42 protein-coding genes (2 of these 42 running past the window's edge) are annotated in these 57671 nt (G+C 43.4%); 19 read left to right on the top strand and 23 right to left on the bottom strand.

What is annotated here, in order from left to right:
- Positions 1–1997 carry the 5' portion of a P-loop NTPase fold protein gene (locus tag PQO05_RS07595; protein WP_273632104.1) on the bottom strand. 775 nt of this gene lie to the left of the window's left edge, so the window shows 1997 of its 2772 coding nt (coding positions 1–1997); its start codon is at positions 1995–1997; its stop codon lies off the left edge, out of view.
- Between the two features lie 277 nt (positions 1998–2274).
- Here PQO05_RS07595 and PQO05_RS07590 point away from each other — a divergent pair, with 277 nt between their 5' ends.
- From PQO05_RS07590 to PQO05_RS07570, 5 genes are all read left to right on the top strand, one after another.
- The gene (locus tag PQO05_RS07590) at positions 2275–5118 is read left to right on the top strand and encodes a hypothetical protein (RefSeq protein WP_273632103.1); all 2844 of its coding nucleotides are present in this window, start codon (positions 2275–2277) and stop codon (positions 5116–5118) included.
- On the top strand, positions 5115–10883 hold the full coding sequence (locus PQO05_RS07585) for a DEAD/DEAH box helicase (protein WP_273632102.1): 5769 nt from the start codon (positions 5115–5117) through the stop codon (positions 10881–10883). Before PQO05_RS07590 ends, PQO05_RS07585 begins: the two co-directional genes overlap by 4 nt.
- A gap of 1 nt (position 10884) precedes the next feature.
- On the top strand, positions 10885–11952 hold the full coding sequence (locus PQO05_RS07580; protein WP_273632101.1) for a PD-(D/E)XK nuclease family protein: 1068 nt from the start codon (positions 10885–10887) through the stop codon (positions 11950–11952).
- Between the two features lie 120 nt (positions 11953–12072).
- Positions 12073–13248 carry a DNA cytosine methyltransferase gene (locus PQO05_RS07575; protein WP_273632100.1) on the top strand — a complete coding sequence of 392 codons (1176 nt, stop codon included), beginning with the start codon at positions 12073–12075 and terminating at the stop codon, positions 13246–13248.
- Complete coding sequence (locus PQO05_RS07570) at positions 13226–14308, top strand: hypothetical protein (protein ID WP_273632099.1); 1083 nt, start codon at positions 13226–13228, stop codon at positions 14306–14308. The genes PQO05_RS07575 and PQO05_RS07570 overlap by 23 nt, the downstream gene beginning before the upstream one ends.
- On the opposite strand, the gene PQO05_RS07565 is transcribed toward PQO05_RS07570, so the two are convergent.
- Positions 14283–14750: a very short patch repair endonuclease gene (locus PQO05_RS07565; protein ID WP_273632098.1), complete on the bottom strand. Its 468-nt coding sequence runs from the start codon at positions 14748–14750 to the stop codon at positions 14283–14285. The two genes, PQO05_RS07570 and PQO05_RS07565, sit on opposite strands and share 26 nt — an antisense overlap.
- 406 nt (positions 14751–15156) lie before the next feature.
- On the opposite strand from PQO05_RS07565, the gene PQO05_RS07560 reads away from it, so the two are divergent.
- Positions 15157–16467, top strand: a complete 1311-nt coding sequence (locus PQO05_RS07560; protein ID WP_273632097.1) for a DUF262 domain-containing protein — start codon at positions 15157–15159, stop codon at positions 16465–16467.
- Between the two features lies 1 nt (position 16468).
- Positions 16469–18316: a DUF262 domain-containing HNH endonuclease family protein gene (locus PQO05_RS07555; RefSeq protein ID WP_273632096.1), complete on the top strand. Its 1848-nt coding sequence runs from the start codon at positions 16469–16471 to the stop codon at positions 18314–18316.
- 159 nt (positions 18317–18475) lie between these two features.
- Here the strand turns inward: PQO05_RS07555 and PQO05_RS07550 are convergent, their stop codons facing one another.
- Entirely contained in the window at positions 18476–18919 is a 444-nt protein-coding gene (locus PQO05_RS07550; RefSeq protein WP_273632095.1) for a hypothetical protein, read from the bottom strand.
- A gap of 107 nt (positions 18920–19026) precedes the next feature.
- Between PQO05_RS07550 and PQO05_RS07545 the strand changes: the two genes are divergently transcribed.
- From PQO05_RS07545 to PQO05_RS07520, 6 genes are all read left to right on the top strand, one after another.
- On the top strand, positions 19027–20361 hold the full coding sequence (locus PQO05_RS07545; protein WP_273632094.1) for a hypothetical protein: 1335 nt from the start codon (positions 19027–19029) through the stop codon (positions 20359–20361).
- A 343-nt stretch (positions 20362–20704) separates the two neighbouring features.
- Positions 20705–20827 carry a hypothetical protein gene (locus PQO05_RS07540; RefSeq protein WP_273632093.1) on the top strand — a complete coding sequence of 41 codons (123 nt, stop codon included), beginning with the start codon at positions 20705–20707 and terminating at the stop codon, positions 20825–20827.
- Between the two features lie 271 nt (positions 20828–21098).
- Positions 21099–22124: a hypothetical protein gene (locus PQO05_RS07535; protein ID WP_273632092.1), complete on the top strand. Its 1026-nt coding sequence runs from the start codon at positions 21099–21101 to the stop codon at positions 22122–22124.
- A 27-nt stretch (positions 22125–22151) separates the two neighbouring features.
- Entirely contained in the window at positions 22152–23129 is a 978-nt protein-coding gene (locus tag PQO05_RS07530) for a ferritin-like domain-containing protein (RefSeq protein WP_273632091.1), read from the top strand.
- Between the two features lie 20 nt (positions 23130–23149).
- On the top strand, positions 23150–25195 hold the full coding sequence (locus PQO05_RS07525; protein ID WP_273632090.1) for a LodA/GoxA family CTQ-dependent oxidase: 2046 nt from the start codon (positions 23150–23152) through the stop codon (positions 25193–25195).
- Positions 25195–26361 (top strand): FAD-dependent monooxygenase, encoded by a 1167-nt coding sequence (locus tag PQO05_RS07520; RefSeq protein ID WP_273632089.1) that lies wholly within the window; start codon positions 25195–25197, stop codon positions 26359–26361. Before PQO05_RS07525 ends, PQO05_RS07520 begins: the two co-directional genes overlap by 1 nt.
- Positions 26362–26670: 309 nt before the next feature.
- Here PQO05_RS07520 and PQO05_RS07515 read toward each other — a convergent pair whose 3' ends face one another.
- The 3 genes from PQO05_RS07515 to PQO05_RS07505 are packed head-to-tail and all read right to left on the bottom strand — an operon-like array spanning position 26671 to position 32111.
- Complete coding sequence (locus PQO05_RS07515) at positions 26671–29883, bottom strand: error-prone DNA polymerase (protein WP_273632088.1); 3213 nt, start codon at positions 29881–29883, stop codon at positions 26671–26673.
- 2 nt (positions 29884–29885) lie between these two features.
- Entirely contained in the window at positions 29886–31370 is a 1485-nt protein-coding gene (locus PQO05_RS07510) for a Y-family DNA polymerase (protein ID WP_337943175.1), read from the bottom strand.
- A gap of 18 nt (positions 31371–31388) precedes the next feature.
- On the bottom strand, positions 31389–32111 hold the full coding sequence (locus PQO05_RS07505; protein WP_273632086.1) for an ImuA family protein: 723 nt from the start codon (positions 32109–32111) through the stop codon (positions 31389–31391).
- A gap of 462 nt (positions 32112–32573) precedes the next feature.
- Here PQO05_RS07505 and PQO05_RS07500 point away from each other — a divergent pair, with 462 nt between their 5' ends.
- On the top strand, positions 32574–35381 hold the full coding sequence (locus PQO05_RS07500) for a PHB depolymerase family esterase (RefSeq protein WP_273632085.1): 2808 nt from the start codon (positions 32574–32576) through the stop codon (positions 35379–35381).
- A 24-nt stretch (positions 35382–35405) separates the two neighbouring features.
- Complete coding sequence (locus PQO05_RS07495) at positions 35406–36830, top strand: glycoside hydrolase family 30 protein (RefSeq protein ID WP_273632084.1); 1425 nt, start codon at positions 35406–35408, stop codon at positions 36828–36830.
- 26 nt (positions 36831–36856) lie between these two features.
- Here the strand turns inward: PQO05_RS07495 and PQO05_RS07490 are convergent, their stop codons facing one another.
- The 6 genes from PQO05_RS07490 to PQO05_RS07465 all read right to left on the bottom strand — a co-directional run bounded on the left by PQO05_RS07490 (position 36857) and on the right by PQO05_RS07465 (position 44177).
- Positions 36857–38704 (bottom strand): O-antigen ligase family protein, encoded by a 1848-nt coding sequence (locus tag PQO05_RS07490; protein WP_273632083.1) that lies wholly within the window; start codon positions 38702–38704, stop codon positions 36857–36859.
- A gap of 47 nt (positions 38705–38751) precedes the next feature.
- Positions 38752–41559, bottom strand: a complete 2808-nt coding sequence (locus tag PQO05_RS07485; RefSeq protein WP_273632082.1) for an outer membrane beta-barrel protein — start codon at positions 41557–41559, stop codon at positions 38752–38754.
- Between the two features lie 10 nt (positions 41560–41569).
- A complete protein-coding gene (locus PQO05_RS07480) occupies positions 41570–42352 on the bottom strand; it encodes a hypothetical protein (protein ID WP_273632081.1) in 783 nt (260 codons plus the stop codon).
- A gap of 14 nt (positions 42353–42366) precedes the next feature.
- Positions 42367–42804 (bottom strand): hypothetical protein, encoded by a 438-nt coding sequence (locus tag PQO05_RS07475; RefSeq protein WP_273632080.1) that lies wholly within the window; start codon positions 42802–42804, stop codon positions 42367–42369.
- Entirely contained in the window at positions 42801–43889 is a 1089-nt protein-coding gene (locus tag PQO05_RS07470; RefSeq protein WP_273632079.1) for a BF3164 family lipoprotein, read from the bottom strand. The genes PQO05_RS07475 and PQO05_RS07470 overlap by 4 nt, the downstream gene beginning before the upstream one ends.
- An 81-nt stretch (positions 43890–43970) precedes the next feature.
- The gene (locus tag PQO05_RS07465) at positions 43971–44177 is read right to left on the bottom strand and encodes a hypothetical protein (protein WP_273632078.1); all 207 of its coding nucleotides are present in this window, start codon (positions 44175–44177) and stop codon (positions 43971–43973) included.
- A gap of 778 nt (positions 44178–44955) precedes the next feature.
- Between PQO05_RS07465 and PQO05_RS07460 the strand changes: the two genes are divergently transcribed.
- From PQO05_RS07460 to PQO05_RS07450, 3 genes are read left to right on the top strand one after another with little or no spacing between them, the layout of a single operon-like run.
- On the top strand, positions 44956–45390 hold the full coding sequence (locus tag PQO05_RS07460) for a LexA family protein (protein ID WP_273632077.1): 435 nt from the start codon (positions 44956–44958) through the stop codon (positions 45388–45390).
- A complete protein-coding gene (locus tag PQO05_RS07455; RefSeq protein WP_273632076.1) occupies positions 45374–46627 on the top strand; it encodes a Y-family DNA polymerase in 1254 nt (417 codons plus the stop codon). Before PQO05_RS07460 ends, PQO05_RS07455 begins: the two co-directional genes overlap by 17 nt.
- A 45-nt stretch (positions 46628–46672) precedes the next feature.
- Positions 46673–47290 (top strand): SOS response-associated peptidase family protein, encoded by a 618-nt coding sequence (locus PQO05_RS07450; protein WP_273632075.1) that lies wholly within the window; start codon positions 46673–46675, stop codon positions 47288–47290.
- A 57-nt stretch (positions 47291–47347) separates the two neighbouring features.
- On the opposite strand, the gene PQO05_RS07445 is transcribed toward PQO05_RS07450, so the two are convergent.
- The 5 genes from PQO05_RS07445 to PQO05_RS07425 form a co-directional block, all read right to left on the bottom strand.
- Positions 47348–47659 carry a hypothetical protein gene (locus PQO05_RS07445; RefSeq protein ID WP_273632074.1) on the bottom strand — a complete coding sequence of 104 codons (312 nt, stop codon included), beginning with the start codon at positions 47657–47659 and terminating at the stop codon, positions 47348–47350.
- Positions 47660–48189: 530 nt separating this feature from the next.
- Complete coding sequence (locus PQO05_RS07440) at positions 48190–49050, bottom strand: sigma-70 family RNA polymerase sigma factor (RefSeq protein ID WP_273632073.1); 861 nt, start codon at positions 49048–49050, stop codon at positions 48190–48192.
- Positions 49051–49293: 243 nt separating this feature from the next.
- Positions 49294–49824, bottom strand: coding sequence for a hypothetical protein (locus PQO05_RS07435; RefSeq protein ID WP_273632072.1), 531 nt, complete (start codon positions 49822–49824; stop codon positions 49294–49296).
- Positions 49821–50378: a DUF1543 domain-containing protein gene (locus tag PQO05_RS07430; RefSeq protein ID WP_273632071.1), complete on the bottom strand. Its 558-nt coding sequence runs from the start codon at positions 50376–50378 to the stop codon at positions 49821–49823. Before PQO05_RS07430 ends, PQO05_RS07435 begins: the two co-directional genes overlap by 4 nt.
- 188 nt (positions 50379–50566) lie before the next feature.
- A complete protein-coding gene (locus PQO05_RS07425; protein WP_273632070.1) occupies positions 50567–52258 on the bottom strand; it encodes an FAD/NAD(P)-binding protein in 1692 nt (563 codons plus the stop codon).
- Positions 52259–52602: 344 nt separating this feature from the next.
- Between PQO05_RS07425 and PQO05_RS07420 the strand changes: the two genes are divergently transcribed.
- A complete protein-coding gene (locus tag PQO05_RS07420) occupies positions 52603–53085 on the top strand; it encodes a ferritin-like domain-containing protein (protein ID WP_273632069.1) in 483 nt (160 codons plus the stop codon).
- Positions 53086–53155: 70 nt separating this feature from the next.
- On the opposite strand, the gene PQO05_RS07415 is transcribed toward PQO05_RS07420, so the two are convergent.
- The 6 genes from PQO05_RS07415 to PQO05_RS07390 all read right to left on the bottom strand — a co-directional run.
- Positions 53156–53479, bottom strand: a complete 324-nt coding sequence (locus tag PQO05_RS07415) for a hypothetical protein (RefSeq protein ID WP_273632068.1) — start codon at positions 53477–53479, stop codon at positions 53156–53158.
- A 323-nt stretch (positions 53480–53802) separates the two neighbouring features.
- Positions 53803–54282, bottom strand: coding sequence for a hypothetical protein (locus PQO05_RS07410; RefSeq protein WP_273632067.1), 480 nt, complete (start codon positions 54280–54282; stop codon positions 53803–53805).
- Between the two features lie 72 nt (positions 54283–54354).
- The gene (locus PQO05_RS07405) at positions 54355–55074 is read right to left on the bottom strand and encodes a hypothetical protein (RefSeq protein ID WP_273632066.1); all 720 of its coding nucleotides are present in this window, start codon (positions 55072–55074) and stop codon (positions 54355–54357) included.
- Positions 55075–55158: 84 nt separating this feature from the next.
- On the bottom strand, positions 55159–56274 hold the full coding sequence (locus PQO05_RS07400; RefSeq protein WP_273632065.1) for an L-dopachrome tautomerase-related protein: 1116 nt from the start codon (positions 56272–56274) through the stop codon (positions 55159–55161).
- 35 nt (positions 56275–56309) lie between these two features.
- A complete protein-coding gene (locus PQO05_RS07395) occupies positions 56310–57077 on the bottom strand; it encodes an SDR family oxidoreductase (RefSeq protein ID WP_273632064.1) in 768 nt (255 codons plus the stop codon).
- Positions 57078–57133: 56 nt separating this feature from the next.
- On the bottom strand, positions 57134–57671 hold the 3' portion of the coding sequence (locus PQO05_RS07390; RefSeq protein WP_273632063.1) for an NADP-dependent oxidoreductase. It continues 383 nt past the right edge of the window; 538 of the gene's 921 nt are visible here — the last part of the coding sequence; its start codon lies off the right edge, out of view; the stop codon is at positions 57134–57136.

Here is a 57671-nt window from a genome sequence, read left to right as displayed (position 1 = left end):
AAAGAATGATATTTCATCCGGATGGCCAGCTTTAACATCCGTTCGTCGACAGCTGCCACCACAATGACCCTTTTGGCGATTTCGGTATCTTCAAGTAATACCCGCAATGAATCAATAATTTGTATAACTTTTGACTCACTGCAACGGTCAATATCCTCTACAAACAAAATAATTTTACGCTTTCCTGATAGTTTTTTTGGAATCCAGCATTTCAGTAAAGTAAGTGTTTCCTTTTGTATTTCGGCCTGAACCCCGAGATGTTCCTTAAACGAGTGTTTTGCAGAATATTTGAGAAAAAGATCTTTAGCTTTGGCACTATAGTCCTTTTTTGCAGTCGTAAATAACGCATATAACGTTGTAAAAACTGAAACCGATAAACCAAATGCACTAAAGTAGGGCTGCAGCTGAACACGGCCTAACCCAGATAATTCTTTGCTTAACACTGCGGCAAATAAACCTGCTGAAAGAATTGCCAGAAATTTAAAAATCGGCCAGATTCCTTTACGCTTAATGTTTAGAAAAAAGATCCGCCGTGCGCGGATTATCCAATTCAATAATTTACAGTTTTCCTCAGGATTGAAATACACCCCGGAAATACATTCGTATAGATATGCCCACGTTGCCGGCGTATCCTGGTATTTCCATGCGTGAAAGTCAACTTTTATAAAGGTTTCGTCGGCCTTAAGCTTTTCCCACGTCTGTTCCAGTAAAAAAGTCTTACCTCTTCCCCACTTTCCGAAAATGCCGATCATACTGCCCTGTTCCGGAGGCATGATTTTTATAATTTCGGCCAGTTCCTCTGCCAGTTCACCGACGCCCATTACGCCTTCTATATTTTTTTTATCCCTGAACCGGATATCTGCCTTACGGAAATAATCATCTGACGGTATTATTTTTTCCGGTTCGGGCGTAGCCGGAACGTCATTTTCATCCAGCACACGGAATAAATCCTCCAGGCCTGCAAAGTCTAATACCTGTAACTGTTCTTTTCCCTGATATGGCCTGAGCCCCGGAACCAGCATATCCTGCAGCAAACCGACGCTTTTAATTTTCCGGAAAATTGCAACTGTACGGACCAGCGAAAGGCTTCCAAAGTCAGGCACGGGATTTACAAGACATAATACCAAAGGTCTTTCAGGATTTGATTTAAATATATTTAATGCTTCTTGCCGTTGCCTTGGAAAAAGGGAAGAATCTGCTGTCAGTGCATATTGGCGTCCCCCGGCCCGGCTATTTATGATTTCAGCTATCAGTTTCGAAAAAGAAACTGTCGGGCAATAAATAATGGCCTTTTGTTCTCTATTTTCTTCAAGAAATATTTTGACTGCAGCGCTAAGGTAATCCCGGTTAGCTGCCATATCGGCCCCCCACAATTCAAAATCCGGCAATAATCTGCTCCCGTCATTTAACGACAGTTCCATCCGCTTAACCGCATATGGTTTTAGTGAAAAACCATCTTTCAAAGCAGTCTTTAACGAATAAGTAAATACAGGGTCGCCAAACCGTTCCCCGGATTCAGGCATGCTGGTGACCGCGATTTGGACAGCATCTTCAAAACGCATCAAAAATTTATCAAGTGACGGATTGGCCGGTCTGATACCTGTAATCAGTATAAGCTCCGGAAGGTTTCCCCCCAAGTAAGCGGCGGCCCGTGGATCGCTTATATTTGTAATTGATTTAAGCGGCAAGATTGTTACTTCATCATTTTCCTGCCTGCCGCTATTGTACGTTAAACGAATTTCCCACGGAAAGGGCGTTTTCTGCAGGGTATTGGCCATCATTTGCTGCTCTGCTGTACTTTGCGTTAATACCAGCACATTTGAGAGCTCCTTATCTTTTTTTAATTTTAAATATTCTGAGACAAGACCAATTATTACGGCACTTACTCCGGAACCAGGAACCATTGCAATAGCAACGCGCTTATTGCCATGTTCAATCTGTTCCATGATTTTTGCGATTGCTTCTCTCTGGTGATAATGCAGGTCAGGTGTAGTCATTTAACAGGGACAGCGTTAATGCCGCCACTCATCCAAATTTGCGAATTAAAGACAGCGTTGCAAAATCAGATTTTAAAAAAGGCCTGATGCTGCTTTTTTGAAGCCCGGTTGTCATCAAAGCGCATACGTGCTGCGCAGTCCTTCAAAAAACAAAACACAAATACGTGCTGATCCGGAATTTTAAAACTACCCTGTGTATTTCGCACAGATAGTTTTTTCGCTAATTATTTGTACTTATATTACCGCACTATTAAATCTAAACCCTCTGTATTAATTTATGCTTTATTGCGATTGGAATAATCTGTTAGGCAATTTCTTTTTCCGGCCGGAAAATGAGGGCCGTACGGTCTCACTTATTATCTCAGAAACCGACTTAACGGAAATCGCGCGGGAATCCAATGAATTTCACGGCGTAACGGATACAGATATTATTCAGAATTTTAAGAATGCCTGGACCTCGGGCTTTCCGGGTACGCACGGAAATATTATACAGCGCATCAATGAAGCTTCACAGACAGGGCTCTACGCATTCCAGCGCGGGGAAGAAAGCTTCCTGCACAAACAAACATTAATCAGCTTTCCTCCTGCCCTTTGTCATTTTACCGGAGTAAGTCTTGCACTGACAAACGGTAATTCCGGCAGCCGATATAACCGCATCAGAGAATATTTTAACGTCACAGCGGAGCAGTTTCCTAACATGGGGCCCGATATGAACTGGAATAAGGCGTATGATAATTTCATCTGGTGGGCTAATAAATTCAAGAAAGGTTCTCTCGGGTATTTACCTCAGAAAACTTTGTCTTCGCTCAGTTATGAGTATATGGGAAAACCATATACATTTATTTTACTGTCAAAGACGCAACTTACGGCGTTTCACCGATATTTGTACGAAACGGAAACAGAGCCGGGCACTGCTGTCTCCCTGCCGGAATTATTGAGAGCCATGCGTTCCATACACGCGGACCACAGCCTCACCGATGTTCTGCAAGGTCCGCTGTCTGCTGAACGGTCTGTTGCAGTATCGATTCTGAACAGCTTGTACCGGATCTGGGACGGGCAGGCTTTGGTCGAAACACAAAATGGCAAGGCGGCCTTCCAGATCAGAAAACTCCGTCTTTGCTTTTCACGGGATGGCGAATCCGGTTACGCCTCTTTTTCATTCAGATTCCGGGAAGAACTGTTTAAAAACGGACAAATTGACTTCGGCACTGTCAAAACAGAAATTCTTCCTAACAACTGGTCCAAGCCCTTAAGTGTTAATCATATACCGGCTAACACAGTCCTGAGTGACGCAGCCTTAGGCTTACGCGCAGTTTTTAAACCTGCTGAAAACCGCCTGTTTGTATTTGCCAATGGCAGACCGGAGGGACTGAATTCAGGTATTTTTATTGAAGCCCCGCAGATACAGCGGACAGGGGTCCAGTATATTTTACTGAACGGGGAAATGCTGCTTTTGCTCACGGCCTGGCTTTCAGAAAATGGCGGGGAAGACGTGACCAGTGATTTAATTTGCTTCAGAGGGTGGTATGCGTACTGTTTCCCTGACGGCTTTCATTGCAATTTCGGCGGAATTGAAAAATTAACGCTTCCGGAACGGGTGACTCTGGAGTACCGCGAAGGCCTTAAAGGAAATAACCGGGGCGAATATATTGCCTCATCAGGCCTCGAAGCTGTATTGTCGGGTGCGTCGGGAAGGGAGCGGCTGGTTTTCAGTAATGAACAACACAAGCTCGTTTTTGAACCGGATGAATACGGCGTGTTTGTTACCGGACCGGATGTTCCTTGCGGGGTATATGAAGTTACTTTAACAAATACCGGTGATGAGATTTTTATACCTCATTATGGCCGGCTTGTTTTTACAGATATTTTATATCCGGAAATTACCAGTAAGATTTTTAAGACTGCCGCAACTACGGCGGAATGTGATTTGCAGGAAAAACAAAACTACGAAAACGCTTACAATGTCGTCAGCAATATGCGGCTGACGGAAAAAGTCCCGCCCCAGTTTGCTTTATGGGAAAATGACCAGACCTCCGTTGATAATCTTTCTGTTAAGGATACAAAAGCGCTTCTGTTTACTGAATACCTGGCATATAAAGAGACCGCTTCAAAAGCGCAGTTTGATGAAGCGTTCCGTTTATTCGCTCCTGCGCACGGCCCGGACACGGAAGGGAGTTCCAAAGCATCCATCTACACAGTCTCAGCGCTGATTGCCTCATGCAGATTCTTGGCAGAATATGGCGAAGACGGGAATCTCAGATATATGAGCCCTGTAAAGCCCTTCTTGTTCCGTCTAGGAAATTTCCACAACTACAGCACTAATACCGCAAATACTCCTTTTACCGGCGGGCTCTATGTTCTCGGAGGTGCTTGCTCCTTAAGTCTGCTCAAACAGTTGGTTGCGGTTTGTGGTGTGCATGATATTTCCCTGAAAATGTACACTGAATCAGGTAATGACGGCCTGCTGCTCCCTCCTTCAGTGTTTTTTTATACACCAGGCCGGACAAGCATCGACCAGGTCCTCCGGTATCTTCATCAGGACAAAGCAGTTCCCTATTACCAGCTCACAAGGGAGTCTGTCTCAGTCGCGGATAAAATTACGGAAAGCATGATACAAAGGCAAAGTGAGGGGCACTTTGAAGACCGCTGTAAATTATTCAGTACGGCCTCATTGCGGTTTTACAGCAGGCCTGCTCTCCGGGAAAGACAATATCCGTCTTTAGCTTTGTACGAGATGTCCCCATGGGATCATATTTATACAATCCGTTTTGAAGATAACGGAATAAAGTACCAGGCCAGAACCGATCCCCGTTATGGCCGGCTGATGATATTATATATCACAGGAAATACAGCTAATTTTTATTTTGATGCCCGTCGTAATATTCTGGCGGTTCCGTCGCGTCTGAGACCACCTGCAGGTATCGAGGCGGACCTTTACTATATCACGGGCCGGATCCCGGTCCAGTTAAATTTGTACCTGGTTCAGGGAGGTTTATCTTCCGCAGGCGGGACAGGCCAATACAGGCATTATTTAATTTACAAGGGAATTTTAAAAAACTCAGCTGAGAAATTGGCCATAAAACTGGGACAGAACCTTAACCACACAGAGATAAATATATGATAGATCCGTTAAAATCTTTTGAAGTTATAACCGGGAATTATAAACGGTACATCAAAACAGCATTCTCAACACGCTTCCCGTCTTTCGAGAAAGAGCGGGAAGCATTGCTTGATACCGATGGTGTTTTATACAGGCAACCCTGGGTAGAGCCGCTTCCCGAGTATAAGTCCTCCGGCAAAAAGATCGCAGAACTTACGGAGCAGGAAACTGGTCTGGATACGAAAGAACTGACTTACTTCAAAGAGCTCGTCACCTGCGGACTGTTTCCGGCTGACACCGATATGTACAGCCATCAGTACAAGATGCTGGTCAAAGCTTTTAAAGAAAAGGAAAATTGCATCATAACATCCGGTACGGGCTCCGGAAAAACCGAATCATTTCTTCTGCCGCTGTTTGCCCAATTGGCTACCGAAGCACATTCCTGGAATGAAGAAGCTGCGCCTGACCCGGCTGCTGCCGCCAGAAAATTTGGTAACTGGTGGGAAAGCGGGTCAGGAAAATCTATCAACCATGTCATCGATTTCGCAACAGGCAAACTGTCGGACGAGGCCTTACAAAGAGGACACGAAAAGAGAAGTCCGGCGGTGAGGGCACTCATTCTTTATCCGATGAATGCACTGGTAGAAGACCAAATGACAAGACTCCGCACCGCACTTGATTCTGACGAAGCGCGTAATTTCTTTGACGGGTCTGCGGCAGCCGGAAACCCCGGACGGTGGTTGCGTAACCGGATTTATTTCGGAAGATATAACGGCGCGACCCCGATACCTGGCATACTTCCGTCCTTCGACGGCACAGAGGGCGATGAAATTATAAAGGGACGTAAAACCAGGGCCAGCCGGCAACTCTCACGGCTGAAACAGAAACTGCGGGCTACAACCGAAAACTTTGGCAAAATCGAAGCTTATTTCAGAAAACAGGAAGAAAACGGGGAAATTCCGGACTATTCAAAGAAATACTTTTTCCAACAGCTCGATGGTTCTGAAATGCGCAGCCGTTTCGACATGCAGGTCAGCCCGCCTGATATTCTGATCACAAATTTCTCTATGATGAGTATCATGCTGATGAGAGACGCGGACGCGGGTATTTTTGAAACCACAAAAAAATGGCTTGCTGAAAGCAGTGACAATATTTTTCACCTGATTGTAGACGAACTGCATTTGTACAGAGGGACACAGGGTACAGAAGTTGCATGGCTTGTAAGACTTTTACTTGACAGGCTGGGGCTGACGCCAGAAAACAAACAACTCCGCATACTCGCATCCAGCGCCTCATTAGACCCCGGTGACCCGAAAAGTTTAAAATTTCTGAAGGACTTTTTTGGTACAGACTTCCGGGCGGACCAGATTATCACCGGTGAGCAGGAGCCAGTCACTGAAACAGAGACGGATACAGCAGACGTAAATTTACTTGCTGCCATAGCTAAGGCTTACGATGAGACAGATGAAAACACGACGTCACCGTTATTTACATTAGCCTGCGATAATTTTTGCGGTTTACCGGACGGAGGCATTAAAGGCGCGGTAATGAAATTGCACCGGGCTGGTTTCCGCAAACGGATCGGTAGTATCTTTAGTGCGGCGGGAACAGCGCTGGAGTCGGTAAGTAACACCGATAATACCGGAACATTCGCCGGCCTGCTTTTTCCCGGACTTAAGGATAAAGACAACTTAAAATTTGCATTACGGGGGTATATTATTCTCAGGGGACTTAAAGACGGGCTCGACAAAACCGATGCTGAAGTTGCGGCAGTAAGACTGCAAAGGTTAAGATTTCATTATTTTATAAGAAACATTGAAGGTCTATGGGCTACCGCCGATACGCAAAAGATAAAGCCCCAATTCGCTGACCGTGATGACTTGCCAGACCAGTTACGCAGAACGGTAGGTAATTTGGAGGCAAAAGCAGATATAACCGATAAAAAAGGCAACCGGTTGTTTGATGTCTTATACTGTGAGAACTGCGGAACCACTTTTCTGGGCGGAAGCAGACTCAGCGCTACAGGAAAACTCGAAATGATCTCGGTAAGTCCGGATATCGAAGGCATACCGGAAAACAGCCCCCAGAGTCTTATAGAGAAAAGAAAATACCGTGATTACGCCGTTTTCTGGCCGCAAGGAGGGCAGGATGCCGCCCCGGATGTGTCTTACAGGAGAAACACACTCAATGGTGACTGGGTTGATTATTATCTGAACAAGGTTTCGGGTATGCTGGAGCCTTACGATGACGAGGCAGACGGCAGCAATCAGGTACGGGGGAAATTATTTATTCTCCAAAATGACACAAGCGGAGATACTATTGCAGAACGGTGCCTGCCTTGTACCTGCCCGGCCTGCGCCTGCAATTATGAAAAAGGTACTACGCGGGCCAGCCCGGTAAGAGGATTCCGCTCCGGCTTCAGCAAGACGGCGCAGATATTAGCCAAAGAACTTTTTTACCAGCTGCCTGATGACGAAGAAAAACGTAAACTGGTATTATTTACAGACAGCCGGGAAGATGCGGCGAAAATGGCAAACGGAATCGAACGCGAACATTTCACTGATTTGGTCCGGGAAGCATTGATTTCGGTACTTTATGCCAGGCCGGAACTGAATAATAAAATTATCGCCGGGGAATTAGACAAGTACACGGATACTGTTCCGCCGGAGGTAATTGAAATGTTGATTACATCGTACGGAGAAGATATTCTGACAGAAATCTATACAATATGGCAAAGTAAGAACACCAGCCCGTTTCCAACACAACGATCCGCAGCAGAACGCCAGTGGGCAGATATGTTATCTGCGCCACCGTCTGTTGCTTTTAATGACCTGGTTTTAGAGGCGTTCCCCAGCGTTCTCCAACGTTTATATAAACTCGGCGTTAATCCGCGCGGGTTGGACAGAAAATCGCAGCGGTTTAGCGCTGACTATTACAAGCCGTGGTATAAAATATTTACAGAAAGCAATGAGCAAGTCAGTTATGACGGTTCGGGGCCCGAGAATAAAGAAACAGAGACAGATACCCTTGACCAAGCGGCAAAAGCACTATTTGGCAAGCTTTATTTCGGACTTGAAGCGGGCGGGTTGGCTTATATCGGCATCCGGGCAGATAAGCTGTCCGGCATCCCGGTTCAGGAACGCAACCGTCTTCACGCCTATATCAGAAAACTGGGGGATAACTATTTTTATGAAGGAGCTGAATATGCCAGGAAGACCGCTGATGGTGGTTGGAACAGCCGGGTAAAGTCACTGATTCTTGCACATGGCGAAAAGCCTGAAGACGTTTTCGACCGTTTACGGGGAGTGTCTGCAATCACAGAAGAAGGACTACTAAAATTCGAATCATTGGCGCTTTATCCAGCTACAGACCCTCAAAGTACTTACTTTGAATGCGGAAACTGTTTCAGGCCGCATTTGCACGATTCCGCATGGAGATGTACATTTTGCGGAAATAATCTGACCGCGTCAGGGAAAAAAGTCAGCAGCTTACGTGAAAACAACCATTTGGCCTGGCATGCACTGGTCAGGCAACGTAAGGCACTCCGGTTACATTGCGAAGAAATGACTGGTCAGACAGATGACCAGTTCGGCAGGCAGCGTCATTTCCGCAACATGATCCTGCCGGATGAGGGACCTGCAAATATCAGAACAATAGATTTGTTATCCGTGACCACAACGCTCGAGGTAGGCGTTGATATCGGCTCCCTCCAGGCTGTCATGCTTGGAAATATGCCTCCCCAAAGATTTAATTACCAGCAGCGCGTGGGCCGCGCCGGCCGCCGGGGACAAGCATACTCAGCCATTCTTACTTTTTGCCGGGGCCGGAGTCACGACGAACATTATTTCAGTAACCCTAAAGAGATCACGAGTGATCCGCCTCCTACTCCGGTACTCAGCATGGACCAGACCAGAATATTCAGACGGGTTTTCAATAAATTTATTGTGGCCTCAGCATTCCGGAACAGTTATCTTGCGCGAAACGGTGAAACGAAGAGTACCCACGCGGAAATGGGCTTTTTCGGTGCCTGGGAAACTAATAAACTCGTGTTGGAGAACTGGCTCAAAAGCCACAGCAGGCATTTGGAAGCTTACTTTCTTAAATTTGCAGCGGGCACAGATAACACCTGGAAAAAGATTAATCAGGACGGGTATTACACTCATGGCCATTTTATGGCTGCTCTGAATAAAGCTGCGGAAAATGAAGAACTGCCCGGAAACGAAGTAGCAGACCGCTTAGCCGAGGGAGGTTTACTGCCGATGTTCGGAATGCCTACCAGTGTCAGAAATTTTTACCATGGTTATACAACAGAGCCCGGTGAGATGAAAATTATTGACCGGGACCAGGCAATGGCGATCAGCGAATTTGCGCCGGGTTCCGAAAAAACAAAAGACAAAAGAATCTACAAATCAATTGGTATTACGCCTGAGCTGGATGTCAGCCCGCTGAATAATTATCCGGACCTCCTCAGATCTGATGACAAAGCATTCCGTTTTGCAGGTCATATGATTAAATGCGGTAATTGTTTTCTGACAAAAACAGTGAGATATACTGCAGGTGACGGAAATCTTGGTTCTCCCGGATCTGTATTGTGCCCTGTTTGTGGCAATCCGGAGGCAGTGCGTTTCCCTGTAATTATCCCGGCAGCATACCGTTCTGATTTTTTTGACGGAAAAGATTCAGGGGAAAATGTGGAACTGGTAACAGCAAGACCATCAGTATATGCTGAACCCGCAGGTATACCGTTTAAGGGTGACGCGGATAACACATTAAACAGACTGTCGGAAGCTGACACAACATGGCGTATAAATAAAAACGGAGAGGATTTCTTTAACCTGAAAAAAACAATTCTGGTACACGAGGGATCAAATCATCAGATTCCCGAACAGTGGTTTATCAATAATACAAGTTTACGTATCCGCGGGGCTGTCGTACAGGACACAGGTTTGGAAATCCGTACTGCGCTCGCGGCCAACAAAACCACAGAAGTACTGCGGATCAGCCCGGAAAACATTCTGCGCGGCATTTATGCTGATATGTTTAATCCTGACATAAGCGCCGCCGGAGTCAAATCGGCTGTCTACTCTGCAGCATTTCTGATCCAGCGTGCGGTTGCGGTAGCGCTTGATATTGATCCGTTAGAAATTGAAATCGCAGAGGTTGTCCGGGATGCCAACGGACTTCCTGTTATTACACTGACTGACGAGTTGCCAAACGGATCCGGATTTGTGAGATACGGCTTCGAAAACCTGGCGGCATTAATGAACGACCGCATACTGGGACCCGTTGCACTCAGTAATAATGCCTACTTCGAACATCTCAGAAGCGAAGAACACCAGTCTTGCAAAAGTGCCTGTTACAAATGCCTGAAAGTCTACAGAAATATGAACTTTCATGGCCTGCTGGACTGGAGACTTGGTATGGCATGGATCCGGCTTTTAAAAGACTCAGATTATAAATGCGGGACCGACGGGGACTTTGAATCACCAGAACTGAGATTATGGCCGGTTATTGCTGAAGAAACGGCCCGTAACCTTTGCGAAGCTTTCGGCAGCCGGAAAGTATTTGCAGGACCCGGTAATAAATTATTTGGTTTCGTAAACCAGGGGTTTCCGGTCATTATCGTACATCCGTTATGGGATATGTCTGATATACAGGAAGACTGGCTCGCTTCTGAAGCAGCGGGACTTACGGAAATATTACGTTCCAACAGCGGCCGGAAAGATATTATTTACATAGATACTTTTAACGGACTGAGAAGACCCGCCAAATGCAAGTCATGGTAAAATGAGGATAATTACTGTAAGTCCCTTAACGAAACAGGTGCCGGAACGGTTTTCTCCTTCAGGCGCTAATTGGATACTTAAATGTCATCTCCGCGGATTATTCAAGAATACCAATAACAAAGGGTACGATTTGAAGAATAATTATGCAGCTGCTCTCGGCAATGTGATTCATAAAATTCTTGATATAAATAGTAGCAACAGAATTAATACTGAAGAAGAATTCAATATTATATGGCAGCTGACGGAACAGGAAGAACAAAACGGCGGATTGAAATATCTCGTTAAAAATTACGCCCGTTATAAATATGCCGGAAAACGCTTAATTTTAAAAGAACCTGATGGTGTTTTTCATGAACGGTCAAATTTTTTGTGGCAATTTTTGTCTGAACGGTGGCTTGCATCATCTGACGGTTTTTTAAGGGGCCGTCCCGATACGCTCGTTCTGAAAAACGGGTTGCCTTATGAGATCAAAGATTATAAAACCGGACAAGTGTTCCGGGAAGATATACCTGAAATGAGTGCAGATTCCGGTGCGGACTTTTATGATTTTATAAAAGACGAATACCGCAACCAACTTTTGTTATATGCATATCTCGTGCGGGAAAATTATGGTTTTTTCCCCACTAAGCTGACGGTTGTCACACCTGACGGGACTGAAATCAGCGGCCCGTGTATACCGGATGAGGTTACGGGGCTCGTCAGCCGAATCCGGGTCATGCAACAGAATCTGACAAAGCTGCGCGAAGGAGAATTGGCATCTCCGTCTGCTCTGAATTGCAGATATTGTAATTATAAGCCTGATTGTCCCTTCCGTATAATCACTGAACCCGGGCCGTATGGTGATATTGCAGGAACTGCTGTTGATATCAACGCGCATACTTTCGGAAATTTTACGATTACACTTAACAGCGGGCAAAAAATTTTTATGCCGCAGCCCTGTGCAGATATGGATAGTGTGTTAAAGTTAAAAGGCAAACCGTTGTTTATTAACAATGTGAAACAGTCCGCGAGTCATCCGGACGGGTACAGTTTTACGAAATTTTCAATTATATATAACGTTCAGCAATAGGCATTTAAAGCCGCTATAGATTTTCCGGTCTGTATTGTTGAAAAGAAGAGTGTCCATATCGCTGTCAATGGTTAGAAAAATGTGCAGATATATGTTAATTTGCATAAGTTTTATAGGATTATGACAGACAGTAAGATTGGTATATTTTCTTTTTTCGCAGGGGCGGGTTTTTTGGATTTGGGTTTTGAAACAACCGGAAAATACGATGTGCTTTTTGTAAACGAGTATCACAAAGCTTTTATGGACATCTACAAGGGGGCACGTGCCAATCTTGACATCACCGGACCGAAATACGGCCATGAGGTGAAAGATATAACAGAATACCTGAAACCGGAAGAGCTGAAGGTTTTTAAGGACCGTATAACACAAGAGCGTAAGCAGGAAAAGCTTATCGGGTTTATCGGCGGTCCCCCGTGTCCTGATTTTTCGGTAGGTGGCAAAAACAGAGGCCACGAGGGCGAAAACGGAAAACTTTCAGGAACCTATGTTGAACTCATTTGTACAGCGAAGCCCGATTTTTTTCTTTTTGAGAATGTCAAGGGATTATACCGCACTGTGAAGCACCGGGAGTTTTTCGAATCCATGAAAAACAAACTAAAAGATGCCGGTTATTACCTCACCGAACAACTGATCAATTCCGTAGAATTCGGTGCTCCCCAGGACAGGCAGCGCATTATCCTGATCGGTTTTCATAAAAACATCCTCAGAGGGACCGGTACCGATAAAAGCAAAGACCATCTGCTGACTGGTTTTGACTGGGAAGCTAATAAGACTTACAGTACGGAAAACATAGCTGCGGCCGCCTGGCCGGCAACAGAGCCGTTCAGAGAAGAAGGAGAAAGGGAAGCACCTGAAAAAATAATCCGTGAGCTTACTGTCCAGCACTGGTTTGACCGTAACGACGTAACGAACCACCCCAATGGCAAACATCATTTTACGCCGAGAAACGGCCTTACGAAATTCCTGTCCATCAGCGAAGGTGATGACCTGAAAAAATCCTATAAAAGATTACACCGTTGGCGCTACTCCCCTACTGCGGCATATGGAAATAATGAAGTACATCTTCATCCGTATAAACCCAGAAGAATTTCTGTGGCAGAAGCGCTCGCCATCCAGTCCCTGCCGAAAGAATTTGTGATTCCGCAGCATATATCATTAACAGATATGTTTAAGACCATCGGGAACGGGGTTCCGTACCTGGCCGCCAAAGGACTTGCGCTTAATATCAGTGATTTCCTGGGTAAAATCATGGCTGAAAAAAATATAAAATCATATGCCACAGCTGACAGCGAGTAATCTGGTACGGGAAATAGACCGGCTTAATAAGAACGTCGCGTATAATTATCTGGATCCGTCCAATACAGGGCTGATTAAAATTGAACGCGTACAATTACCCGAAGGTCCGGTAATTATCAAGCGCTGGAAACCTGCTGACGGCGCTACAGAAGCAACTGCCAGCCATGCCTCGATTTCAAAAGAACAGATCTGGCGTTTGGCTAATGCGCTGGTTCCGGACCAACCGATTAATGTTGACCGGTTATTCGCCGGCAGTTACAATACCCGGAGTGTGCTGGAAACCTTGTTAGTCCATACACCGATGTTCCATTATTGTTATCCGGGACGAATACAGATGACAGGCGGCGAGCCTGTCATCAAACAAGGTCATAAACATATTATTTACACGCCGGACAATGTTCACAAATCCGGCGTAAGCAGCCGTATTGATACGGACATTGTGATCAGTGAAGGTTCGGTTGAAACTTTTGACGCGCTAAGTATTACTGACCCTTCAGGTATTGGTGAAATAACAGGCATTGATGCGGATATTAAACGAACGCATGCGCTGATGCAGATCGCTTTATATAATATCGGCAAACAATTTGATTACCGCACCTGGGTAGCGCAGAACGATAAAGGTATAATTTATAACGGCAAAAGAATTATTGAATATGAAGGCATAATCCAGTCGCTGAGCAATGAGCCTTTGTTAAAAGCTCATGCTGACGCCATTAAGGCTGCCTTACTGATAGACTGCATCTGGTTTAAGAACGGCCGTCTTATGCCGGCAGTCATTGAAGTGGAGCATTCTACAGGGGTCCGTTCAGGTCTGACACGGATGAAAGCCTTTCACGACTTGTTTCCCCCTTTTCCGACGAATTATGTGATCGTCGCACCTGATGAAGACCGGAACAAAGTAGTGCAGGAAGCTAACTTACTACAATTTAAAGAATTAAAAACTAAATTTATGCCCTATTCAGCCGTAAACGAGCTGTATTCTTTATGCAGACGCAGAAATATCAGAGGTATAAACCAGGAGTTTCTGGATTCTTTTATGGAACCTGTTGTTGCTGCCTGAGCAATTTTTGTTCAGTCTGCATTTGTTTAATACGTTTAATATTTTCAATTATATCGTCGGCCGCCAGGCTGGCGTTTTTTTTGATGTCTTTTTCCCAATAACGTAAAACAGTCCACCCGGCTCCGGTTAATGCAATGTTGACTTTCTGATCTCTTTCAATATTGGCGCTAATCTTATTAACCCAAAATTCATTATTGGTTCCGATCCGGCTTTTTAATCCGTCTAAGTCTTTTCCGTGCCAAAATTCACTGTCACAAAAAATGGCGAGCTTAAGTGCTTTGAAAGCAAAATCAGGTTTGCCTTTTATTGTCTTATCATTTTTACGGTAACGTACGCCTCTCGACCAAAGTTCTTTACCCAGTAAAAGCTCAATTTTGGTCCCGGTACTACGTATACGGGACATGTTATAACTTCTGATTTCTTTGGAATGCACATCAGCCATAAACATCTAACAAAATCGCGGCAAATTTGATTGCCTGTGTTTCCAAAGAAAATCTCATTGTAACTGTTTGATTTATTTACGAAAAGAATTGCTCGGTTATGTTTCCACTCTTAAGAAAAATCACTTAAAAATATATGCTTGGATGCCGGAGCAGAAGTTAAATAACTTTGTTGTTTAACTGATATGTAAACCGCGTCAGAAATATAGTCTTTTTGGATTACGAAACCAATGACGCCTCACAAAACCTGTTCAGGTCTTTGTCTCCCGCATCTTTAGTCAAACGTTATTTTGAAAGAAAATCTGCAACTTAAAAAAGACCCTCCTGATCCATTCAGTTAGTACAATCCGCATCTTTAAAACACATAAGACTTTGCTATATTCGCCAATCTAATCCCTGTCTGTTTAAATGCCTTCTCTGCTTATTTCAATTGGATTAACTAAGGATATCATCGCCTTACCAAACTTAACTATTCCCTCTTATCAACGTCCTTATACCTGGAAAATCAAAAATGCCCTGCAATTACTGGATGACGTCAGGACTGCCTCGACAAAAAGCTTGGATAATTACCGTATCGGTACGATTATTTTCCACAAGGACACGAACGAAAATTTAAACATTGTCGATGGCCAACAAAGGCTGACAACGATGAGCCTTATCTTTTATGCATTGAAAGATTTGACCCCGACTCTACTAATGGGTGAATACAGTCACGATGACTCGAAGGCTAATCTGATTGCTAACTATACTGCAATCGTGCAGTGGCTTTATAGCATGGACGACAATGCACAGCAGGCTCTGAAAGCCTATTTGTTATATCACTGCGAGTTTGTCACGATTCAGCTCGACGATCTCTCTGAAGCTTTTCAATTTTTTGATTCTCAAAATTCCAGGGGCAAATCCCTTGAACCGGCTGACTTGCTGAAGGCTTTTCATTTAAGAGAAATGAGCGATAATACCGAATCCGAAAAGATCGCTTGTGTTAAAACCTGGGAAGACGCAATCGACCAAGGAAATTTAAATTATGTGATTGGCACTTACTTGTTTCGCATACGAAAATGGGCACAGGGAGACAATGCCTATACCTTCACCAAGAATGATATCGAAGAATTTAAGGGCGTCAATTTTGATCGTTTTCCTAAGTACCCTTACCTCAGGGCCTACTTGATGAACGACGCCGTTACTGCACAATTTGAGAAAGATTTAGTGTGGAATAAATTGGGAAATCATATGGGCTTTCCCTTTCAAATGACTCAAATGATCATTAATGGCAAACGTTTTTTCGAAATGATCGAACATTATGTAAAAATACATCAGGAACTTTTCGACAAAAAAACCTCAACGGCTTTTAGTAATTTTTACAAAAAGCACACTTGTTACCCGCATTCTAACCGTAGCGGTGATCTTTATGTAAGAAATTTATTTAAAGCCATAACCATGTTTTATTATGACAGATTCGGATCGGAAGGTTTTGAGCAGACTTATCCATACTTGTATATGTGGGCCTACAAACTTAGACTAGACAAATTTAGTGTACGGTATTCCTCTATTGATGCGCACATTCAGGCCGATGGAAACAACCTGTTTAAGATGCTCAACTCTACATACGACCACAGAGCAGTGCTTAACATCCGGACGAAACTCAGCCTAACTGGCAATACGCCGGAAAGGCCTATCGCAGAAATTATAGAGGTTTTTAAAACATATCAGCTGAACTAATATGCCCCTGCAATCCAACGCCCCAAAGACCCTCAGCATCTGCAATTTACTTGGAAAAGATCAGTACCTGATCCCGCTATACCAAAGAAACTATGCATGGTCAAAAATCGAGATCGAACAACTTCTCACGGACATTTGGAATAAATTTCAAGTCGATGAAAAAAGTAACTATTATATTGGAACGCTGGTTGTTCACGAGGTAAAAGAAAGGTTTGAAGTGATTGATGGGCAGCAACGGCACACCACGCTTACGCTGATCAATGCGGTCATCCATGGCAAATATCAAACAGGTGAAACGAAAAGAGCCCCCAATATTTATTTCGAGGCAAGACAGGCTTCTCAACGTTTCTTAACAGCTCTGTTCAGCGATTATGAGTCAGCCTTACACGTGAATCACGATCAGAAAGGAATCCGCAACCTCTCGCAGGCAGTTAAAGATATCAGCTCATTTTTGAGTTCAGGATTAATCCCGTTTAACAGACTGGAAGAGTATTTTCAATATTTCTACCACCACGTTCAAATTGTTCGGGTTTCGGTACCGCCTGGAACCGACATCAATCACTATTTTGAGACTATGAATAACCGGGGAGAACAGCTGGAACCCCACGAAGTCTTAAAAGCCAATTTCCTGGAGCAGTTAACAGATCAGTCACATGACGTACGCAGTGCCTACGCGGGCCTTTGGGATGCCTGTTCCCAAATGGACAAATTTATTCAAATGGGTGTAAGGGCGGATAAAAGGGCAACAATATTTGGTACTGATTTTCAAACTATTCCCGCTCATGTCATCGCAAGAAATCTGACTTCCGGAAACGTCATTGACAGTTCTCAAAATTCTGACAACAGACTTTTGAACATTTTGAGTAGTCCCGGGAAAGCAGCGGGTCAGGCCCCAATGGTAGCGTATGAATCCAAATTCAGATCAATCATCGACTTCCCTAACTTTTTACTTCAGGTACTACAGCTCTATTTTCCAGATGAGAAGGTCTCTTTGGATGATAAAAACCTCCTCCTGGAATTCGGATGTACTATTAACAGTCCAAGAAAAATGCCGGATGCCATTGACTTCTTGAATCTGCTTTTCTATTACAGGACCTGTTTTGACCGCTATGTCATCAAAAGAGAAGAAGGCAGTGAAGATTGGAATTGGAAATTGTTAAGGCTCAATAGCACAGAAAATGGCTATTTGAATACTTTTAGTCAACAGGATCAGCTCATTAAAATTCAATCCATGTTTCATGTGTCCCAACCAGGCCCTGGTTACAAAACATGGTTGCAAACGTTACTCAAGTTTTTCAGGTCTGAAGCTGTGATTAACGAAACCAACTTGTTAGCATTCCTAAGAGAACTTAGCGAAAGACGTCTTAACGGATTGCAAACACAGTTAGACCAGGGGACTAACACCCCTATCTATCTTTTTAATTGCCTGGATTACCGACTTTGGGAGATTTATTATTTGTCAGAGATCAAAAAAAACACGGTGGACTGCCGCCCTGAAGTTTTAACGCAGATCAAAAGTAATGAGGAAGCTTTTAAGAACTTCAGATTTACGCAGAATAACTCTGTAGAGCACGTAGCACCACAACAGCCCATGAACAACGAACCACGAGTAGAAGGCCTGAACAATTTTGGGAACCTTTGCCTCATTAGCCGGAGCACCAACTCCAGGTTAAACAACCTGGGGTTTAATGGCAAAAAGGACCACTTCAAAAGCCCTAATCGTTCTGGTGTGGAGAGCCTTAAACAAGCAATTATTTTCTCGTACCCAAACTGGACGGATGAAGAAATAGCCGACCATGGTGAATTGATGACCTATTTATTATACCCGCGCCGGGAATCGTTGTCTTAAGATACGAAGATAAGCAGCTTATCGCAACCGAGAGGCAATCGGCGCCCGAAAAAAGTTATTTGAAAAACAAACAGGTTATTCTCCCAAATTTCCTGTTTGTTTCATAAGGAATACGACTTGTTCGCAATGGAGCTACACATATCGAATTAACACAGATGTCTATTTATGTTGAACTGAAGCCTGCGGCTTTGATTTAGAACGGGCTTTTTGATTAAGTGCATCCATATAAATCTCTTCCCGTTCTTTTTCTCTGTTGAGGAATTGGCGGATATTTTTTTCAAAGTCAATAGCACATGAATTAACCACTGGATCGAAAATCATTCTCACCTGATTTTCCGGGAGGCGATCTATTCGTTTCATTTCACTCTCACTGAAATGTTCTACCAACTTTTCAGCTTTACACTGACAATTGCATTCAAACAGCACTTTAAAACTGTCTAATGGAGACAAAAAACCCACTCTCGCAAAATCCTCATCGATTCGCTTATTGGCTTGTAGGACACAACGTTCTTTATATGCGTTAATTCTGTCTTGCTTGGTTGGTCCGCAACTAATAAGTAATGTCGCTATCATCAATAAGGTTACCGACGAAATCTTATTCATATTATTTTATAAGGTAATAGGGACCTAAAATTATTTAGATTTAATTATATTTCATAACTATTTTATTATTAATGACATGCAATATGTTTCAGTTACCGAATAAGCTTTTGATAAAATATGTTTTTACGGGGCTCCTGGCAGTATGCGGCATTTTGGAAAACGCGCTGGGGGAAACCCTAAATAAACGGGGGCACATTAAAGAGAATTTTCCGATAAAGTTAATCAACCGTGGTACAGATACAAATTATGCGTTCTTAGGTATTAAGGATAGCTCCTTCGTTTTCGACCCGGTTTTAACATTGCGTAAATTCGTCGTTACCGGCAACCACTATTCGGCTGTGTCTCATGCGATTGAGATCGGAGGAAGTAACATCCAGGGAATCCGCTTAAATAGTTTTGAAACACCTAAATTAATTTTGACTCTTACAAAAGTTCATAGTATTAATTTGTACGACAGTAAAAGCTACAGTTATGCTTTCACAAATGATACCATCGACGTGTATGATATGCATGAAATGAAAATCAGCAACTTCAATTTGACTGGTTCTCTCATTAAAAAATTCTTTTCCAGCTACAATCAGATCTCATCACTTCAGGTTGCTTTTACTAATATTTCAGAAAAGTTCAGTTTTGACCATTGCACCCTTAACAAGGTATCCGTGAACAACTCCATTATTCATGAACTCAACTTCAGAGAAGTAATTGTTTACGATGATATGCACCTAAAGGATTGCAACTTACAGAAAGACAGTTACATTTCCGGCGTGATAAAAAGAAATTTATTACTGGAAAATCTGACTTTCGATAATAACACCACATTAGATCTTAGAAATTGTCGTAAAGGCATAAGGAAAATTAACTTGTTTTTGCGGAACGTTCCGGTTGAGAATCTGCAAATTGATTGGCGAAACTTCACGCTTGATTCAGCTACCCGGGCAGACTATTCATCCTGCAAAGCTACTTATATGAGGTTGTTGGAGAATTTTAGCAAACATTTTCAAACTGAAAGTTATGAACTGGCCGATAAGGAATACCAAACCTACCAATATCTACATTTTGGCTTTTTAGGATCAGGCTGGCTCTTTGATAAATTTATTTGGCTATGGTGGGATTATGGCTACAGCGGCTGGCAAGTTATTTTGTGGATGATTTTGCTGCCCTTTATCTGGGCGTTAATTGCTTATAAACACTATGATAAACTTCAAGAGCATGTTTACAAAGTGGATCATTTTACCCCTTTCAGACGCCGGAGGCGCTCTGAAGTCCCAAACAGAACTTTTGGTAATTCACTAATATACGTATCCGTTATATTTTTCACTGTAAGTGTAAAACTGGATAAAATTAAATTTGAAAGGCGTTGGCTCTTAATATTTTTCTTAACCATCTATTTAAATGGCATTTGCTGTATGTATTTCCTAATCCATTATTTGTTAAAGGGTTAACGATCATTCTTTGATGTAAAAAGCTGCAAACACTAACTATAAGTCCCAGAGGTTAGATTCAGATATAACGATATACCGTGCCGCTAAAACAAAATTATCAGAAATTTTATGATCGCCATTTCATCCAGCTAAAAGGCTGTCTTATTAATGAAAGAAAGCTTATAGAAGCAAGCCTCGAAAGTTGAAAGCATACGCGAATGTTAAGTTACTGAATACCAACGGTGAATACGGAAGGCAAAGTAAAAACACAACCAACAATTAACAAAATACATATAATTAAAATCAAACGGTTGTCGACGAAATTGATCAAATACAATCATTTTAACATATGAGCAATGTGATTATGGATTCAAAGCCCCCTTCGTCCAGTTGCGCCGCCGTGCCTTTCAACAGTATGACCAGTGTGATCTTCCCGGCTTTATCAGCAGGTTTATCATTCGACAGCAATCAAAGAGATAACCAGTAAACCATCCGCTTGGTAAATTGCCCCTTAAGAATAGCAATGAAAATCCTTTTGTAAAAGATTGTAATGAATAGCCTGGGCCGCAGGCAACGGACACGTACCCCTTTTATCAGAGACATACACAAGGTTTTAGAAACACCGCCTATTCATAGATCGTTGCACCGTTGTCAACCGACCAACGGTAATCAGCTTCCAGCACCAGGATAAACAGACGATAAAATTTGGTTTTGTCTCAATTTGTTGATAGATTAGATCAACCAAACCCTTATATACAATGTCACCCATCAATTACTTTGCCGGGCCGGAGGCCTATAACTCAGATTTTTTCGATAACACAGCCGATGCATCCCTTGCCGTATCAACCCCATATCTTGTTCTTCAGGGTAATATCAGCATTGCAGGTGCAACAGTAAGCGGCGGAACAGTTAGTTTCAACAACACACTGTTCAATGTCTACACTCATTACATTAACCCCAGTTATGCCCAGCCGGACATCAACACCTATTTTACATCGACGCCGGCAGCTTTTCAACCGGTGTGGCCTAATCATTTATTTCCAAACTCGGTATTTAGTCCCGCTGCCACTTCTGCAGGTAATACATTTAATGGCACGCTCGATTGTGTGGGCTTTGGCTGCCGCGTACTTATTGCAACAGGCAGCAATGATCCGCAAAACAATGCCTACAGCCTGTTACATGCCCAGATAGATTTTAACGCAATTCATTTCGCCTCCCTGGGTATTGTACCCAGTGCCTTAGAAATCGCAATTGCATTCCCGGTGCTTTTACCCGGAAGGTGGAGTTATGTCGCAGGTTTTATAGCTATACCGGCCATTCAGGGCTACGATAACCAGGAATCACAAAAGCTACACCAACCCGATAAAACCTATACAGGAGTATCTAAAAGCGGACTTTCCACGGCAATTGCAGGCGATATCGTATCCTTTGGTTACACCGCAGGCCATTCAAACGGACATTTTATGGTACTTACCGCTCCTCCACAATTGGTACCGCTCACAGAAGTAAGTAACCCGGAAGATTTTGTTGCCAAGGTTTACCGCATTTCTGTTTACGACAGTACCGATTCAGGTAGCTCCCTCCATTTTAATGATTCGAGAAGAAATGGCAACCCAGATAGTTGCGGCATCGGGTACGGCGAATTATTGCTACTGGCCAACGATCAGGATCAGCCTGTTGGGTTTATTTTTGGCCCGGGGGATCCGATCCACTACGTTACCGGAACAAGTGAGCAAGCCGACGAATTGATTGTTGCAGCCATCACGATCGCGCGTTTTCAATAAAAATCATAAGCACCAAAACCTTTACCAATGTCCACCGAACCAACCCCACAATCCGATCCGCACTGGAATCTGAAGCATCTTCATGAGCATATCCAGTACGCTGCAGACCTCGAGCTATGGACCATCCCTTTTTACATGTCGGCCATGTATTCTGTGATTAACCGCACTTCGCAGCAATTTCAGCTTATCCAATCTGTAATTAACCAAGAGATGCTGCATTTACAAAGTGTGGCCAATATTGGCAATGCCTATGGCTACAGCCCTAAAATCAGCGTACCTGTTTATGCAGGCCAAACCATTCCGCACCTCGATTTTAACCTAGATGTACCTAACCCTACGCAAAGTTTCCAACCATATACGGCAGAGATTGGTCCATTGGATATTGCCCATATCAACGCCATGTGCCTCATTGAATACCCCGAATGGGATTCTTCGGCACCGGTTTCGCTTAAGCAAAATGTAAAGGAATATGCTAATATCGGCGATTTTTACCGTGCCCTGCGCTATGGTGCAGGTCTTTTTAAAGACCGCATTAAAGGTGGTATAAACCAGGTCAATTATTTTTCGGCCTATTACAGGTTAATGCCAGGTATGACCATTACCGAAAACGGCAGCGCCGGTTTTAACCAGGTGGGCATGCTGATTGATCTGATCACCGACCAGGGAGAAGGTTCAAACGCCGGCCAGAACAATGATCCGCTGATTGCAAATTTCCAGAACACGGCAGACGATTTACTACAAACCATTGATCACTTTGAGAAATTTGAGATGATCAAGAACAATATGCAACTACAGGAAACCTATGCATTTAAGCCGGTAAGTGACTACACTGATTACGACAGGCAACTGGTTGAGATACTGAAAGAACATTTTAACAAACTGCGTAACCGGCTCGACGCACTTTTTGTTGGCGAGAACCCCGACGACTTTATACCAACCATGGTAAGCGTAGGCGCAGCCATTCAGAACTGTTGGAAAAACGGCGTTACCCCACAATTCAGTTAAACCATTAAAAGCTTCAAACCATGTCAGTAAATAAAGTATTCCGCATACATCCCACCATTAACTTTGCCCGCATAGGTACCAGTAAGGAGTATTACCTTTCGCCAGAAACCAGTGCCGGACTACCGATAGACGGCTCGGCCACAACAGGAGGCCTGCCCATTAAACCAGGCACAGAAAATACGGTAATAGATGCTACAGACCTGCGCGACGAAGATGGCTATCTTAAAAGGCAAGCCGCCCGCTTCCGTTTATATTATTATGAATTAGATGGCCCAGATGCTTATCCCTGCCCTGCCAAGCCTACAGAAGTAATCAAAGGAACTGTACTTGCAGACGGTCGTAAAGTAAAAGATATCATTTGGACAGTACATCTCGCTAATAAAAAGGCGGCCTCTTACAATGTTGTACCGCTGGTTGGTGTAGATGCCTATAAAGACGGGCTGCCACAACTACGCAACCCGCAGGTATACGGCACAACCGGTACCGTTAATGATCCAATCCGTTTAAAAAACTTGGTGATCGACCCGGGGCCAAGGGCTGTTTCTGCCGTTGCGAATAATAAACTCAAGTTTAATGCAAAAACGCCGGCGAGTTATAGTTCAAACGGGCAGATCGAAGAAATAACTACCTATCCGGCTACCTTTCCTTCCGGCGAATTGCACTATCCTTCGGGCAAGCTGGATTCATTGGGTGAAATATTGACAGATAAAGAAGGCAGATTGTTGGTATTAGCCGCTCACGGCAACACAGCCGCCGGAATTGATGAATACGGCGACCCGGTACCTTGCACGGGTGACCTGAATAATGCCAGCTGGTACGATGATGCTGCCGACGGCCCGGTATCGGCAACTATTGTGTTTGAAGACGGCACCTTTCAGGAAGCGTTTAATGCCTGGGTAGTTTGCTGTGACCCGTCTTACGCACCACAAATACGCAATGTGGTATCGATATGGGATGATGTTTATGATGCCTGGGTAAGAGGGCTTAACCTGCAGCCGCAACTATTTGCGGAAGGCAATTTTAATCCGGCTTTTCTTCCTGCATTTGAAAGCATGGTAAGGCCGGTATTTAGGGCAGCATTGTTACAACGATGGACGGTAAACCTGCCTCGTATGGCGATTAAAGCACACGAAGCGGTGGATGCTATTACGGCTGCTGATAACCCTGATAAAACAATTATGGCCGGGCTTAATTTTATCAGGAACCCTAATCTTACGGGCACCGCGCAATCTGAAGTAAACACCGGCGTACCATTAATGCCCCTATCTGTTGGTGATGCGGGCACATCTTTCCTGACCGTGACCAAAACGCAGTATTTCTTTTTAGAACAATGGAGCAAGCATAACTTTACTGATGGTGAAGGCCAGCAACTGGGCAAAGGCGAATACCTGGATATGGCATCATTAAGCAATTGCCTTGGCGGCAGGTATGTACCGGGTATTGAAATGAGTTATGTGATCAGATCAACCGATATCTACCAGCAAGACTGGCAAACAAGCGGCGCCGGGCCTTTCAGGTTGAAGGCAATCCCGCTCAATTATGCGAAAGCCAATCAGGCTCCTTTCTTAACTGCCGGATGGTTTCCCTTACAAGAAGATCTGAATGGTCTGGAACCAGGGGACATGACAAAATTTATGGCCATACCATGGCAAACAGATTACAACTCCTGCTCTATACACCAGCCAAGCATTAATACCAATGGGGTGAATAAAACAAACGGTAATGGCACAACCCTTTACTGGTCATGGCCTGCACAACGGCCCGATGCGGTTTTTGTGGCCGAACAGGTGATTAGCAATGTACTTCCTAAACAGCAATGGGCCATCAGGGGTAAGGGTACTTACTCATTAGACCCCAAAAGTGCCAGTACCTTTCAGAAAGCCAATCAGTCTGTTAAAGATTGGGATAAGCTGGGTGTTATTGTACAAGGCACTATCATTGGCCCGGATTATGACCCGGATTATTATCTCGAGGTCCAAAATCAATTTGATGAAACCGTTATACCAGATAACCCGGCACTGGAATGGCCATTTAATACCACTCCTCCCGCCAATACGCCAATTTAATGCGTAATACGGCGTATGATGTGGTAATTATCGGAGCAGGGCCTGCGGGGCTTGCAGCAGCAATAACGTTAAGGAAATATGCTGACGTGCAGGTACTGGTGATCGACTCCGGGAAAGCAGATAAGATAAGACCGGGCGAAAGTATCCCCCCTGCAGCCTTATCCTGCATTAACTTTTTAGGCCTGCGCGAACAATTTGATTGCGCAGGCCATTTTGCCTACCCGGGTAATGCATCTGTTTGGGGACGTGATATGGTTGGGTTTAACGACGCCGTACTTGATCCGCTGGGGCCTCCATGGCGGCTTAACCGCCTGGTGTTTGATCAAATACTGGTAATTGCAACAGATGAACGCGGAGTAGCTATAAACTGGGAAACACAGTATATTGAACAGCAACCTATAGCAAATGGCTATGAATTGACCTTGTATGAACGGATTAAGCGACAAAAGTATTCCGTCCGTACACAAATGGTTATTGACGCATCAGGTGCAGGAGCACATTTTGCCCGGTCTTTAGGAGTTAAAACGCATATTGAGGATCAGCTTTTAGGATTGGTTAGGTTCAGTACGATTGACTCCGGAAAAATGACCGCCCAAACACTGTTAGAGGCAGATAAAAACGGGTGGTGGTATGCCGCCAAATTACCGGACAATAAACTGGTAAGCATGTATGTAACAGAAGCCTATACACTTCGGCAAATGAAAAATGATATGGCTGAAAATTTTTCTAATGGTATCAGGCAAACCCAACTGCTTGCTCCCCGTCTGGCCCCATTAATGCTTAGTGACCATCATTATTATAAGTTCCCTGTTTACTCATCGTTCCTGGAAAAAGTTTACGAAGAGCGCTGGCTGGCTGCCGGCGATGCTGCCTTATGCTTTGACCCCATTGCTGCACAGGGTATTTACAAAAGCCTTTCAACGGGCATCAGGGCAGGAAAAACTGCTGTGGAGATGTTAACAAGCAATTTTACTGATATAAATTCTGCAAAAATGTACCAGGAATATATAGATGCCAATTATCATACTTATGTTAATGAACGCAATCATCTTTATCAACAAGAGCAACGCTGGCCGCAATCAAACTTTTGGAAAAATCGTATACAAGCTCAAAACAAAGCACCAAACACAATATCAGAATCTAAGCGGGAATTTCAAATCCTGTGATTTAAACTTGCATCTCCGGTGAAACGAGACGGTACTTATTAACTTTAAGCAAAAATGGCTGCTTCCGGCAGCACTTTTATGTAGTAAGCAATTGCTGTTTATTTAAATTATAGTTTTTACGGCTACTTAACCTGTTTTCAAGGTCTTGTGTATATTTTTCTTTTATAGCTTTTAGCATAATATCTTCTGCTTCCGGGATTCAATACGGTCATGTTGGGCATCATGCCGGTAAAATCAGGCGTTTTGCCTTTAGAAATGCAGAACGCCAATAAAAATATCCTGTAGCGGCAAACACATATCTGTTAACCTTTATTTAAAATTTCTGCCCTCATGAAAGGCATACTCAGCCGGCATGAACTGCTCCGCCGCGCGCCGGTCATAATTATACGGCTTTGTCGTTTCATCACCTCTTACTAAGGTAAGCGGCAGATCGTCCGAACTGCTTTCTGTTAAACTACGCAATAAAGCGGTCAGGTTAAAACAGCGGTGCACCACCAAATGTGTTACGCCATTGGCAATCTGTAATTTCCCGGCTACCATCAGCAGTCTTGACTGGATGATCTCTTTGCGGTATTTATCAAACTGGTCCGACCAAACCACCAGGTTCGCCGATCCGGATTCGTCTTCCAATGTCATAAACAAAACGCCTTTTGCCGTACCAGGGCGTTGCCTGACCGTAATGAGGCCCGCCAATTTCACATAATCTTTATCCTGGCATTTTTTCAGATCACCGACACGGATATTATGCATTTCCGATAACTTCTTCCGCACCAGGCCTACCGGGTGATTTTTAAGCGATAAACCGGTAGAGATATAATCCTGGACCACATGCTGCCCTTCGGTCATCTTCGGCAGCTCAACCTGCAGTTCCAGCAAAGTTTCAGACAGGTGGTCAGCAAATAAGCCGAATGGCCGGTCAGCCAAAGCCGATATTTCCCAAAGGGCCATCCGCCGGTCAGCGCCTAAAGAGCGGAAAGCGTCCGCATCCGCCAGTTTTGCCAGGGCAGCTTCCGGCACTCCTCCGCTTCGTAATTGATCGATATGCAAATACCCATCGTCCCGCATGGCTACGAGTACAGCCATATCGGCTTCTTTCAGGCCATCTACTTCCCGGAACCCGAGCCGTAAGGCAAAGAATTTGCCATCTGTTTTCTCCAGCGTATTATCCCATTCCGAATAATTCACATCAACCGGTAATACGTTGACCCCATGGTCCTGCGCATCCCGTACGAGCTGTGCAGGCTGGTAAAAGCCCATCGGCTGGCTGTTGAGGAGCGCTGCACAGAACACGTCCGGGTAATGGCATTTCAACCAAGCGGATACGTAAACCAGTAATGCAAAAGAGGCTGCATGGCTTTCCGGGAAGCCGTAGCCTTCAAAGCCCTGCAATTGCTTGAATACCTGTTTCGCATAAGCCTCTTCGTAACCGCGCGCCATCATGCCAGAGACCATTTTCTGTTCATAATGTTTTAGCTGGCCATTGGCTTTGAAAGAGGCCATACTGCGCCGCAACTGGTCTGCTTCTGCCGGCGTAAAGCCCGCAGCGGTGATCGCAATTTCCATGGCCTGTTCCTGGAACAGCGGCACGCCTAATGTCCGGCCCAGGATGTCTTCCAGCTCTTTGGATGGGTAGGTTACCGGTTCTTCCCCATTACGTCTGCGCAGGTAAGGATGCACCATATCACCCTGTATCGGTCCCGGCCTGACGATTGCAACCTGGATCACCAAGTCATAGAACTTCCTGGGTTTTAGCCGGGGCAGCATCGACATTTGTGCCCGGCTTTCGATCTGGAAATCACCGATGGTATCCCCCCGGCAGATCATATCGTAAACCAAAGTATCACCCTGGGGAATATTAGCCAGAGTCAGTTTCCTGCCATAGTGTTTAAGCACAAGGTCAAATGCCTTACGGATGGTGGTCAGCATCCCCAAGCCCAGCACATCCACCTTCAGGATCTGCAAATCTTCGAGGTCATCCTTGTTCCATTCCAGCTGTGTACGCTCCTCCATCCGGGCATTCAGTACCGGGCAAAGGTCAGAGAGCAAACCGTCGGTCATGACAAACCCTCCGGTGTGCTGGCCCAACTGCCTGGGGAAGCCGATCAGCTGCGTGGTTAATTCCAATACTTTCCGGATCAGTGGGTCCTGCGGATTCAGGCCCTGCTCCCGCAGGCGCTTTTCATCAAAGCCTTCTTCCGAAAAATCCCAGATCGTCGCCCCTGCCCGTTTGATGGTATCTTCAGATAAGCCCATGGCCTTGCCCACATCCCGGATCGCGCCTTTATGCCGCTCCTGTGTAACGGTGGCGACGATTGCCGCTTTGTCCCTGCCGTAAGTGTTATAGATATACTGGATGATCTCTTCCCTTCTTTCATGTTCAAAATCCACATCGATATCGGGCCATTCGTTCCGGGCATCGGACATAAAGCGGGAAAACAATAGGCGGGATTCGGCCGGGTTGACTGCCGTAATGCCGAGGCAATAACAAACCGTAGAATTGGCTGCCGACCCCCTGCCCTGGTGCAGGATACCCAGGTCTTCCGCTTTCTGGGTATAGCGGTAAACCCGCAGGAAATAAGGCGCGAGCTTTCGCTTTTCGATAAAAGCCAGTTCGAACTCGATCTGTTTGCGGTGTTTCTCCGGGATATCTTCTCCAAAACGTTCTCGGGCACCCGCCCAGCTCAGTTTATTGAGCCGCTCCTGCGGTGTCAGACCATCCGCAATGGTTTCTTCCGGCTCGATATATTTGAGCGTATCTAAAGAAAAAGCACAGGAATTGGCAATATAGGTCGCATTTTCCAGCGCCTTCGGGTAGGCCCGGAACAAGCGCTGTATTTCATCGAGCGGCTTCAAATGCCGCTCCGCATTCGGATGCAATTTAAATCCGGCAGCATTGATCGTGCATTTCTCCCGGATGCAGGTTAGTACGTCCTGCAGTTCACGTCGGACCGGGTGGTGGTAATGTACATCGCCGACAGCCGCCAGGGGTATCCCGGTTTCGGCCAGACGAAATAATCGTTTAGCATCCTGGCCCTGGTAATTAAAGGAAGCAGCGAGGTAGAACGATAATCCGAATACCTGGCGATATTCCAGCAAATCTTGCTTAAAGGTATCTGCAAATTCAAATTTGGGGTTGAGCTTTGCTTCAGGCGGAATCGCAATAAAGATGATCCCGTCCTTGTATTCATAAACATCTGCCTTATAGAGTTCGCATTGACCTTTTTCCGTCCGCAGGTTACCGCGGGTCAGCAGGGCAGATAAGCGTCCGTAAGCATCCCGCCCGGTCGGATAAGCCAATAAGCTCGTGCCATTCACGAGGTCTAATCTACAGGCTGGGATAAAACGAATGCCCGCTTGTTTGGCGGCCATGTGGGCACGCACCACACCGGCCAGAGTATTCCTATCCGTTAAAGCAATTGCTTCATAACCTAAAGCCGCCGCCTGCTGAATTAGTTCATAGGGATGCGAGCCCCCGCGCAGGAAGCTGAAGTTGGAAGTAACCTGTAATTCCGCATACCGCATAACTAAGCAAAATAACCATGTAAATACCAGCGGGCATCGCCCCCGTCATAGTGCCCGGACCGAAAAACCCAATAGCGTTGCCCTTCTGTGTCCTCTACCACAAAGTAATCCCGGTGCTCCCCTTTGTCACGCCACCACTCCCGACCGATGCGTTCAGGGCCGTCTGCCTTGATGATGGTGTGCCGTTTCCCTTTATAAGTAAAGATCCGGGGCGGGTTATCAGGCACCAATGCCATCACCTCGATCGGTGCAGGTGGTGATAATAAACGCATGGGCCTCAACTGTCCCTCTGGCCAGTTTGTTTCCGGCTTTTCCGATAATGAAGCCGCCAGCTTAATGGATTGTTCAGGCCAGTAATGTTCGGCGGGTAAAAACCGGCGGATCGCATTTGCACCTACTTTACCGGCCACACGGTCAAGCAATTCAGCCAGTGCAGTATCACCAAGGCCCGGATTAAGCGCCCATAACTGTTCCTGCCGGACTTCCATATCCTCCACTCGCGGGGCTTCCAGCACAAAAAGTTCGATACCGAGTGCGGGTTCGATCTTACTGATTTGCTGCCCGAAGAGTTTTGATAAATGGGAAACACTATGCGAGCCTCGGGTCGTGGTAATGGAGGCTTGCACCGTCCGGCCATCGATGCGATGGCATTTGAGGGTTGCTTTACGGATACCTTTGCCTTCGGCCTGCAAACGCAGGCACAAAACCTCCAGCAGCTTTTCGATAGCAATTTCAATACCTGTAGCTGTTCGGATGGGCTCCAGGCAGGGCAATCTTTGTGCATAAGGCACAGGCGGGGTTAATGAAACCAAAGGTTCAGCCACCCTTCCCAACGCTTGATCAATGCGTAACAGCAATTCTTTGCCAAACCTGCGCCGCAACACAGAGGATGGCATCTGTATAAAACTGCCGATGGTGCTGAAACCCAGTTTCTGCAAACGTTCCAATACCGGTGCTTCCAGGCGCAAGGCAGCGGGTTTCAACAGGGCTATCGCCTGCGCCTGTTTGCCCGGTGCTACGATCGGCCCCGATTTAGCAAAGCGTACGATACCCCAGGCAGCGCCCGGCGTATCAGCGATGGCGGCACGCGCGTCGAAACCCGCGTCACGTAATTTGAAAACAATGGTTTTAAGATAATCCCGTTCGCCGCCCCAGAGATGGGTACAACCCGATATATCCAGTAACAAGCCGTCGGGCAGGTTAACTGCGACCACGGGTGTATAACGAATGCAGCCTAAACCTAATAACCGCAATAACTGAGTTGCTTTGCCGGGGACTTCATCAATCACGACCAGCTCACTACATGCCGCCCGGGCATCCGCCACGGCCATACCTGTAAAGGCCCCTTCTTTTTCCGCCGCCAGGCTGGCCGCGGTGATCACAACCCGGTTTTTCACGGGTGCAGCCAGTACAAAAGGCATTTCCTTAAGTTCAGGCCGGCGGATCGCCAGGCCGTCCGTCAGCAAATGCCGGAACCATATCGCCATATAACGTTTGGTCATACCTCACCCTACCTGCCTTTCTTGTTTGATGAGTTCTGTCTCCACCGGTTTAAAGCCGGCTTCGTTCCATTCCATGATCCACTTCCCGGTTTGCCCGTTACGTACTTTCAATAGCTCCACCTGCCAGCGGAGATAACCTAAACCCGGCAAGCCGTTCAGATCTGCGCTGGGTAAGGGTTTGATCCGCCAGCGGGCAGTACAGGCAGTCGAACCTAATTTGGCGGCTGCGTTACGCAGCACAAAACCGGTCACGCGGCTTTGCTCTACAGCCAATTGCAAGCGCCTCGATTGTTTGAAATCCATTTCCTGCAGTTCGCAGACCACGGCAATCAGCCCGGTACATTTCAAGGCTTCTTCCATCACCCATAGGGCGTCTTTGTCTTTAGTAAGACTGACAAAGATTACCCTATCCGGCTCGAGGCCAAAAGCCCTTAATGCTGGGGCAAATAATTGACCAGCGCGTCCAATCCAGACACATACGCCGCCCTTTTGTATCAGGCCTGATAAAACGCCCGTAATAAAGCCGCCGCAGGCAGCGGCCTGTTCAGTATTGTGGCAAACCAGTTCGTGTACGGCAGCCACCGGGAAAACCCCGTTGGGAAAAGCCGATTCTACCGGGCCAAGGCCTAACTTTTGGTTAGTACCGGCATCCGGAGCCCTATACCCCTCCCATTGCAAAATATCTTTTTGCAGCCGGCTGATAATATCTTGACGGGCTTCGGGCATATTTGTTTAATTCAGGACGCAAAGCTAATACTAAAAATATTAGCATTTTGTCTATATTTAAATTTTATCCAACTATTCCTCTTACGCGAATCATATAAAACCTAACTCGGAGTTTTCGATTAGCATATCGGTCAGATCAACGAGTTAATCATATAGAATACTCTAAAGCCACTTATGTCAAGTTCTTGTACTGTAAAAACATGTCGAAAACTTCATTAAAGAGTATTATTTTTCCATTTGATTGGGCTTTCTTCAGGGTTTCGATCACTTTTTGAAGGTACACGAGGAACAAAGTCAGAACACCATCAGCAAAAGAATTGAATGGGTTAAAAAAACGTAAATCGCCGTCGCTCATGGTTGGTTAGAAAATTCGCATCATTACAATAGAAATTACGAGTTTGTCCCCTCCCAACTATTCATTTTAACAATTTATTATTATTTTGGGTCACCTAACCAACGCCTATGTATTTACGCCGACATGCTGACCAAAGAAATACCGATATTTTTTTATCCTCAGCTAAATATTTGGTTGCAATTGTCATAGTTTGTTTGGGGAAAAAATTATTATCGTCTAGGCGAACCCGAAAACTTTCTTCCTATATAAACGAATATTTAATTTTCATTCTCCTTTTCTATTGGATCTTTTTGAGCGGATGTACACACCTGGGATCTTCAAACGTTGTTTCAAAATTAAACTCCGATAGTGATATAGTTCCCATTAAAAATTGGATGATAATCGGACCTTTTACCAAAGTTGCTGATTCGATTAAATATCAATCGGTCGGCAATAAATTAGACAATTATCCAAAATGGGAGAAGTTTATCAGTCTGTCACGGGGTATCGGTTCGTTATTTCACGAGAACGATTTTAAGACAATCTCCTATCAAAGCAGAAAAGATTATGTCGATATAGACGAAGCTTTGGGGAGTAAAGGTAAATATTATTGCTATGCGCTTACTGATGTAACAAGTCCGGCAGATCAGACCGTAGCTTTAATGGTCGGAATTGACAACGTTGCTAAAATTTGGCTGAATAAGAAGCTCGTGTTAGCTGAAAGAGCCGGCAACATTACCAAGGATGAATTCTTAGTGCCAATTTCTCTCAAAAAAGGAGCAAATGAAATACTTGTACAAATAGCAAGCGAAGGAAATGAAGCTGGATTTCAACTTGATCTGAGCTCAACTGTTTTTGCGTCAAAATATAAGTTGGGCAAAAACTATTTTAGTATGAGCCATAAGTATCTTTTAAAGAAAGACACCCTATTATCGTTGAATATTAGATATCCGAATAAAGTAGATAAACAACATCCTGCTGAGATAGCGATTTTTAATAGCGAAGACAGTGTGATTTTCCAAAGAAAAATTGTCGAGCTGCCGGTAAATCTGTTAACTAAAAATTTTCCGGAAGGCTTTTACAAGATAAAACTGGTTACGGAAAAAGACACTTTTACCCAGGCCTATGCGATCGGAAATTATCGAAAAAAGGTAGATAGCCTTATCAAGCATGCACATCTTTACAAGCTTCTTTCTCTACAACAAATAAATTTAGAAGCAATGGTCCATCGGTTTAACTACCTGGATACTTTCGGAAGAAAAAACGGATTTGACGAAGTGCTTGAAAGAAAAATAAGCTATACGGCGTTTGATCTCGCCAATTCCATAAGTAAACTCAGAACCGGCCGGGATTTTTTGGCCGGTAATCGTGGACTTCATATTAGGGCTTATCCATCAAAAATTGATAATGTAGTCAATAACTATATGGTGTATGTGCCCGGCGATGTCAAGTCTTCCGGAAGTCTGCCGCTAGTCATCATTGTGCCTTGGGTAGCAAAACAAAACCCGTTTTTGGAAAGCTGGCACTTGGCTTTCATTGATAGAATTGAATATTTGAGAAATCTGGCTGATAAATACCATTTTGCCATTGCCTGGCCAAGTGCCAGAGTTTACGAGAAATACAATCTCAACCCAATCGTCCCAGCTTCTGTATTTGAGACATTGGATGCAATAAAAACTAATTATCAGATCGATACAAACAGAATTTATTTGTACGGCCAGTGTTCGGGGGGGCTTCAAGCGATGTTAATGGCGAACCGATTTCCATCCGTTTTTGCGGCTATAGGGGTAGAAGGTCCGGAATTGAATTATATGTTTGACAAAAGCGAAGAAAAGTTTCCATCAACATGGACAACACAAAATAGCCTATTGGGAACAGCTTCCAATTTTTCCTGCACTCCCCTATATATTGCCAGCTCGCGTAATGACTGGCACGCACTCGAACCCAAACATTTGCGTCTCTTGATTAATAAAATACGCCATGAGGGCGGACAAGTGACCTTCTCCGACCTAAATGGGGCTACACGAGACTTCTATGTTAAAAATACACCAGACAATTATATAACGGAAAAGATCTTTTCCTTTTTCTCCGACAAAAAAGGAAGATGCTTAAAAACGTTAGATCTTTCCACCTACCAGCTGAAATATAACACCCGGCAATGGTTAAAAATTAATGAACTGGCAGAGGGACAAAAGGGGCAGATTTTGGCAAAAATTTCTTCTCCACATACGCTTCAGGTAACAACGACCAATGTTAATTCTTTCACTATCGATTTGGGAATGATTAAGGCGCAGCTCAAAGATACGGTCGCCAATATAATTGTTAATGATAGCCTGAAAAAAAAGATACCGGGTGCGGATAACCTCTTTACTATTCAATTAAAAAAGCCAACAATAAGAGAAGTGTTGACCAAAACACATCAATTGGAAGGACCGGTAAATGACGTTTTCTCTTCCAGTTTTTTAATTGTTGTTGGTACAGAACCCAATATTAGAAATCAACGCTTTGCAGGGCCTATGTCCAAATTGTTTGTTGATGACTGGATGTATAATTTTTTTGGGAAATGCCGGATCAAATCTGACAAAGATTTAACCTGGCAGGATATAAAAAGCTTCAATCTGGTAATTATCGGCGACTGTTCGCCGGGCACTCTTGCCTTCCGTATGCAGCAAATGCTACCTTTCAAAACAGGCCCAAACACACTGACCTTAAACGATCGCGAGTTTGCAGGCAGACAACTTAACTATTCCTTTATCTTTCCCAACCCGTTGGCCCCCGCCAATTACCTACTATCAATTAATTCAAATTCAGGTTACGTACTCCCGGATCAGGTCAAAGACATCGCCTTAAAAGGTTGGTATGATTATGAAATATGGGATTGCTCAAACACCCCGTCATTAATATCCCACGGGCGTTTCAACAAATATTGGAAGTAGCGGTAATATAAACCAATTAATAATATGAACCATCACCTAATCCGGCAATCACCTTTTAAAGTATTGATTTTAGTTGCAGTTTGCATCCTGATTAATATGCCGTCAATATTGGCACAACAAACAGACACCTGGCTAACCGATCCTGCCCATTCAATTGTTTTTCAGCAAAAAGATATAAGTCAAATCATTACGTCAGTTGCAGATTTACCGACCATTCATGTCAATTCATCGCATCGCTTTCAAACCATTGACGGCTTTGGGTTTTCCCTCACAGGCGGGAGTGCGATTGTCATTAACAGAATGAGGGATAACCCGAGAAGAGAACTGATTAATGAACTGTTCGGGAATATACAGAACGGAATTGGAATCAGTTACTTAAGAGTGAGTATTGGTTCGTCAGATCTCAGCGATCACCTGTTTACTTACGACGATCTTCCGGACAATGCGACCGATCTTAAGCTGCAACATTTTTCCATAGCCGAAGACCAAAAAGATCTTATACCCCTTCTAAAAGAAATTATCCATATTAATCCATCGCTTAAAATCATGGCTTCCCCCTGGTCCGCTCCATTATGGATGAAGACAAACAAAAGTTTTAAGGGCGGAATGCTGAAAGAAGAAGACTATCAGGTATATGCAAATTATTTCTTAAAATATATTTCTGCAATGTCATCAAATGGGATCAACGTTGACGCGATTACAATCCAAAATGAGCCGTTGCATCCGGGCAATAACCCGAGTATGTACATGAGCGCTAAACAGCAGGCGCTTTTTGTCAGCCAATATCTGGGGCCATTATTTAAGAAGAATGCCATCAAGACAAAGATTATTATTTATGATCACAATCTTGACAGGTTGGACTACCCCTTATCGATCCTTGACAACCCGGCGTGTAGTCAATACGTTGACGGAACGGCGTTCCATCTCTATGCGGGTAGCATCGATGCCATGGATTACGTTCATCAAAAATATCCGGGTAAGAGTTTATATTTTACTGAACAATGGATTAACAGTAATGATCCGGGGCTCGACGGAAATCTGCGTTGGCATATCAGAAATCTGATTATTGGTGCTATGCGAAATTGGAGTAAAAATGTACTGGAATGGAACTTAGCAGCCGATATTAACAATGGTCCGCATACCCCGGCCCCGGGTTGCGACATTTGCCTGGGTGGGGTAACTATCAATGGCGATGAAATTCAAAGAAATCCGTCATATTATATTGTAGCACATGCTTCTAAATTTTTAGCGCCGAATTCCGTAAGAATTGAATCTGATGAAATCGAAGGAATGCCGAACGTTGCCTTTATAAATACACTTGGGCAAAAAGTTATCATAATATTAAATGATACCCCGGAAACCCGTCGGTTTAATCTTGATGTTGACCATAAGAAAAAACAATTTGAGCTGAGTTCTGGAGCAGTAGTGACCTGCGTATGGTCCGATTAAGCGTGATGATGGCAGGGGGCCGTCCCCTACTTATTTATCCTTAGTTTTTCATAGCAATGGATCATGATCGCTCTGGTTTTGTTCTTGATATCAGTGACGTCTGTTGATTCAATTTTAACAGGCATCGTTAATAATTCCTGGGATGACCGATAGGCCTTAAGATACATACTGTGAGCATAATAGAAGTTAACCAGCTCATATTTAAACGAAAATCTGCCGGGAATGATAGCGGATGCGATCTTAAAACAGTATTCCGCATTATCCGGTTGTAGAAGGCCGTCGTACCCCTTTGCAAGACAGAGCCATGTTTCAGGATATATAAGTGGCAACTCCATGATCTTTACGTTAGCAATTAACTGCGCGTATTTTCGTTTAGACAGTAACTCTTCCGCGTAAGCATTCAGATACTCAGGATCGTTTTTGAACGCGGGATAGAATTGTTCCAGTGATTGTGAATGATAATTATTATCGATAGTATCTTTTAAATTTCGACCATTTCGGAATTCGATATAGTCATATCGCAGTAGATAAAAGCCAAAGAGGAACAGGCCTGCACCAATCAAAATTTTCTTTTCCGGGAACCCGAATACGGGCTTTTCCAATTTGAGCGTCCCGCTTGCCATGCCCGCATATAAGGCGAAGAGAACCATCACCGGTAATATATCAAATGGATAAGAAGAGATTCCGCATACCACAATTGTAATGACTCCGATAACAGAGGCACGGCTTAAAAATCTTTGATATTGGTTTTTATGCCGCGTAGTCCAAGCGGCTAACACAAGATAAAAACAAAAATATAAAAAAAGCAGTAAGCCTATCAAACCCTGTTCACACCAAATCTGTAGAAATATATTATATGGATATTTAATAATGTCGGCCCTTTTTACCTCTGCGGCACCGGAGGTATTTTTTAAAAAGTACCTGGCTTGAAAAAGGTCATACCTATTCTCGAATTCCCCGTAACCAATACCCGTTAAAGGTCTCTCTTTAATAATATTTAATGCAATTTTCCAAATGGTTAGTCTACCCAGCGATGACTCCGGCTTTAGATTTATTAAACAAACACCTATCAGAAGAAACACTAAGGCGATGGTGATTAAGAAACTTTGGTGTTTCAATCTCTCTTTCAGAAAACTCCCTTGTATTAGCACGAACAAAAGACTTACCAGAAACGCCAACCATGCTGCTCTTGTATAGGTTAGAAAAAGAATGAAAATCAAAAATAGAATGGACAAAAAAATCAGTAATCTAAATCCAATTCTGCTTAGATTACTTTTAACTGGCAAAAAAACACCACTGAGAATCACAGGGCACAAGGCGACAATTGTATTAGCTAAACGGGCAGGATTAGGAAAATTTCCTGTTACCGGAAAATAAGAGTTATGGGAAGGCAAAAAGCCATCAAACTGAAGCAAAGCATGTAAACAATTTAATAGTGCCGTTATCAAAAAAGCTGCAAAAACTATAATTGCAAAAATCTTAGTTTCCCTGGCATTGAAACGCCTAGCCAATTCTTTTACGATGAAATATTCTAAAACGAGGCAAATGAAGGTGACTGTTTTTACGCTGAAGACCTCTGATGACACACAAACTCTGTATAAAAAAATATAAATGGTTGTAATGATCAGCGCCGTGTCTGCGGGATTAAAGATAAGCCAATTCCTCTTACGGCCGGTCAGCAGATTTAAGGACAGGATAAATAACGAAAACCCAATGACTGCAATAAACCAAAGCCTCGGCCCCGTAAAAAATTCGTCCAGGAATATCCGTGGCGTTACGAACGGGGTAGCTAACAAGCTAATAATGCCGATTGTTATCCCCACAAAGGCGAAATAGCTGATGCCGATTCTTTCGGAACTTTGGTTTGCTGTCACCTCAAAAGCGATTAAAAATAATTTCGAAAGCGTTTAAGCAACTGATTTTATTTGATAAAACTTCCATCCCCGCGCCTGTTCAATTTTTCACCGTTACGAGTGGGTGTTCCGCCCCACTTTTCAAAATTATACTGTAACCCGAAAAGTAAATATCGATTTGATGTATTAGACTTTGTGTACACTGTACTCTGCGGAGTCAGCGTTTGCTGAATAAAATTATTCTGGTTGAAAAGATCAAAAACATCAAATGTCAGCATCAAGTTCCGTCTTTTTAATACACGCTGCTGTAATCCCGCATTTACCACAAAAGGATTTGTATTATACTGCCCAAAACCACGCAGGTAATTCTTCACAGCGCTGCTATGTAATTGCAAGCCCAATGGAAGTCCACAATACCCGCTTACAGCAGCCATAAAGTTGTGTGTCGTCGACACCAGGGCATTTGCGGTGTTCGTGAACGATCGGTCCATGGTATATTCAATATAGGGATTGACGCCGGCTGTTTCTCCAAAACTAAAGCGCGGGCCGAATTTGTTACTAAAATGCCACTGGGTCGAATTATATTCGATTGAGTTACTATAAGCGTGCCTGTAAAAATAGGATACATCACCATCAATTTCCAGCTTAATCTCTCTGCCGCGCAACTGTTTTGATACAGACAATCGCGTCTCCACGTTTTGATTTCCTTCTGTATTTAAGTAGGTGATTTCGTTCGTCGTCTTAGAAATCCCGTCTGCAACGAAAACATTGTCCTGGATTAGATTCGTTGTAATATCATGTTGGAAGGTCCGAAACAGTGTATTTACCGAAAAATTCACCAGATCGTTGGGGAAGTACCTATTATAAGTCCCAGACAACGTATGGATAAGGGTTGTTTTGATCGACGGGTTACCGACGATAATATTGTTAGGATCTGTAATATCCCGATACGGCTGAATTTGAGTGGCGGTAGGTTCTCTAGTACTTTCATTATACCTCAAGTCCAATCTCTCCATCTTAGACCAATTGACCGAAAGACTAAAAACAGGTAGCAGAGAAAATGTAGAATTGGTATTTCCTGAATAGCCAGAAATACCACCTTGCGTTTTAATATTCGCTATGTACGGTGCGGCTCCGAGGACTAACTCAGTTTTAGCACTCATATAGTGATAATCTACCGATAATTTGCTTTCCGTAAAATCATAGTCAAAATTATTTCTTAAACGCAATAGTTCCTCGGTTCTGCCGTCCTGATAGATGGTATCGGTTTTAGCGGATGTTGAATAGGCCGTTCTTCTGAAATAGGAATAAACCTCTACAAGGGCATTGGTTGAAACAGGCTCCGCATACATTAACGTTAACTGGGCAGTTTTGGCATTAACAGACTTTTTCGATATTAGATGTGATGCGGAATCTACAAAGCCATGCGCCAATAAAGAATCTGCAAAATAACGATAATTTGCGAGTTTATTATCTCTAAGATGTTGCGCTGTAGGATTAATATTAAGTTGTATTGAAAAAAATCTTCGCGGCTTAGGGAACGAACGGATATAGAGGCCACTAATTTTAAAATCGCTTTTTCCATCTTGGGTAAGATCCTGGATCATGTTGCTGAAGTGTTGCCGACCCGATACAAAGTCGTTTAAATATTCGCCCTGAGTTTTTAAATTTTGACTATGATCAGAATGCAAAAAATCAGCTAATACCTGCACGAAGTTATATTTGGAAATCTCATAATTGAGTTTAGCATGTGCTTGATGAAATTTGTTATTTTCGTCAGAAACACTACCTGCAGTTGACAAGGTAGACCCGGAAGTAGAGTACATCTGGCTTGTAGTTTCTTCATCGAGCAAATTTCTCTCGTATCCGAAATTATAACTGGAGACAAATGAAATGCCTTTCCCTGAGTCATTAGTATAACTGACTGCCGGCGACGCAATAGTCGTTTTCCCGGGCCTGGAGATATCTACATAATCGGGGGTCGCCGGTTCAGTCGGCAAGGCATTGCTCGCACTAATGCCGGCTACAGTTTTCTTAAAATTTCCACTGACAGCTAACACGCGGTTGCCGTTGATATTTTCGAAAGAAGCTTCATCGTTAAGTCTTCCTTGCGTCCCTGTTTGTGTCTTTAAAAGGCCAATGTTGGCAATCGATTTATCCGCCTGAGTGGTAACATTTAATATCTTATTTGAGGCCTTTTCCTTAATACCTGTTTTAGCCGCCAGCTCTCCAAAGTCGTCAACAATCTGGATTTTGTCTACAATTTCAGCCGGAAGATTTTCAAGGACATTTCTCACATCCCCCCCTGCGAATTCCTTACCATTGAGTTTCGCTGTTTTAACGGCCTCCCCATGATAAAATAGTTTCCCATTAGCACCTACCTCCATGCCTTCCATTTGCTTTAATAGCTCAGAAACGTTATCAAAAGCTTTTACTTTATAGTCACTTGCCCGGTATTCAACGGTATCTTTTTTATATTTTATGCTGGGTGTACCATTAATAGTCACATCTTTCAATTCGAACGCTTGCTGCGAAAGTATTATTGGATTTAATACAATGATATGGGTATCAGGGCTGAAAAAGTACTTCGAGATTCCTGTTTTATAACCCGTATAAGAGGCCTGGACCGTAAAAATACTATGCTGTATTTTTTCAAATACAAATATGCCGTCATCGTTTGTTTTCATCTTTACTGAATCGCTTGAAGATTTCAACCAAACATTTGCTCCCGCCAAAGGGGCACCGACACTGTCAAGAATTACACCTGAAACTTCGTGCGGCTGTTCGGGGTGTTTTTTGCCATTCTCCTGCGCTGAGGCACTAAGTGTCCAAAATATCAAGACGAGTGAGATGATTAAATAATACGGACTGATCACTATTATACTTTTAATAATCGGTCAAAGTGCACCTGCTCCAAAAGTCTGTAGGAAAATTTAGTACACTAAATGTAGCATCATCACTCATACCGATAGGTACATCGGTAACAGTTACTTTACCGACTGTAAAAGATTTAATGACGGAGCTTCCCCTGAGCATGATATTATAAGCTATCGGTGACTTCAAAGCTTTTATACCAACCAATTTTAGGGGAAGAAGTATTTCGCATGTAAAAGAAAGGTTGTCATCGAAGTGCGCAGCTGTTTTAATACCCAATTTATTATAAATTGAAACAGAGTCGGCGGTTGCTTCCCCTCCTTTTAGCCTAATTACTTTATTAGCACTTATTAACGTCTTATTGAGGTCCCTAATAAGCGAATCTTTCCTATTGCTTTTTTTGAAATCATTTATACCGCGGTAAAGATTAGACTGGGGCTGAAATGCAATTGACGGATAGGTAACTGTAAACGGATTTTCTTCGCTCCGTTCACCAGATTTGCATACGGTAAATTGTATCCCTCCTGCAATCATCTTTTTTATAATGATTGGATCTATTGCCCGGACCGCTAAATAAAGGTGTTCCTGGTCGTTCGCAACTGTACAGTACAGGGCTACATTTTTGTTATAACATTGAAATTTATTATCCCATTCTGAAACAATACCATCAATTCTGAACGATTTAGGTAATAAGACACTTTGAGTCTGTACTTTAGGCAAGTTTTGCGCAGATGCAGCAACTGCAAAGCAAAACGATATGTAGAAAAGTATAATGAACTGATATGTATTTTTCATAGCTGAAATTTTTCTCACTTATCGCCCTCGATTTCCTTGTCAAAATTTTCGACATGCAAGTCGGTGCTTATTTTTGTTACCTTCATAAAGTCTACCTTATTTTCAAATTCCCGGTTCTCCTCAACACGAACACAGGCCCGGACGTTCAGCTTACTCAAATTTAAACGGAATCCTGTAGGATTAAGTGTTTTAGCGATAAGTATCGGCCTTAAATGATGGGTTTGCGCATATTTTTCAACATAGCTAGCTTTTGCCAAACACATGGAACAGTCTCCGTCAAAATAATAGACTAAGAGTTCTTCCTGATTTTCAGACGGACAAATTTTTAGAATTTTCCGGTAAATGTCGCCGGAAATATTTTCCGTTTTATTCTGTTGTCCACTGCCATTTCTACAGGCACATGCCAATGACCAGAATATCAACAGAATTAATTGTGAAGGAAATTTTCTCATGGCAACTTTATCACAATTAAATTACTGCCCTGGACTTGATGGCTTAGCGCATATAGCGTTTTCATCTTCCAGTCTATATCGAATAAGAAAATAGGCTGGCTTAATTTATAGAATAACTTAGGCTCTAATTTTTGATTAAATAAGAATAACTTATTTTCGTGGTATGGTCCAACGGGACCATCTAAGCCCTGATATAACACTAAAAGGGAATCGTCTTTCATCCTAGGAGACGTATACGCAAAATGAGATCCCTGGTCATTAATGATCATCTTTCCGCCGAATTTTGACATAGTTCTCACAGCGGGGTCGAATATATCCGGACCATGAACTCTGTACTGAAGGTTACCAAGAGAATCGTAAACATCAATATAGTCGGAATTGTAATAGGAAAGTACGATATGACCTCCATCTGCAGAGCTGAAAAACTGGCCCTCAAAGGCAGTTCTGAGCTCCATTGGATTATAATCTTGTTCTAAACCTGGAAAACGTCCCTTTTGATATAGCGAATCGCCTTCCGCATTATAGAAGTTAAAGATCGGCGATTTCTGTTTCGTTTTAGGAACGGTGAAATCAACAAACTTTCCGGACGGAAGCAAAAGGGGTTTAAACAGAGCATTGTTATTAAGCATGATGTCTGATTTTGGCGATACTGCTTTAGCAGAGTCTAAAATATCGTCAATAGAATAAATAAATATTTTATTTTTTCCCCTGTCTACAGCGAAGAGATATTGTCCCTTATTGTCGTATTGAAGTTTATGACAGTCAATTTGCTCATTAGGCCCAGAACCTTTTTTAATAAAGCTTCTGATAAATTTGAATGTAGTTAAATCATAAGCCTTAACATAATCAGAATCGTCTACATCAATTATAAGCAATAGTTTTTTTTCAGGTATGATCGTCAGATCCATACCACGATGGAGCTTTGCTAAGCTTATCGGACGACCATTCAACTCTTGAACTTTTTTAAAATCGTCGACGTTAAACTGACCGGGGCCGCTAGCTTTCTTTTTACAAGAAATAAAAGCCAAGCTTAAAAAGAAAAAAAAAGAATATAGTAATCGTTTTTTAAAAATTCGAAAAAACATAAGTGATGTGATATATCTAGGTAGAGTAATGGTTAATATTTAGAAGCATTGTCCGCTCAAAGTTGGCGGACAATGAAAAAATTACTCTGTGTACGGCGGCTTAGAATGGCAATAATAGCATGTTACATTTGTGCCTGTAGCAATGTAAGTAACAATACAATTGCTGGTTGGATCGCTTTGGCAGTAAGTGCTACAAGCATCAACAGCAACGGCTTTCTGGGAACCCAGCGCTGAAGTAATAGCAAAAAGGCAGGCGCCTAATGCTAAAATTTTAGTGATTTTTTTCATTTAGATAAAGGTTTTTCGTGTGGCGACATTGCCACCTCCGGTAAATATATTGGATTATCTTTTATTTATCAAAACATTAATCAATAAGAAATGTAAAAAATATTTGACAAATGAAAACAAAAATTTAGTAACCTAAAACAAAGTTCTAATTATTCAAAATTGCACTTCTCGCGGGGATTTCTTAAATTTAATTGACACATGTTCTTTAAAATCACTCATAATTATTAAAAATCATACGATGTCTGTTCAGATACCTATTTGAGATTTTAGATTATAAATAACTGATATTTAAATACATAACCTGGTGACTTGGGTCCCGCCCAATTCTCAATATTTTTTGTGTCTCCAATTGAATTACTTAAATGTGCCTTTTATGGAACGTTAAATTAACCAATCGGGAATTTGTATTTTATTGTACTTCATGTTTCATCTTGACCTCTTTGAATGACGTTTTTAATTAATGGCTCTAAAACAGTTAGTGCAGACTGGTGACAATCGGGTACTAATTACGCGCCAATTTCAGTTATGTACCCAATTGATTAGCGTGCCAAAAGCATGAATTATTTAAAAGAGTGATGTAGCGATATCGTTTTAATCATATAATTCACTGCTTCCACGAAAGTTCCCGGCTTTCACTCTTCCACAAAACTCTCCAGTCCGAATTGAGAGGATATGTCATTGTCTCAAATTATGGCTTTATGCTTCATTCTTATTTTGTTTAAGTCAATATCAAATACTAATATTTTTAGCATTAAGTTTGTGATTTAAATACAAAAGCATGCTGCGGATCAGGAAACAAGCGACAAAAAGGGATGTGCTGGGCTTTAGGTTGTCGATGTTAACGCATGAAGAACCAACACTCGACATTAGCGATATCACGGTCATTGACCCGGATAATACCTACTACATGCGGATGGGCAGTGAAGCGATGACCGGCTATCATATTGGTCTAAACCATGTTCTGGTCATTGACCGCTCCTTAGCACCGGTTCCGGGAAGCATTGTTGTTTTCTACCATGAAGCTGATTTTTATACCCGGGAATACTGGCCGGAAAATAACCGCCTGCTCCTGCGGGCCGACTCCTTTAAGGAAACCCTGATTATAGAAGATCTGCAGCACTGGGTTTGCTGGGGTGTCGTCACCCTGACGCTTAACCCCGTTATTCACCCCAGTCAAAGAATCGGGAGGTACAGCCGTGTTTGCGCATGTTGACATCAACAACTGCTATGTCAGTTGCGAAACGCTTTTTCAGCCGCATTTAAAAGGTCGTGTTGTTGTCGTATTGTCCAATAACGACGGTTGTGTGATTGCGCGGAGCAATGAAGCGAAAGCCATCGGGATCAAGATGGCCGATGCGGAATTTATCGTCCGGAAAAACCTTGCCGAACACCAGGCCGCCATTTTTAGCAGTAATTATGCATTATATGCCGATATGAGCGCCCGTATGATGAATAACCTGGCGCGTTATACTTATATGCTCATGGTTTACAGTATTGACGAAGCTTTCATGGCTTTAGGTAATATGGCGGGAATCGATCTGGAAACGTACGCGTCCATGGTCAGCCGTAACGTCATGCGTGATACCGGCTTATCGATTACGTTGGGCATCGGCCCTACCCTTTCGCTGGCCAAGCTGGCCAACAAAGCAGCGAAAAAGCATGGCAGGGCCGTTCTGGTACTAGATACCAAAGAAAAGATCGATACAGAAACCCGGACATTTCCGATTGAAGATGTCTGGGGCGTCGGGCAGGCCTATTACCAAAAACTACAAGAGTTTCAGATCCAAACGGCTGAAGATTTTCGTCAGCTGGCACCAGACTTCGTCCGTCAGCACATGACGGTACAGGGCTGGCGGCTGCACCAGGAGTTATGGGGCATCCCCTGCAATGTGATCAAAGATGTAGCCGAACGGTCCAAGGGTATTGAATCCAGCCAAAGCTTTAATACCTACCAGACCGAACTCGAAAAGATCGAGGAGGCGACAGCGATGCATGCAGCAACCATTGCGGTCAAACTGCGGCAGCAAAACAGCATGGCTATGCTGTTAACGATCTACCTGCGTACGAATAAACATAATGTGAAACATGACCAGCATTACCCTTCCATCACCGTTAAAGTGCCTTTTGCGACCAACAGTACACAGGAGCTGACCAAGATCTGTATCCAGGCGCTCCGGGCGATCTGGCAGCCTGGCTATAATTACCTGAAGACCGGTATCCGTGCGACGGGCATTATCCCGGCCGGGGAAGTGCAGTTTAATTTATTCAAGGACTATGATAATACGAAGCAGCAAAAATTAAGCGGGATCATCGACGACATTAACGCCCGTTACGGACGTGGCGCTTTACGGATTGCTGCAGAAGGCTATGAAAAAAGTTGGGCGATGAAACAGGAATTCCTGAGCAAGCAATATACAACTAACTGGAATGACATTATCGTCACAAAATAATAATTTACTAATTTTATTAGTAAATTTGCGTAATAATATAAGGTTATGTGCGGAAGAGTATTATTGGGAGAAAATAAAGACCTGGTGATCACAGGCCGGAATGGGGCGCAATTCAAACCCAAAGCTAACAGTACCGGGAATCCCGGCTCCATGCTGCCGGTAGTAACCGATGCGATGCCGGATAAGGTGCAGCAATTCCGCTGGGGCTTACTGACCCCGGAGGATGACAAGATCCACATCAAACACAAACATGCCCGGATCGAAAACTTGCATAACATCGGCCTTTGGAGGCAGCTGACTGGAAAGAAGCATTGTGTGATCCGGCTCCAGGCCTTTTTCGAGTATAATAAAATGCAGGAGAAATTATATCGTGTGGAACGGGCGGACGGCAAACCGATGTACATCGCCGGTTTATGGGATATCTGGTTGGATATTGATACGAATGTCTTATTACCGACCTGCGCGTTGATCACTATGCCGCCTAACCGGGCCATATCGGAAATTCATGACCGGATGCCTGCCATTTTAGAGCGGGGCGATATCAAAACATGGCTGAACCCAAATTTGAGCGGTACCGAACGAACTGCTTTTCTTTTAAGCAGGCCATGCCTGTCTGAAACACTTAAAATAACGGTAGAAAAAGATTACAATTCCGGCTCCTAATCCTACGTGTAGCTTACTTTTTTCAGTAAGGTATCAGCTAGTCTTAACTCAAGTTTGTTAAGAAGCATTAGCCAAGACAGAGATTTCCGGCATTTGGCTAATAGTAGCCATTTTTAAAGCGTCCTGAACAGCATATTTATCCCGCAGTTTTCTGATCATCTCAAAGCTAAAAGAGTCAGCTATTGGCATGTGATAGTCGCAAGCGGTTTTAACATGTAGTTTCAACCGGTCCCCGGCTACCTTCAGGTTCCCGTGTTTGATGTGCGTAAGACCGGTATGCGTATCGGTATCAGCTATAACAAAAGTATCAATTTGTCGACCGGCTTCGTCTGTAAAGATCACCGATGAATCTGCTTTATAATGTTGCATAATTTAGGCGATGCTTTTTTAATGAATAATTTGTAAGTCTGCTAACAACAGCTTTTTTAATTCCAGGTCAATTGCTTTCAATAAGATAGTAGTGGTCAAATCTAAATTTTCCATAGTTCTGTAGCTATATAAAAGAAATACCTAAAATTATGCCATGTTACATTTCCGGCGTTTAAACTCTTAAAAGAGCTTATTGAATGCTAAAGACAGACTTATTTTTTGGGCAGCATGTCTTTTATTTAGGATTAATCAGCAATCCCGCAGTGGAAATCCAGGCTGCGCCGGAATAATTTTCTTTTTAGTAAGAGGCTTTCATTTACTCACCAATCCTACTTACCTGACATTTTAAAGGCAGCGCACCATTGTAGTTCGCTACGAGCGAGAGTAAGTAAGTAACCAAATACTGACAGCTCCTGACAGACAATTTCGACAAGTACATTACTGGAACCATCCACCGTCATTCGCTTTTACCCCATTTCGGAAACGGTATCCATAAAAAAAGCTCCCTGCTAAATGCAGGGAGCTTTTTGTTAATCCAAATAGCCCTTTAAAACCCAGGCACGTGAGTTTTCGCGGAGCCGGGCAAGTGCCTTGTCTTTGATTTGCCTTACCCGTTCCCTGGTCAGGTGATACCTGTCCCCTATTTCCTCCAGGCTCTGCGCCTGATGATCACCGAGGCCAAAAAATGCGGTTAATATATCTTTCTCCTTGTCCCCCAGTACCTGCATAGAATTCGATAGCTCAACAGACAAGGACTCTTTCATCAATCCCGTATCTGTGCCCGGTTCGGTACTTGAAAGTACATCCAGTAAGGTATTATCTTCTTCAGTCGAAAAAGGACTGTCATAAGAAATGTGCCTTCCTGAGTGCCCCAGGGTATCGCTCACCTTATCCGCTGTAATCTCCAGCGTATCCGCCAGTTCTTCCGGTGTTGGCTGGCGCTCAAATTGTTGTTCCAGCTGTGATGCAGCTTTAGCGATCCTGGCGATATCCCCGACCTTATTTGCCGGTAGTCTGACCATTCTCGATTGATCATTGATGGCGGCCAATATGGACTGGCGTATCCACCAAACCGCATAGGATATAAATTTAAAACCCTTGGTCTCATCAAACCGCTTCGCGGCCTTAACTAATCCTACATTGCCCTCATTGATCAGGTCACCTAATGTCAGGCCTGAACTCTGGTATTGCTTTGCTACGGAAACCACGAACCTTAAATTGGCAGTTGTTAATCTTTCCAATGCTGCCTGGTCACCTTCCCTGATTTTTTGTGTCAATGTCACTTCTTCCTGCGGAGTAACCATCGGAATCTTTGCGATATCTGATAAGTATTGATTCAACGATGCTGTCTCACGATTGGTGATTGACTCACTAATTTTAAGTTGCCTCATTTATAAAAATATTTTAAGTGAAATGCTTAAGATCTGATGCCTTAACATGCGCTGAAAGCAGCCTTGATTTTCTAATAGAATTGCAGTATGAACTGATGCCCCGCGGGAGAAAGGTAGTTGAGATCTTAAAGTACAAAGGTACGTACAGCAATAAAAAATAGTGTTATCCGGATGTCAGGATGCAGCCGTAACCCGCCATTTGTTATCTAATCATAGACGCCTTTTAAGAATAATCGCCGGAGTTCATGTTACTGAATCGATGGACCGCATAAGCTTAAGATGTAAAGAATGATCACCTTTACTCATGACTTTTAATAGGGATTTCTTTTCCCGTAAATACTTTTTAACATGTTTAGTATCAAAAGTCAACATCCAATCTATATTATACATCAGGTCGGCATATTTAACAGTCTGTGCAAGCGGGCTGATTGTTGCTAACCGTTCAGCTTCTTTGTTTTTACGGACGGGCTTTTTCCATTCCGGATACGCTTTTTTAGTAAAAACATTGGTGAGATCAACAACTCCATTTACGATGACCAATGTCTCTGCTTCGCTGTAACCACATTTAAGCAGCGCCTGGCGCAGTGCATCTGTCGTAACAGTTGTATCTTCTAAAAGATCATGACAAAGGCCTATTTCATAGCCTAAGGGAGCTACATCAGCCATTTCCGCAACAGCTTTTAAATGATGAACGTAAGGTAATGTTGTTTTTCTAATCAACTGACCCTTATGTTGTTGTTCAACCCAGGTTATGAGTTTTTTCCGCCCTGTCATCGTATTTTGTCCAGTTTGAAATATCCCAAATGGATTTTATCGTCAGGCAGATCGGTTCTGTCATCAAACACAATCCGGTATTTCGCTTTGAGATGGGGGGAAATCAGATCTTCAATATGATGTACACTGTCCACGTCAACTCCATACTTTTCATCGATGTGCGCAGTTGCAATGCCTTTTAAAGAGTTCGTTTTGAAAAACAGATTGTTTTTTGCTGCCTGGACTGCCTTCAACCTGCTTTCCTGAACGGTAAGTAAGGTATAATGCTGCTCTTCAAGCTTACCGGATGTATAACCGCCAAGGTTTAAGAAGAAAAGTTTATGGGTTGAAGTTGCAACTAAGTCATCATGTTTAATAACCCTCACCGCATAGTCGTCTACTTTTGTAACTTCCCTCCAGCCATCGATATGAAGACTTGCCCCGGCCTCGGGCCAAAATGCTTTTACATCAGGAATGAGTGCTGCCAGATTTTCGGCAATGCCAAAGAAATAATCATGTTGTTCCACAACTCTTCCCGGCGCTTCGGCACCTAATAACAATAAGTAAAGCTTCATGCTGTTAAACATTCAATTATAATACCAGAAGTGTCATAGAAGGTCAAACCAGAAAATTCGTATTCCATGTATCTATATATGGCTGGGTAATCCGGGCCTTTCAACAGCTCTTATCATAGCCAAAAACTTCATTGCACCTTGGGATAGGCAACATGTTCAAATCCGATAATAATTGTGGCAACAATTTTCTAAATAAGCTTTTCGATGATCCGGGCGGATGCCGCTTCACCAAAATCCAGTCCTGAATAATCCGGGTTAAATCCCCCAATAAATGAAACAGCCATCACGTATATTTTTTCATTAATCTCCCCGGAATTATTGACTACCCGAAAATGATCATCTATCGTAATGCCAGGAACTTTTAAGTAGTAATCTCCGCTGGCATCACGATAAATATTTTTATGGCCTTCGCTCAGATAGGCTTTGGCAGTTTGATAGTCGCTGAATTTTATTTTGGCCGCTGATACGGTTTGGTCAGCGATCAAACTGGGGAATGGTATTTCGTCATAATTTAAATGGGGCTGGCCAATGCAATCAATAAATGTCTCATAGTACGCAGACACTTTTTGTCCTGCCTCGTCTATATAATGGTAGTTAATACCACCATCTTTTCCGGTCTCAATCTCGCTTTTGTCACCTACAGTGATCAAATCCAAAAGTCCAGCATCATAAAGCGCGATCATTTCTTCTACCGAGTCCTGCGGGGCGAATGCGATAACAATAGCGATCAGCGGCATCAGGGTCTTTTGTAAGCGCAGCATATCTTCTGCCGAAAAATACTTCGCCGGATAATTCATGGTAAAACTTAAAATAGCTAGCATCTCTTTCCAATATACAGAGCGCTTTAATGCGATCGAACGTTCAGCTTCCGCATATTCTGCTTTCAATAGGCCAAAAGGCGGTGTATCCTCGCGCCTGATCATCATCAGTTCCACGAAGTCTTCGAGGCTTAGGTCTTTGATCAACTCGTAAAAATCAGGTCTGTTGTTTTTCAGCCCTTCTAAAAAATTTCGTTGATAAACATAATCAAGTGGTAAAAAACCCTGATGCTTCGCCCGTACATGCTCCACTTCTTTTGGGTCAAGTACTGAATTTTTTGCTAAATGAGAATCTTCCAGGTGAAAGCGTACGGCCGGCAGCAAACCATTTCTGGAATGGAGTATAATTTTGAATTTGGGGCTGTCCTTATTCAATCGGTAAATTTTCTTTCCATGCTCATCATACGAGAATGAGCCGTTATTTAACGCCAACGTACGTAAGGCATCGATCGCGGTAAGCGAAGCGCCACGAATAGCGACCGTTTGGTTAACCAGATAAGTTAATTTATCAGGCGGGTAAGGCGAATCGAAATAGCCGGGCACAATACCTTCATGATGCTTAGGCCAGTAATGACCGCTGCAAATGACAACCTTGTCAAAGGAGAAGACGCGGTTATCCCCAGTGCTAAGTTCCACCTTGTTACTTGCCCTCAGGTCCCTGATATCTTCGATGTGGGTTTGATAATGCACATTCACCTTCAGACCCATCCTTTCCGCTTTCGCTAAAATGAAATTAAACTGCTGAGAAAGGTATTCGCCAAACAGCAGTCGTGGAAGAACTTTATATTCATTGAATTTTTTGACGGATATATCAAAACGACTGGCAACGCCGTAATTCATACCCACCCAATCTTCAACACTGGTGAGAAGATCGGGAATTTCATTACTGGAAACGTTAGTAATATGTTCTGCGCGTGCGCCTTCATCGCTGTAAGGCATGCCGGCTCCCAATTTGTTCTTTTTTTCAAAAATATCAACGCTAAAATCTGATCGTCCCGATTCGATAAGCCGTTTCAAAACAAACATCGCACTCGGGCCTCCCCCGACTATACCCATATGCATGACTATGCCGCGATAAGATTTTTGCCGTGTTTACGGGCCCTCAATTTTTTCAGGTCAGCTTTTAAATCGATTAAGATTTTCAGATCGAATAATTGTATTTGACGTAGTTTATCTTCAGTTTTCATAATATATAGATTGTAAACTTTATTACATATATCGTTCCGAACCTGAAAATTGCCCTTTAACTACATTTACATGAATAGAAAATAATTTTCTTATTAAGATATGCCTGTTATTAAATGCATTACGTACTGAATAAACGGCGGTGTGCGTTAGTTAAAAACTACATAAGAAGGTCTTCCATCAACATTTTTTCATGGCTCTCTTTTTGTTTTAGGCTGGTCATGGAAAACTACATTATGAAATCGTCTTTGAAAACAAGAGAAGAGGTCGTGAGCGACCTGAAAACATTGGTGCAATTAGTAAATGATGGTAAAGAAGGTTATCAGCATGCGGCCGATAAAACTGAATCGCCGGAATTGAAAGCAGTCTTCCTGAAATTGAGTGGGGAACGCATCGTTTATGCAGCCGAATTAAAAGCTCATATTGCCACTCATGGCGGTGAAGCTGAAAATGAAGACGGCGGAATATTAGGAAGCCTGCACCGCGGATGGATTACCATTAAAGAAGCTATTACCGGGAATGATGATAAAGCCTTGATTGAAGCGATCCAAACGGGTGAAAAAGCGGCAATTGCCAAATATGACGAATATATTTCCGATTATGCAGATCATGCCGATCACCTCGAACTATTAAAAAGCCAGCGCGAAGGAATTGAAACTGCATTGAAAGAAATAGAGACTCTTAAAAAGGCAATAAAGGTATAGTAGACAAAAGCGGCAGCGCTTAAGCGCTGCCATATATCTACAATCATCAGAACGAATCAAGATGTTTCCTTTAGGTATGATCTTGTTTCCTTAACTGCTTTTGGTGTTCTTTATCTGCCTTTTTCTTTTGCTTTAACGCTTTTTTATTTGCTTTATCTAAGGCTTTATGTTCTTTTTGGGAAAGTGGACGCGGCACAGCCTGCTTTTGGGTATCACCTACCCCAACACATGGTTTTAAACCGCTGAGCAGCGTTTGCCATAAGGCTTTGAAAAAAGAATAGCTTGCCGGACGTATAAAAAGCACCCGTGCATTTCGTGGTGGCTGATCGTTGCTGTCAGGGTTATTATTTTTAACCAACAGGTTATTGGCCACAAATGATTTGACAGGGCTCACGCTATACTTCTTGTTGACGCCGGAATTAAGCAACGCAATATTCAGATCATTGTACAGCAGCGTTACCTCTCCTGTGCTTTTTTCCCGATTACTTTGGATGTTAAAATCAAGGCAGTATTAGCAAGAGATCAAAAGTTGTAGTATTCTTTATCGCTACCGGTCTTTGATTTTTGACAATAGTAGTTAGATTAACCAAATGCCAAGATTAGTTATAGGACAAAATCTTTTTCTCATCTGTTTACTAACGATGAGAAAAAGTATTTTGCAAAACGAATAACTAACGGTTATTCATATTCCAACGTTCGCCTTTATAAGCGAAGAAATTAATTAATTTTAGGAGGCACGGGGAACCCAATATGCGAAGCCAGTTTCCATTCTTTCCCTTGCCTTATCCAGTCTGTTACCAAATAGAACGGTGTTGAAGTCGGGCGATTTGGGAACGACAGCGCTACCGGAACAAAGATCCTGGCCACATCCTTACTGAGAAAGGATATCTTTTGTTGATTCCAATCAGGGCTGATATTGATGTGCGCCCCATACAGCAGTTCAAAATGCTTCATCGCATCATTCGTGCCGAGTCCAACGTAGCCATTAACATCCGCTTTACCGGTGGCAATAAATAATAGATCCGGGCCTTGCCAAACCATCTTTCTCACCGCGAGTGAATCACCCTGGTTTTCTATTGTGATCAACTCTTTGAACTTTGCGGCAACAGCGGTTTCATCCCGCTCATAGTTTTTTGATTGGCTAAAAACGGATACGGATATAGCCATCATTGCCAAAAAAGTGATTATATTTTTCATTCGATATGTTATTGATGGATTTCTTAAATCTTTTTACTCGGGCAAAAGGCCGCACATTGAGCGACCGTTAGGTTAAGCAAATTTCACCTGGTTCATTCTGACGTCGATCCGCATCGGATTTTTAACGTATTGGCGATTCTCGTCCCGGCCATATACATGCCTGCGGGTTGGCAGCTTTATTCCCTGAAAATCCGCGTAATCGAAAACGTAATGTGCTGTGCCGTTTCCACGAATAATGTCCACCTGGTAATCATTGCGTTTTAACAGGCCGTTACGGTCGAAATAATAAAGTTGTTCGCGCGTATGGTAAGCCCAATTTTCCGGAAAAGTAACCTTCAGACGCCTCCATACTTCGCCGGCTTCTTCCCAAGGCTCGATTTCCTCGGTAACAAATCCTGGTAAAGTGAAGATGAAAGGAATGGTTAAATAGGTAGAAACTGCATAGGAAATAAAATATAGCAATTGCGGCACCGTCCATGCTTGCCCGCGCTCAAGCTTCTCGTACGAAGCCCTGGGGTCGGTCAACAGTTCCAATACTTTGCTGCCTTCACTGATTGATACGGCGCCGGGTGTCATAAGCGCCGTTTGACTTTCCACACGGAATGGATTGAAGGATACCCTTTGCGACCTGAGTTGGGCTTCATAAGTTGTTTTCGCTATTGGGTTATCGGGATGGCCAAAGGCTGTCCAAGCCAGTCCTCCGAGAGACATGTCTACCGAGACCGTGTTGAATTTGTTCCAGCGATCAAGTCCACCATGCGCATCCAATGCTAATTCTAATAGGTCATTCATGAGCTTAGTAATTTATTTGATTGATTGATTAATATTGATCACCGGAACCATAAAAGGTCCTGGTGATCTTAATTTATAAGGGTATTAATTATTCAATTTCAGCCTGAAAACACGATACGGGTACTGTGTTATATTTTGGTTGTTATTAAAAAAGGGCAGTTGTTGAATTTGTGAACATGAAATGTATAAATAACCATCCGGGCTGATGCTGTAGCTATCTGGCCAGCTTAATTTATCTTTATCCTGCACGAGCGTGGTTACCGTTTTATCAGGGCTGATCTTTACGATCCGCGCGTTTTCGATATCGCCTAAATAAAGGTTACCGGCTTTGTCGAAGATCATACCGTCTGTCGCTACAAAATCGCCCACTTTTTGGATCGTTGCTTCTACGTCACTTTCGCTATTAGAGAAGTTTCGCAAAGCCGCTGTGCTCACACGGTAAAGGTGATTATCGGTCAGGCATTTATAGTATACCCAAGCTTTATCAGGCGATAATTCGATACCATCTGTATTTCCTTTGAACACGCCCTGTGAGGTAGCCAGTTCCTTACCGTTCATATTAAAGTGGTAGGCAGGGTCAGATGTTGTTGACGTTATGCCGCCCATTACCCACCTGGAGTTACCGGTATTGAGATCAACGACTACGATGCCGCCTCCTGTAGTATTACTGATGTAAGCAACCTGATTTGTATTATCCACCCGAACATCGTTCAGGAAACTGGTGCTCCCGGCAACATTTGCAGGGAAACGGATAATGCGTTTCACGGTATTGGTGCCAAGGTCAACCTGAACTAATTTATTAGCGGTCAGGTACACGTTGCCAAAACCGATATTGGCTGGGTCTAAAATCCAGAGATTGTTTTGATCGTCTGCATAAAGGGCCTGAACACTAACGAATTTCTGATTGCCGTCCTGGCCTTGCTGAAAACTATTCCATGTTGCATCGGGAAACGGGTGAGGCTTTTTATCACCACCAATTTCGACAACTGAATTGCCGTGTTTATCTAGCCAGTAAGGATAGCTGACAAAGAACCTGCCTGAAGGCGTAACGGAGATGCCCGCAAGTTCATAGGTGCTGTCCGCATAAACTTGTTCCAGCGTAGCAGTGTTGGGTTTATTTGCAGTGTTATCCTTTTTGCAGGCTTGCAGGGAGATAATTACTGAACCGATTAGAATGAGGCCCCAAAATGAATTTTTCATTATATTTTATTGTTAAAAACTTTAAGTTCGATGTGCTAATTGAACGATTCGCCTCTTTCCGCTTTGTAAAGCGCAACTATAGCATTTGCCGAATTGCCAAAAAATGCCTGGTAAAAGCCTTCCGTTACGGATACACGCACTTCCAGATTGTCGTTTTCAAGGCCTGCCAGCAGATCATTGGCAACTTCTTCAGGTGCAATACCCCGTTCACCGCCGTTGTCTTTGGAAAGCTCCGTATTAACCAGTGGAGGTAGTACTTCAAAAACTTTCACGTTTTTAACGCCATCTAATTCCAGGGTAAACCGCAGGGCCTGTGTATAAGACCGGAGGGCCGCTTTACTGGCGGAATAGGTCGGGATAATTGTGCTGGGAACCAACGCTACCGCGGTGGTGATGTTGATCACTGCCGATTCCTGCTGTTGTTTCAGAATGGGCAATAGGCGCTCAGTCAGGTTAATGACAGAAATGTAGTTGGTGTTCATTTCTTCGGCCGCTTCCAGGCGGATAGCTGCACCACTTCCTACACGATTTACAAATTTAGCAGCGGCGTTATTGATTAACACATCCAATGAAGGGTAATTGCTTTGGATGTGCTCAACTATACGGTCTACGTCTGCCTCATTGGTAACGTCCGCTACAAAGTAGTCGACGTTGTTCAGTTCTTTGGCGGCTGCCTGTAATTTTGCTTCGTTACGGCCAACGATAATAACCTTGCTGCCTTTTCCACTAAATAATTTTGCTGTTTGGAATCCAATTCTTGATCCGCCACCTGTTATCAGGACGGTTTTATTTGTGCTGTTCATTTTTCTTTTGAATTATATGATGAATTAATTTTTATGATTGATAAAGCCAAAACCGGTTATTCCACGATGATGACGTTCTTTCCACGGGTGTGTCCGTTTTTTTGATAGTTGATACCTTCGTTGATATCATTTAAGGCAAAAGTTTTGTCAATGTAAATCTGGAGCTGGCTTTTTCCGATCCTGCTAACCAATTCCTGTAAGTGAGCCGCATTTGGCGTGTATAGAAAGTGAGTAGCAGTTACCTGATGTTTTTCAGCGAGGTCAGCAGAAGCAGGTTGTGTGATGGATACGTATTTGCCTCCCTTTTTAAGTAGCGGCAATGTTTGTTCTGCACTATTCATGCTGTCGAGTATGGCATCAAAATCAGTACTGAGTGAACCGAAACCTGCATGATAATCCACCACTTCATCAGCGCCCAGTGCTTTTAAAAAATCCGTATTTCGGTTTGATCCTACGGCCACAACATAGGCGCAGGTCTGTAAAGCAAGTTGCACGGCGAAAATACCTACGCCTCCCGCAGCCGCCTGGATCAATACTTTTTGGCCAGGCTGAATTTGCAGATGGTCAAATAATGCCTGATAGGCTGTTTCTCCG

The sequence above is a fragment of the Mucilaginibacter jinjuensis genome, from assembly GCF_028596025.1.
Lineage (GTDB): Bacteria > Bacteroidota > Bacteroidia > Sphingobacteriales > Sphingobacteriaceae > Mucilaginibacter > Mucilaginibacter jinjuensis.
Note: the sequence above shows the minus strand (reverse complement) of the source record. Positions and strands in the feature narration are given on the sequence as shown.

Coding starts and splice junctions, on each gene's coding strand:
- PQO05_RS07590 (WP_273632103.1), top strand. CDS start 2,275: ATGCTTTATTGCGATTGGAATAATCTGTTAGGCAATTTCTTTTTCCGG.
- PQO05_RS07585 (WP_273632102.1), top strand. CDS start 5,115: ATGATAGATCCGTTAAAATCTTTTGAAGTTATAACCGGGAATTATAAA.
- PQO05_RS07580 (WP_273632101.1), top strand. CDS start 10,885: ATGAGGATAATTACTGTAAGTCCCTTAACGAAACAGGTGCCGGAACGG.
- PQO05_RS07575 (WP_273632100.1), top strand. CDS start 12,073: ATGACAGACAGTAAGATTGGTATATTTTCTTTTTTCGCAGGGGCGGGT.
- PQO05_RS07570 (WP_273632099.1), top strand. CDS start 13,226: ATGCCACAGCTGACAGCGAGTAATCTGGTACGGGAAATAGACCGGCTT.
- PQO05_RS07565 (WP_273632098.1), bottom strand. CDS start 14,750: ATGGCTGATGTGCATTCCAAAGAAATCAGAAGTTATAACATGTCCCGT.
- PQO05_RS07560 (WP_273632097.1), top strand. CDS start 15,157: ATGCCTTCTCTGCTTATTTCAATTGGATTAACTAAGGATATCATCGCC.
- PQO05_RS07555 (WP_273632096.1), top strand. CDS start 16,469: ATGCCCCTGCAATCCAACGCCCCAAAGACCCTCAGCATCTGCAATTTA.
- PQO05_RS07550 (WP_273632095.1), bottom strand. CDS start 18,919: ATGAATAAGATTTCGTCGGTAACCTTATTGATGATAGCGACATTACTT.
- PQO05_RS07540 (WP_273632093.1), top strand. CDS start 20,705: ATGGATTCAAAGCCCCCTTCGTCCAGTTGCGCCGCCGTGCCTTTCAAC.
- PQO05_RS07535 (WP_273632092.1), top strand. CDS start 21,099: ATGTCACCCATCAATTACTTTGCCGGGCCGGAGGCCTATAACTCAGAT.
- PQO05_RS07530 (WP_273632091.1), top strand. CDS start 22,152: ATGTCCACCGAACCAACCCCACAATCCGATCCGCACTGGAATCTGAAG.
- PQO05_RS07525 (WP_273632090.1), top strand. CDS start 23,150: ATGTCAGTAAATAAAGTATTCCGCATACATCCCACCATTAACTTTGCC.
- PQO05_RS07520 (WP_273632089.1), top strand. CDS start 25,195: ATGCGTAATACGGCGTATGATGTGGTAATTATCGGAGCAGGGCCTGCG.
- PQO05_RS07515 (WP_273632088.1), bottom strand. CDS start 29,883: ATGCGGTATGCGGAATTACAGGTTACTTCCAACTTCAGCTTCCTGCGC.
- PQO05_RS07510 (WP_337943175.1), bottom strand. CDS start 31,370: ATGGCGATATGGTTCCGGCATTTGCTGACGGACGGCCTGGCGATCCGC.
- PQO05_RS07505 (WP_273632086.1), bottom strand. CDS start 32,111: ATGCCCGAAGCCCGTCAAGATATTATCAGCCGGCTGCAAAAAGATATT.
- PQO05_RS07500 (WP_273632085.1), top strand. CDS start 32,574: ATGTATTTACGCCGACATGCTGACCAAAGAAATACCGATATTTTTTTA.
- PQO05_RS07495 (WP_273632084.1), top strand. CDS start 35,406: ATGAACCATCACCTAATCCGGCAATCACCTTTTAAAGTATTGATTTTA.
- PQO05_RS07480 (WP_273632081.1), bottom strand. CDS start 42,352: ATGAAAAATACATATCAGTTCATTATACTTTTCTACATATCGTTTTGC.
- PQO05_RS07475 (WP_273632080.1), bottom strand. CDS start 42,804: ATGAGAAAATTTCCTTCACAATTAATTCTGTTGATATTCTGGTCATTG.
- PQO05_RS07470 (WP_273632079.1), bottom strand. CDS start 43,889: ATGTTTTTTCGAATTTTTAAAAAACGATTACTATATTCTTTTTTTTTC.
- PQO05_RS07465 (WP_273632078.1), bottom strand. CDS start 44,177: ATGAAAAAAATCACTAAAATTTTAGCATTAGGCGCCTGCCTTTTTGCT.
- PQO05_RS07460 (WP_273632077.1), top strand. CDS start 44,956: ATGCTGCGGATCAGGAAACAAGCGACAAAAAGGGATGTGCTGGGCTTT.
- PQO05_RS07450 (WP_273632075.1), top strand. CDS start 46,673: ATGTGCGGAAGAGTATTATTGGGAGAAAATAAAGACCTGGTGATCACA.
- PQO05_RS07445 (WP_273632074.1), bottom strand. CDS start 47,659: ATGCAACATTATAAAGCAGATTCATCGGTGATCTTTACAGACGAAGCC.
- PQO05_RS07440 (WP_273632073.1), bottom strand. CDS start 49,050: ATGAGGCAACTTAAAATTAGTGAGTCAATCACCAATCGTGAGACAGCA.
- PQO05_RS07435 (WP_273632072.1), bottom strand. CDS start 49,824: ATGACAGGGCGGAAAAAACTCATAACCTGGGTTGAACAACAACATAAG.
- PQO05_RS07430 (WP_273632071.1), bottom strand. CDS start 50,378: ATGAAGCTTTACTTATTGTTATTAGGTGCCGAAGCGCCGGGAAGAGTT.
- PQO05_RS07425 (WP_273632070.1), bottom strand. CDS start 52,258: ATGCATATGGGTATAGTCGGGGGAGGCCCGAGTGCGATGTTTGTTTTG.
- PQO05_RS07420 (WP_273632069.1), top strand. CDS start 52,603: ATGGAAAACTACATTATGAAATCGTCTTTGAAAACAAGAGAAGAGGTC.
- PQO05_RS07410 (WP_273632067.1), bottom strand. CDS start 54,282: ATGAAAAATATAATCACTTTTTTGGCAATGATGGCTATATCCGTATCC.
- PQO05_RS07405 (WP_273632066.1), bottom strand. CDS start 55,074: ATGAATGACCTATTAGAATTAGCATTGGATGCGCATGGTGGACTTGAT.
- PQO05_RS07400 (WP_273632065.1), bottom strand. CDS start 56,274: ATGAAAAATTCATTTTGGGGCCTCATTCTAATCGGTTCAGTAATTATC.
- PQO05_RS07395 (WP_273632064.1), bottom strand. CDS start 57,077: ATGAACAGCACAAATAAAACCGTCCTGATAACAGGTGGCGGATCAAGA.